A 55,613-nucleotide genomic window follows, 5' to 3' on the forward strand; every position below is an offset into this window, starting at 1 on the left:
ACGGCGATGTGGTGGACGGGGCGTCGGCGCGCGCCGCCCTGTCGGCCTCGGGGGCGGATGCGGTGATGGTCGGGCGCGGCGCCCAGGGGGCGCCCTGGCGGCTGGCGCAGATCGCGCATGACCTGGTGGGCAGCCCTGCGCCCAGGGTGCCGCAGGGCGATGCCCTGGCCGATGCGGTGGCCGAACATTACGAAGACATGCTGGATTTCCATGGCACCGACCTGGGCCTGCGTGTCGCCCGCAAGCATCTGGGCTGGTATGCCGACGCGAACGGCGCCCCCCTGCGCGACCGGATGCTGCGGGCCGACAGCCCCGCGGCGACGCTGGCGCTGATCCGGCGGGCCTTCGGCGATGCGCGGGTGGCCGCATGACACGGCGCAGCCCGGCGGGCTTCGATCAGGTGTGCCCCGGTCCGGGCTGGGACGCCCTGCCGCTGCCTGCGCTGGTGCTGGACGAGAAAGGCCGGGTTGCCGCGATGAACGACGCGGCCGAGGTGTGGCTGAACATCTCGCGCAATTCCACCCTGGGGCGGACCCTGGACGGCGACGAGATGGGCACCCGCCTGCGCATCCTGCCGCCGCTGTCGCCGCTGATCGACCGCGTGATCGCCACCGACGAGGCGCTGTATCAGCCCAATGTCCGGTTCGAGATCGGCGACCGCGTGGGCGGACATCAGGAACGCCGCGCCCTGGTCCATGCCGGACCGGCCGGGCCGATCGGCGGCGCGATGACGCTGCTGCTGGTGCCCCTGGACGAGGCGGGCCTGCAATCGCAGAACCGCGCCGTGCGCACCGCCGCGCGCAGCGCCATCGGCATGGCCGAGATGCTGGCCCACGAAATCAAGAACCCCCTGGCGGGCATTCGCGGCGCCGCGCAGCTGATCGGCATGAACGCCTCTGCCGACGATCGCGAGATGGCCGAGATGATCGTCAGCGAATCGAAACGCATCGTGTCGCTGCTGGAACAGGTGGAACGCTTCGGCGACACCTCGGCCCCGAACCTGCGGCCGGTCAATGTTCACGACGTGCTGGAAAAGGTCCGCCGGTCCGCCGCCGTGGGCTTTGCCAAGAAGATCGGCATCGTCGCGGAATACGACCCGTCCCTGCCGGATGCCCTGGCCGATGCCGACCAGTTCACGCAGGTCTGCCTGAACCTGGTCAAGAACGCGGCCGAGGCGTTGAAGGACACCGACCATCCCACCATCCGGCTGCGCAGCTTTTACGACCACACCTTGCGCCTGCCCCCGGACGAATCCGATCCATCCGGCCGCCCGCTGCCCTTGCAGATCGAGATCGAGGACAACGGTCCCGGCCTGCCCCCCGTCATCGCCGACCAGATCTTTGAACCCTTCGTGTCGGGGCGCGAGAACGGCACCGGGCTGGGTCTGGCCTTGGTCAGCAAGATCATCACCGACCACGGCGCGCTGATCCGCGTGGATTCGCGCCCCGGCCGCACCGTTTTCCGCATATCATTGCCCAAGGCATAAGGACCCGCGCCATGGACGGAACCGTTCTGATCGCCGACGACGACCGCACCATCCGCACGGTGCTGACCCAGGCGCTGACCCGCGCAGGCTGCCGCGTCCATGCCACCGGCAGTCTGGCGCAACTGTCGAAATGGGTCGAGGAAGGGCGCGGCGATCTGGTCATCACCGACGTGATGATGCCCGACGGCAACGGGATCGACCGGATCCCCGCCATCCGCGAGGCGCGGCCCGACCTGCCGGTCATCGTGATTTCCGCCCAGAACACCATCGTCACCGCCATCCGCGCGACCGAAGCCGAAGCATTTGAATACTTGCCCAAGCCCTTCGACCTGCCCGACCTGATGACCAAGGCGAACCAGGCCCTGTCGCGCCGCCCGCGCAGGTCCGACCCGTTGCCCGATGCCATCCCGGCGCCGCGCCCCGCCGCCGATCCGGCCATGCCGCTGATCGGCCACGCGCCCGCCATGCAGGCGCTGTTCCGCATGGTGGCCCGCGTCCTGAACGCCGACCTGCCCGTGCTGATCGCGGGCGAACCGGGTGTGGGCAAGACCACCATCGCCCGGTCGTTCCACGACCTGTCGGACCGGCGCGATCAGGGGCTTGCCGTCCTTACCTCGGCCGACGCGGCCGAAGATTCCATTGCCCGCGCCGCCGACAAGGCGCGTGGCGGCACGGTCGTCATCGAAAACCCGGCCGGCTTCGAGCCGGCTGCCCAAGCGCGTCTTATCGGTCTGATCGAGGCCTTGGAAAGCGGTCCCGACCGCGCCACGGCGCCGCGCATCGTGGCGACCACCGGCCCGGATCCCCAGGCGGACGTGGCTTCGGGGCGGCTGCGGTCGGACCTGTATTATCGGCTGGCAGGCGTGACGGTGACGGTGCCGCCGCTGCGCGCGCGGGTCGATGACATCCTGCCGCTGGCCGGTCATCTGCTGGCGCGCGCCGCGGCCCAAGGGTTGCCCGACCGCACGCTGGGTGACGACGCCGCAGGGGTGCTGCGCGTGCATGCCTTTCCCGGCAACGTGCGCGAACTGGAAAACATGATGCGCCGCCTGGCCCTGACCGCCAGCGGCGCCACCATCACCGCGTCCGAGATGCGCGAGGCCCTGAACCAGCAGGGCATCGCCCGCCCGGCCCCGATTCCCATGGCGCCCAGTGCCTTCGCACAGCCTGCAAGCGAAGGCCTCGTCTCGCCCGGCTATCAGCTTGGCACCGGCAACGGCCCCCTCTCGGACTCGGTCGAGGCGCATCTGCAACGGTATTTCGACCTGCATGGCGACAGCCTGCCGCCCCCCGGTCTTTATGACCGCATCCTGCAGGAAATCGAACGGCCGCTGTTGCAGGTGGCCCTGGATGCCACGGGCGGAAACCAGCTGAGATGTGCCGACCTGCTGGGAATAAACCGCAATACGCTGCGCAAGAAACTGACCGAGCTGAATATCGAGGTGACACGCCGCCGCAAACTGATGTAAAACCGCCACAGGGGCAGCGCCATCCGTATCGGCGCTGCAACAGAAAGCCGCGTCAGACGGCAAGTGGGGGCTATGGCGGGCACCGCATCAGGGCTGAGCTGGGACAGGCTGGCACAAATCAGACTGCCGCGCCACTGGCGGGGGGGCGTGGCCATGGCCGTCCTGGTCGCGGGCATCCTGCTGGCGGGCGCGACGCTGACCGTGCTGGGGCCATTCGCCCAAGGCGCGGAAAGCCGGATGCTGCGGCTGATCCTGCTGCTGGATCTGGCCTATCTGATCGTCCTGATCGGGTTCATCGTGCTGCGCATGGCCCGGCTTATCACCTCGCGCCGCAGGACTGCCGCCGGATCGCGGCTGCATGCGCGCCTGGTTCTGATCTTTGCCGGGCTGGCTCTGGTGCCGACGGTGCTGGTCGCGCTGTTTGCCGGGTTTCTGGTCAACATCGGGCTTGAAGGGTGGTTTTCGGGCCGCGTCCAGCAGGTCGTCACCACATCGCAGGCAGCGGCCGAGGCGTATCAGGACGAGCACCGGCGCGACCTGACCGAGGATGCCACCGCACTGGCGGGCGTCCTGACCCAGGCGGGCCGCGCCAATCCCATGATCGAAGACGGCGAATTGCGGCTGTTGCTGGGGCAGGGCCAGGCGCTGATCCAGCGGGGGCTGCGCGAAGCCTATGTCATCAACGGCGCAGGAGAAATCCGCGCGCGGGGCGAACGGTCCTATCTGTTCTGGTACGAGGCCCCGACCAGCGCCGACCTGGACCGCGCGCGATCGGGCAGCGTCGTCTTGATCCAGGATTGGCAGAACAACGAATTTCGCGCCCTGGTGGCCCTTCCGCCGCTGGCCGACCGATATCTGTACGTGACCCGCGATGTGGACGGCAGCCTGCTGGGACTGCTGGACGACACCCGCGCCACCGTCGGCAGCTATCGTCAACTGGAACAAACCCGCAGCCAGGTGCTGTTCGAATTCTCGCTGGTATATCTGGCCTTTGCGCTGCTGCTGGTCGCGGCCGCCGTGCTTTTGGGGCTGTGGTTCGCCAGCCGCCTGTCCCGCCCGATCGGCCTGCTGGCCCATGCCAGCGAACAGGTAGGCCACGGCAACCTGGACATCCAGGTGCCCGAACCCGACACCGGCGACGAAATCCAGACCTTGGGACAATCCTTCAACCGCATGACCCGGCAGCTCAAGGCGCAGCGCGACGAACTGATCGACAGCTATCGCACAAGCGACGAACAGCGGCGGCTGTTCGACAACGTGCTGTCTTCGGTCACGTCAGGCGTGATCGGGCTGGATGCGGCGGGGGAAATCGACTTCGTCAACCGCTCGGCCAGCCGCCTGCTGGGGCTGGACCCCAAGCGCGAAATCGATGCCCTCCTGTCCGAGGCCGTGCCCGAATTTGCGCCCCTGTTCGACCGGCTGTCCGCGTCGGTCGCCGAAACCGTGCAGGACGAGGTGCGCCTGATGCGCGAAGGCCGCGTCGAAAGCCTGCTGGTGCGCATGGCGGTGCGGCGCGGCACGGACGGCGACCTGGAAGGCTATGTGGTGGCCTTCGACGACGTGACCGAGCTTGTGACCGCGCAACGCATGGCCGCCTGGGGCGACGTGGCCCGGCGTGTCGCGCACGAGATCAAGAATCCGCTGACGCCGATCCAGCTGTCGGCCGAACGCCTGCGCCGCAAGTTCGGCAGGCTGGCCAGCGCGGAAGACAAGGCGTCGCTGGACCAGTACACGGATGTCATCATCCGCCAGACGGGCGACCTGCGCCGGATCGTGGACGAATTCAGCCGCTTTGCCCGGATGCCCGAACCCGACCGCGCCGAGATCGACCTGGCCGCCCTGCTGCGAGAGGTGGCGCTGTTGCAGCAGGATGCGCTGAAAGGCGCGCTGCACACCCGGATCCCCGATGGGCCGGTGATCGTCGATTGCGACGCTGGGATGCTGCGGCAAGCCTTCACGAACCTATTGAAGAACGCAGGCGAAGCCGTTGAGGAGAAATCGGAAAACCCGCCTGTTGGCTGGGTGCCCCGCATCGTTGTGGACATGCGTTCCGACCACGACGCGGTAACGGTCCGCATCGCCGACAACGGCCCCGGCCTGCCCGCCGACCGATCGCGGCTGTTCGAACCCTATGTGACCATGAAATCCGGGGGCACCGGCCTGGGCCTGCCCATCGTCAAGAAGATCGTCGAGGAGCACGGCGGAAGCCTGTCCCTGTCGGACGGGCCGGACGGCCAAGGCGCGATGGCCGAAATCAGACTGCCGCGGGAACGCCATCCCGTGCGCGGCGCGCAACGAAAAACCAAAACAAAAGAAGATGAGGCAGCACCGACATGAGCGATATCCTGATCGTTGACGACGAACGCGATATCCGCGAACTGGTCGCGGACATCCTGAAGGACGAAGGGTTCGAGACGCGCCTTGCCGCGAACTCGGACGAGGCGCTGGGGGCGCTGAACCAGCATCCGCCCGCCCTGATGATCCTGGACATCTGGCTGAAGGACAGCCGGATGGACGGCATCGACATCCTGAAGCAGGTGAAGCGCAACAACCCCGACGTCCCGGTCATCATCATCTCCGGGCACGGCAACATCGAGATCGCGGTGGCCGCGATCAAGCAGGGCGCCTATGATTTCATCGAAAAGCCCTTCAACATCGACCAACTGATGGTGGTCGTGAACCGGGCCATGGAAACCAGCCGCCTGCGCCGCGAAAACAGCACCCTGCGCCGGGGCGGCGACCGCGCGGCGGACATGCTGGGCCATTCGCTGGCCTTCAAGCGGTTGCGCGACAGCCTGGACAAGGTCGCCAAGTCCAACGGCCGCGTCATGCTGGCGGGGGAACCGGGAACCGGCAAGGAAATGGCCGCCCGGTATATCCATGCCCACAGCCCGCGCGCATCCGCGCCCTTCGTCACCGTGCCCTGCGCCACCATCGAACCCGAACGGATGGAGGAGGTTCTGTTCGGCCGCGAATCCGCCGAACGGGGGATCGAGCCGGGATTGCTGGAACAAGCCCATGGCGGCGTCATCTATTTCGACGAGGTGGGGGACATGCCATTGGGAACCCAGCCGAAAATCCTGCGCGTCCTGACCGAACAGCAGTTCGTGCGGGCCGGGGGCGCCGACCGGGTGCGGGTCGATCTGCGGGTCATATCCTCGACCAACCGCGACCTGCCTGGGGAAATCGCGGCGGGCCGGTTCCGGCAGGAACTCTATGACCGGCTGAACGTGGTGCCGGTCGCCGTGCCGTCGCTGATCGAACGGCGCGACGACATCGCGGTGCTGGGGCGCCATTTCATCGATCATTTTCACCGCACCCAAGGCCTTGCCCCCCGCGATCTGCCGGACGATACCGTGGCGGCGCTGCAATCGATGCGCTGGCCCGGCAACATCCGCCAGCTGCGCAACGTGATCGAACGCGTGCTGATCCTGGCCGAGGGGGCCGGCCCCATCCATCCGGCCGAACTGGAACCCCAGGGCGCAACCCCCGACAACAGCGACGCGCTGAGCCTTGGCCCGCAGATCACTGCCATGGCCCTGCGCGAAGCGCGCGAGATGTTCGAGCGCGAATATCTGGTCGCCCAGATCAACCGTTTCGGCGGCAACATCAGCCGCACCGCGCAGTTCGTCGGCATGGAGCGCAGCGCCCTGCACCGCAAGCTGAAATCGCTGGGCGTCGTCGGCGGGATGCGCCCCGAGGACGAATTGCTGATGGGCAAATAGGCCCGGCCCGGCGCCCGGCCCCCCGCCCGCCGTGCAGGACGGTTGCGCCATCCTTGCCGGCGGCATAGGCAAGGGGGCGGCGCGGTCGGCGTCTGCGGCAGGGGGACGGCCATGAAGATCATCATCTGCGGCGCGGGTCAGGTCGGCTGGCAGATCGCCCGGCACCTGTCGGGCGAACGCAACGACATCACGGTCATCGACACCAACGCCGACCTGATCCGTCGCGCGACCGAGGCGCTGGACGTCCAGGGGGTCACCGGCTTTGCCAGCCATCCCGACGTGCTGAACAGCGCCGGGGCGCGCGACGCCGACCTTCTGATCGCCGCAACCCATTCGGACGAGGTGAACATGGTCACCTGCCAGGTGGCCCATTCGGTCTTTCAGGTGCCGCGCAAGATCGCGCGCCTGCGCAGCAGCGCCTATCTGGATGCGATCTATTCGGATTTCTACACCACCTCTCACCTGCCCATCGACGTGGTCATCAGCCCGGAACGAGAGGTCGCGAACGCCGCGCTGCAACGGTTGTCGGCCCCGTCCACGTTCGATGTGGAAACCTTCATGGGCGGCAAGGTCCAGCTTCTGGGCATCGTTCTGGAAGACGACTGTCCGGCGCTGAACACTCCCCTGCGGCAACTGAGCGAACTGTTTTCCACCCTGCGCGCCATCGTCGTGGGGGTGCGCCGGCAGGGACGGCTGTTCGCGCCCGAACCGGGCGATCAGTTGTTCGCCCGCGACCAGATCTATGTCTTCAGCCACCGCGAGGATGTCGCCCGGACGCTGGAAATCTTTGGCAAGCCGCCATTGAAACAGGAACGGGTGGCGATCATCGGCGCGGGGAACGTGGGCCTTGCGGTGGCACAGGCGCTCGAGGCGCGGCCCGACCGCATCCGAACCAAGCTGATCGAACGCGACCGTGCCCGCGCCGAACATGCCGCCGACCGGCTGGAACGGACCATCGTGCTGAACGGCGACGGCCTGTCCGCCGAACTGCTGGAGGAGGCGGCGGTGCCGTCGGCCGATGCCGTGCTGGCCGTGACGGACGACGACAAGACCAACATCCTGGCGTCCGTCCGCGCCAAGCAGGCGGGGGCCAAGCTGGCCATCGCGCTGATAAACGACCCGACGCTGGTGTCGCTGATGGATGCCCTGGACATCGACGCCTATATCAATCCGCGCGCCACGACCGTATCGACGATCCTGCGCCATATCCGCCATGGCCGGGTGCGCGACATCTATTCCATCGGCGACGCCGAAGCCGAAGTGATCGAGGCGCAGGCCCTGTCCACCTCGCCCATATCGGGCCGGGCGATCCGTGACATCGAATTTCCCGAAGGCGTGCTGATCGGGGCCGTCCAAAAGGGCGACCGCATCGTCAGGCCCGCCCCGGACACCCGGATCGAGGAAGGCGACATCATCCTGATCTTCGCCCTGTCCAAGGATGTCCCCGAGGTCGAGCGCCTGTTGCAGGTCTCGATCGATTTTTTCTGATCCGCCATGACCGTCTTTCTCCGCCTGCCGCTGTTTGTCCTGCTGGCCGCGATAACGGGGCTGTCGATGCTGGTGCCGGCGGCCTATGCCTCGGTCAACAACAACGACGAACTGGCGCGCAACTTCTTTTATTCTGGGCTGCTGGTGCTGGTCGGGGCGGGGATGATCGGGCTGGCCACGTCGGCCGATCCGCGCCCTCCGCGCCCGCGCGACACGCTGCTGGCCATGCTGGCTGTGTTCGGGGGGATGCCGCTGGTCATGGCGCTGCCCTTTGCCGAAAGCATGCCCGACACGGGGCTGTTCAACGCTTGGTGGGAAATGACCTCGGCCCTGACCACCACGGGGGCATCGCTGTATTCGGCGGATCTGCTGCCCATGCCGCTGCACCTGTGGCGCGCGATGGCGGGATGGATGGGGGGGTTCTTCATCCTGACCGCCGCGACCGCCATTCTGGCGCCCCTGCATATCGGCGGGTTCGAGATCATGGAACCGCCGTACGGCCACCGCGAATCCCATCCCGCCATGCCCCGTTCGGCCGGTCCCCTGGATGTCGGTCCGTATCTGTCGTCGGGCTTTCAGACGATCCTGTCCCATCCCCATTACCGGCTGATGCGGTCCGCTGCGGTCGTCTTTCCGCTTTATGCCGGATTGACGCTGGGTCTGTGGCTGATCCTGCTGCTGTTGGGCGATCCGGGGCTGATCGCGCTGTGCCGGTCGATGGGCACCTTGTCCACCAGCGGCATCTCTCCCGTGCTTGGATCGCCGGGCACCGGTTCCGGCCTGCCCGGAGAATTCGCGGTATTTCTGTTCCTGATCCCGGCCCTGTCGCGCCGCTTCTGGCCCGGCGGCGGGCAGTTGCGCGCGACCGACAGGCTGCAAGACGATCCCGAACTGAAAATGGCCGCAGGTTTCGTGGCGGTTGTCGCGCTGTCGCTGTTCGCGCGGCATTTCCTGGGCGCGATCGAAGGCGAACAGGCGCCCGAAGGATCGCTGGAACTGCTGCACGATCTGCGCAATGGCCTGTCCGCGTTCTGGGGCGGGCTGTTCAACGGGCTAAGCTATCTGACCACGACGGGCTGGTCCTCGATCGACTGGCAGGGCGCGCGGGCCTGGTCGGGCCTGACTTCGCCCGGACTGATCCTGGCCGGGCTGGCCATGATGGGCGGCGGGGTCGCCACGACGGCGGGCGGGGTCAAGCTGCTGCGGGTCCATGCCCTGGCGATGCACGGCCAGCGGGAAATGGAACGGATCATCCATCCCAATTCCATCGCCGGGGGCGGGCGCATCGCGCGCAGGCTGCGGCGCGAAGGCGCCTATCTGGCGTTTATCTTCTTCATGCTGTTCGCCACGTCCATCGCCGTGGTGGTGGCCCTTGTCTCGATCCAGCGGATCGAGATCGAGACGGCGACAATCCTGTCCATCGCCGCCCTGACCAACACCGGACCCCTTGCGGGCGCCATCCCGCTGACCCCCGCGTTCGAGGCGACCGCCGGCGTCGCGTCCGCCCCGTGGGAGGGATGGTCGGGCCTGCCGGTGTTCACCAAGACGGTCCTGGCCGGGGCGATGATCGTGGGGCGCATGGAAACGCTGGCGGTCATTGCGCTCTTTTCGCCGCAGTTCTGGCGGCGCTGACAGGCTGGACCCTGGGGCGCTTGCAAGGTTCGCATCAACCGCTTAGATGTGATCCCCGACCTGGGACAGTTGAAAAACGGAAAAAATAATGGCTGGCGACAAGCAGAACTTGCAGGACGCATTCCTTAATCACGTCCGCAAGGCCAAGGTTCCCGTCACGATTTTCCTGATAAACGGCGTCAAGCTGCAAGGCGTCATCACCTGGTTCGACAATTTCTGCGTGCTGCTGCGCCGCGATGGCCAGTCGCAGCTTGTCTACAAGCATGCGATCAGCACCATCATGCCGGGCCAGCCCATTTCGCTGTACGAAGGCGAGGACTGATTGGCGGAACCCACCGCGACCGAGGCCCGGCCCACCCGCGCCTATGTGATCCACCCCGACCTGGCCAGCCGGACCCAGCGGCGTGAACCTGAACACGCCTTGGCCGAGGCCGTGGCCCTGGCCCATGCGCTGCCGGGGATCGAGATCGTCGGCGACGAGGTCGCCCGCCTGCGCAAGCCCGATCCGGGCCGCCTGTTCGGCAAGGGCAAGATGGCCGAGATCGGGCACCGGCTGGACGATGCCGAGGTCGATCTGGTCCTTGTCGACGGGCCGGTCAGCCCGGTGCAGCAGCGCAATCTGGAAAAGGACTGGAGGGTCAAGCTGCTGGACCGGACCGGGCTGATCCTGGAAATCTTTGCCGACCGGGCGCGCACGCGCGAAGGCGTGTTGCAGGTTGAACTGGCCGCGCTGTCCTATCAGCGCACCCGTCTGGTCCGCGCCTGGACCCACCTGGAACGGCAGCGCGGCGGGCTCGGCTTTGTCGGCGGTCCCGGCGAGACGCAGATCGAGGCCGACCGCCGCGCCATCGACGAACAGATGACCCGGCTGCGCCGCCAACTGGAGCGGGTCGTGAAAACCCGCACCTTGCACCGCGCGGCGCGGGCCAAGGTGCCCTACCCGATCGTGGCGCTTGTGGGTTACACCAATGCCGGGAAATCCACGCTGTTCAACCGGCTGACCGGGGCCGATGTGCTGGCCCGCGACATGCTGTTCGCCACGCTGGATCCGACCATGCGCGGCGTTCATCTGCCTAGCGCCGGGGGCGGGCAGGGGCGCAAGATCATCCTGTCGGACACCGTGGGCTTTATCAGCGACCTGCCCACCGAACTGGTCGCCGCCTTCCGCGCCACGCTCGAGGAGGTGTTGGAGGCCGACCTGATCCTGCATGTCCGCGACATCAGCCACCCCGAGACTGAGGAGCAGGCGGCCGACGTGGCCGAAATCCTGGATTCGCTGGGGGTCGATGACGACGTGGCGGCCATCGAGGTCTGGAACAAGATCGACGCCCTGTCGGCCGACACACGCGCCGCGCTGCGCCGCACCGATGCCCGGACCCAGGGCATCCAGGCCGTCAGCGCCCTGACGGGCGAGGGATTGGACGACCTGATCGCCGCCATCGACGCGCGTCTGTCGGACGCGCTGGACGAACCGAAGACGACCGGCACGGTGACGCTGCCCTTCTCGGACGGCCGCCGCCGCGCCTGGCTGCACGAGGCGGGCGTGGTCGAGCGTGAGGAATCGGGCGAAAACGGGCTGACGCTGCATCTGCTGTGGACGGAACGGCAGAGGGCGGGGTTCGAGGCGCTGTAGGCCGGGGCGTCATTTCCCCGCTATCGCCTCTTGGGCCGCCCAGTCCACCGGCCTGCGCCCCTGAGCCGCCAACCAGCCGTTGATCCGTGAAAACGGCCTGCTGCCGAAAAACCCCCGACGCGCAGACAAAGGCGAGGGATGCGCCGTCGCGATCACCAGATCCTGCGGGCGGGGCAGACCAGCCATCGCCTTTTGCGCATGGGCGCCCCACAGCAGAAAAGCCAGCGGTCCGTGTCGCTGCGCCTCGGTCACGGCTTCGCGCGCGAGCCTGTCCCACCCCCATTTTGCGTGCCGCGCGGCATCCCCCGGCGGCACGGACAGGGACGTGTTCAGCAGCAGCACCCCCTGCCGCGCCCAGCCGGACAGATCGCCCGTGGCAGGCGCCGCGCCGATATCGTCGCGCAGTTCGGCAAAGATGTTCTTCAGCGACCGGGGCAGGGCCACGTCAGGCGCGACCGAGAAGGCCAGACCGTTGGCATGGCCGGGCGTGGGATAGGGATCCTGGCCCAGGATGACGACCCGCACATTGTCCGGCGGCGTCGCCTCGAGCGCGGCGAAGACCAGGGCAGGACCGGGCAGCCAGTCGTCAAGCCCTTGCAGGCGGTCACGGATCGCGGGCCAGTCGTCCTGAAAGAAGGGCAGGTGATCCCAGGCCTTTGGCGGCTTCACGTTTCGGGCGCCCCGGTGATATGCGCCAGCCGGTCCAGCCGGGCCTTAGCCGCGCCGCTGTCGATGGATTCGGCGGCCATCGCGGCCCCTTCGTGCAGGTCGCCCGCCTTTCCGGCGATCAGCAGCGCGGCGGCGGCGTTCAGCAGCACCGCATCCCGATAGGCGCCAGGATCCCCGCCCAGCAGCGCGCGGAAGGCTGCGGCGTTTTCATGCGGTTCCCCGCCGATGATCGACTCGAACGGATGGCGGGACAGGCCCGCGTCTTCGGGCACCACGACGAATTCGCTGATGGCGCCGTCCTTCAGCGCGGCCACACGGGTTTCCCCCGCGATGCTGATCTCGTCCGTGCCGTCGGCGCCATGGACCAGCCAGGCCGCATCGCTGCCCAAGTCGCGCAGCACCTCGGCCATGGGGCGGATCCAGTCGGCGCTGAAGGCGCCGGTCAACTGGCGGCGCACGGACGCCGGATTCGTCAGCGGCCCCAACAGGTTGAAGACCGTTCTTGTGCCCAGTTCCGCGCGCGGCGGGCCGACATGGCGCATGGCCGGATGGTGCATCGTCGCCATCATGAAGCAGATGCCGGCGTGGCTAATCGCCTCTTGCGCGACGGTTGGGCCGCCCATGACGTTGATGCCCATGGCGGTCAGCGCGTCGGCGGCCCCCGATTTCGACGACAGGTTGCGGTTGCCGTGCTTGGCGACCGGCACGCCCGCGCCCGCCACCACGAAAGCCGTCGCGGTCGAGATGTTGAGCGTGCCCTTGCCGTCCCCGCCGGTGCCCACGATATCCATGGCGCCGATGGGGGCATGGATGCGGTTCATGCGGGCGCGCATGGCGCGGGCGGCGGCGGCGATTTCATCGACCGTCTCGCCCCGCACCCGCAGCGCCATCAGCAAACCGCCGATCTGGGCGGGCGTCGCCGCGCCGTCGAACAGGGCCGAAAACGCCGCCTCGGCCTCGGATCCCGTCAGGGGGCGGGTGGCCGCGATGCCGATCAGCGGGCGGATGTCGCCGAGGGTCATGCCGCAGCCTCGCGCGGGGTGCAGCGGGCCAGGAAATTCCGGATCATCTCGTGCCCGTGTTCGGATGCGATGGATTCGGGATGGAACTGCACGCCCTCGATAGGCAGGGCCTCGTGGACCAGGCCCATGATCGTGCCGTCGTCGGACGTGGCGGTGACGCGCAGGCAATTCGGCAGGCTTTCCGGTTCCACCGTCAGCGAATGATAGCGCGTGGCCGTCAGGGGGGATTGCAGCCCGGCGAACACCCCGGTGCCGTCGTGGCTGATCGCATCGGTCTTGCCGTGCATGATGCGCACCGCGCGCACGACCTTGCCCCCGAAGGCCTCGCCGATGGCCTGATGGCCCAGGCAGACGCCGAACAGGGGGATGGCGCGGTCGGCCGCCGCCCGGATCAGATCCAGGCAGATGCCCGCCTGCGCCGGATCGCAGGGACCGGGCGAGATCACGATTCCGTCAGGCGCCATCGCCAAGGCCTGATCCACGGTCAGGGCGTCGTTGCGGCGAACCTCGACCTCGGCCCCCGCCTCGGCCAGATAATGCACGAGGTTCCAGGTGAAGCTGTCATAGTTGTCGATCAGAAGGATCATCGCGAACGCCCCGGTATGGTGGCGGTTTCCCCGCCGGAATGGCTCGGCTATAGATGGGCCGAAGCGCGCCGGGGGGTCAAGACCGGCAGGGACACGAAGGGGCACATGGCACGCGGTTTCTGGAGGGGTCTTTTCCATGGCGGCGTGGCCAGCGTCGCTGCGGTGGCCGCACTGTCGCTGGCCGTGCCGTTGCCACAGCCGGAACCGGCGCGGGAACCCGGCGTCGCCCGTCCCGTGCCCATGCCCCAGCCTGCGCCTGTTTTGGAACCGGTGCCCGAACCGGCGCCTGAACTGACGCCCGAACCGACGTCGGTGCCCCGGCCGGAGCCCTCAGCCGCGCGGCCAGCCGATTCCCCGGTCGCGGGCGCGGTCGATCTGCCGGTCGGGTCCGAATTCGGCCGGGGCGGCGATGTGGTGCCACGGCTGCCCGCGCCGCTGGCCGTGGAACGCCCCGCCCAGCCCGAGGCGCCCGCCGTGACCGCGCCGACATCCGAACCCGCGCCCGTGGCCGTGACGGCCGCCGATCCGCGCCCCGAACCTGCGGGCGGGCGCGATGGCCCGGTCCAGACCGCCCCCGTCCTGGGCGAGGACGCCCCCGCGCTCGACCGTCCCGACGCCTTGGCGCGGCGGGCCTTGCCTGCCGCGCCCGACCGGGCCACGGCCAACCAGCCCGACCGCCTGCCGTCGGTTCGTGTGGACGCGCCGCTGGCCGTCCGGCCCAAGCCTGAGCCTGAGCCGGAACCCGTGCGGGCGCCGGTCGCGACGCCGACCCCCAGCCCCGGTCTGCCCGCGCCGATGCCGGATCTGTCGCTGCCCCCCGACCTGTCCGACCTGCAAGGGCTGGCGCGTGACTGACCGCGCCCCCCTGAACCCCACCCTGGCCGCCACCTTCCCGCCCCCGGTGATGGAGGCGCGCCGCTGGCTGGCGGGCGCAACCTTTCCGCCGGACCGTCCTCTCATCAATGTCAGCCAGGCCGCCCCGGTCGATCCGCCGCCCATGGCCCTACGGCAGGTCATGGCCGACGCCGCGCTGCACCGCCCCGAGTCGCATCTTTATGGCCCGGTGCTTGGCAATCCCGACCTGCGGGCCGCTGTCGCCGCAACCTTTTCGCGCCGCTATGGCGGGGCGGTGGGTCCGCATCAGGTGGCCATCACGCAGGGCTGCAACCAGGCCTTCTGCGCGGCGATCACGACCCTGGCGGGGGCGGGGGATCAGGTGATCCTGCCGACGCCATGGTATTTCAACCACAAGATGTGGCTGGACATGCAGGGCATCGACGCGGTGCCGCTGCCCTGCGGGGACGACCTGTTGCCCGATCCCGAACGCGCCGCCGCCCTGATCGCGCCGCGCTGCCGGGCCATCGTGCTGGTCACGCCCAACAATCCGTCAGGCGCGGAATATCCCGCGGAACTGGTGGGACGGTTCTTCGATCTGGCGCAGGCGCATGGGCTGGCGCTGATCCTGGATGAAACCTATCGCGACTTCGACAGCCGCGACGGACCTCCGCACGACCTGCCGACGCGTCCCGATTGGGACCGGACGGTGATCCAGCTTTACAGCTTTTCCAAGGCCTACCGGCTGACCGGGCATCGGGTGGGCGCGTTGATCGCATCGGATGCGCGGATGGCGCAGGTGGAAAAGTTCCTGGACACGGTGGCGATCTCGACCTCGCAACTGGGACAGATCGCGGCCCTGTGGGGATTGGGGAACCTGGGGGACTGGCTGGCGGGGGAACGGCAGGCCATCCTGTTGCGGCGGGATGCCGCGGTTGCGGCGCTGTCCGGGCTGCCCGGCTGGCAGGTCAAAAGCGCGGGGGCCTATTTCGCCTGGGTCCGGCATCCCTTTGCTGCCTCGTCCGCGGATCTGGCCCGGCGGATGGTGGCCGAAATCGGCGTGCTGGCGCTGCCCGGCACCATGTTCGTGCCGCAGGACGATCCGGTCGGTCCCGCCCATCTGCGCATCGCATTCGCCAATATCGACGCGATGCGAATCGCCGAACTGGCAGGACGGCTGCGCGGCTTGCAGGTGTGACAGGCTTGTGGCGGGGCCGCGCGCGGCTTATGGAAACCCGGACGCGACCAGAAGGAAAGGCCGGGCCATGAAGAACCTGCGGACACACGGAAAATCCACCATCGTCTGGGTGCTGATGGGCCTGATGGTTCTGGGCCTCGGCGGCTTTGGCGTGACCAGCTTTTCCGGGGGATCGACCAGCATCGGGTCGGTGGGCGACACCACCATCACCGCCGACGAATATGTCCGGGCCTTGCGCAATCAGTTGAACGCCTATCAGCAGCAGACCGGCCAGGCCATCAGCATGGCGCAGGCCCAGACCATGGGGCTGCCGCAGGCCGTGCAGGCGCAACTGATTGCCGCCGCCGCCCTGGAAGAACAGGCCCGCCGCATCGGCGTGGCCGTGGGCGACGAACAGGTCCGCCAGAACATCCTGGAGGCCCCAGCGTTCCGCGGCCCTACGGGCAGCTTCGACCGCGCCGCCTATGCCGATGTGCTGCGCCGCGAAAATCTCTCCGAGGCCGAGTTCGAGCGCGAGGTCCGCACCGACGAGGCCCGCCTGCTGATCCAGCGTGCCGTCACGGGCGGGGTCGCCGCACCCAAGGTCGCCGTGGACACCACCGCCCGGTGGATCCTGGAACGGCGCGACGTGGCCTGGCGCGAACTGACCCCCGACATGCTGCCCACGCCCATAGCCGAACCCGACGAGGCGACGCTGCGCGCTTGGCACAGCGCCAATGCCGACCGCTTCACCGCCCCGGAACTGCGCAAGATCACCTATGTCTGGCTGACGCCGGAAATGCTGGCGCCCCAGGTGCAACTGGACGAAGCGGCGCTGCGGGCGGCCTATGATGCCAATATCGACGAATATCAGCGCCCCGAACGGCGTCTGGTCAGCCGTCTGGTCTTTCCGTCGGCCGAGGAGGCGCAGGCCGCCAAGGCGCAGATCGACGCGGGCACCGCGCCGTTCGAGGCGTTCGTTCTGGAACGCGGCCTGCAACCCGAGGACGTGGAGGAAGGCGAGGTGTCGCAGGCCGATCTTGGTGCCGCGGGCGAGGCCGTGTTCGCCACCAACCAGACCGGCGTCGTCGGCCCCGTCCAGACGGATCTCGGACCCGCATTGTTCAACATTCATGCTATCCTGGAACCCGTGAACACGCCGTTTGAGGACGCGCGTGAAACCCTGCGGGCCGAGGCGGCGGTCGATCGCGCCGCCCGCGACATCGAGGAGCGGTCGTCCGATTACGAAGACCTGCTGGCCGGCGGCGCGACGCTGGAGCAGGTGGCCGAGGAAACCGAGCTTGAGCTGGGCAGCCTGGACTGGTCCGAGGGCGGCGAACCCGCCGAGGGCAGCATCGCCGGGTATCAGGCCTTCCGCGACCGCGCCGCCGAAGCGTCCGAGGCCGATTTCCCGGAACTTGCCAGCCTTGACGATGGCGGCGTCTTCGCCCTGCGCCTGGACGCCATCGTGCCCCCGACCCTGCGCCCGTTCGAGGACGTCAGGGCCGAGGTCGAGGCCGACTGGCGCCGGTCCGAAACCCATCGCCAGCTTCTGGCCCTGGCCGAGGAACAGCGCCTGGACGCCCCCGCACCCCAGGGTCAACCCGCGCCGGAATGGACCGTGGCCCAGGACATCACCCGTGACGGCTGGATCGAAGGCGTGCCCGCCGACACCGTCGCCCGCGCCTTCGCTCTCTCCGCTCCGGGCGAAATCGGGGTGGTCGGTGCCGAAAACCGGGTCATCCTGCTGCGCCTTGATGCCATCACCAGGGCCGACCTGGCGGCCGAGGATTCCCGGCCTGTCGGCGATGCGGTGAAGGATCGCCTGGACCAGTCGCTGCAATCGGATGTCTTCGATTATTATGCCCGTGCCGTGCAGCGCGAGGCGGGCATCAGGCTGGACCAGTCGGCGGTCGACGCCATCAACGCGCAAGTCCAGTGATGGAATTGACGCCCGACTTTGCCTCGTTCGAGGCGGCGTGGAAGGCTGGCCAGAACCAGCTTGTCACGATCCGGCTGGCGGCCGATCTGGACACCCCCGTCAGCCTGATGCTGAAGCTGACCGACGCCGCGCCCATGTCCTTTATGCTGGAATCCGTGACCGGAGGAGAGGTCAGGGGCCGTTATTCCATCGTCGGCATGAAGCCGGACCTGATCTGGGACTGCCGCGACGGTCGTGCCCGGATCAACCGGCAGGCCCGGTTCTCGTCCGAATTCACGCCGGACGAACGCCCCGCCCTGGAAAGCCTGCGCGCCCTGATCGCCGAAAGCCGGATCGAGGCAATGCCGTCTGGCGTGCCCCCCGTCGCAGCGGGGCTGTTCGGATACCTGGGCTATGACATGATCCGGCTGGTCGAACGTCTGCCCGACGTGAACCCCGATCCGCTGGATTTGCCCGATGCCATGCTGATGCGCCCGTCCGTGGTGGCCGTGCTGGACGGCGTCAAGGGAGAGGTGACATTGTGCGCCCCGGCCTGGCACGACGGCAGCGACAATGCCCGCGCCGCCTATGCCCAGGCCGCCGAACGCGTGATGGATGCGCTGCGGTCGCTGGACCGGCAGCCGTCCGAACCCCGCGCCCTTGGCCATGACGCCCGCATCGGCGAACCCGTGTCGAATTTCAGCAAGGCCGGTTATCTTGCGGCGGTGGAAAGGGCCAAGGATTACATCCGTGCGGGCGATATCTTCCAGGTCGTGCCGTCGCAACGCTGGCGCATGGATTTCCCGCTGCCGCCCTTTGCGCTGTATCGCAGCCTGCGGCGCACCAACCCGTCGCCCTTCATGTTCTTTCTAAACCTGGGGGGGTTCCAGATCGTCGGCGCAAGCCCCGAGATCCTTGTGCGCCTGCGCGACGGAGAGGTCACGATCCGCCCCATTGCGGGCACCCGACCGCGTGGTGCGGACGAGGCCGAGGATCGCGCCCTGGAAGCCGATCTGCTGGGCGATCACAAGGAACTGGCCGAACATCTGATGCTGCTGGATCTGGGCCGCAACGACGTGGGCCGCGTCGCCAGACCCGGCACGGTCCATCCGACCGAACAGTTCGTGATCGAACGTTATAGCCATGTCATGCACATCGTCAGCAACGTGGTCGGGCAACTGCGCGAGGGCGAGGACGCGTTATCCGCCCTGCTGGCGGGGCTGCCCGCCGGAACGGTTTCTGGCGCGCCCAAGGTCCGGGCCATGGAGATCATCGACGAGCTGGAACCGGAAAAGCGCGGCGTCTATGGCGGCGCGGTCGGGTATTTCGCCGCCAACGGCGAAATGGACATGTGCATTGCCCTGCGCACGGGTGTGCTGAAAGACGGGACACTGTATATCCAGGCGGGCGGCGGCATTGTCTATGACAGCGACCCGGAGGCGGAGTTCATGGAAACGGTCAACAAAAGCCGCGCCTTGCAGCGCGCGGCCGAAGGTGCCGCCCGGTTCGTCCGTGGAAACCAGACATGACGAAACGGCCCCCGCGAGAGGGCCGTTTCCAGACGATGCCGCGGGATCAGTTCGCGGGTTCGGTGGTTTCGCCCTCGGGCATCTCGCCTTCGGCCGGCATGGCTCCATCGGCCGGCATCGCACCGTCCGCTGGCATCGCGCCATCGGCGGGCATGGTTCCGTCCGCAGGCATGGTTCCATCGGCCGGCATGGTTGAATCGGCCGGTGCAGGTGCGCCTGTCGCTGCCGGTTCGGTCGAGGTGGTGGCAGCCGCGTCGGGCGTCACAACCGGCGCCGTGGCCGGATCCGCCGTGGTTCCCATCGTATCGGCCGGGGCGGTGGTCATTGTCCCATCGGCGGCAGGGGTCGTCGCCATGGTGCCATCGCCAGCCATGTCCGGGGCGTCTTCCTGCGCGCGGAACACATATTCCGGCGCGGCTTCGGCCTGTTCCTTGGTCAGTTCGCTGGTGATTTCCTGCGCGTCATAGTTGATGGTCAACTGATCCCACGGCACCGCGATCTGCTTTTCGCCGATGCCCAGGAAACCGCCGACGCCGATCACGGCGGCCTTCATGGTCCCGGCCTCTGCATCGACGATCACGTCGTTGATATCGCCGATCGCGGTCCCGTCCGGCGCATTGACCGTCGTGTCGGTGATCCAGTCGATCCGCAGTTCGTTGTCTGCCTGATTCTGTGCGACCATGCCGCTGGCGGCGACCTCGGCCTCGTCGGCCGCAGTATCGGCCTCGTCCATTTCGGTTTCCGCCTCGATGGCGTCGGCGGGGGTCGCATCCGCGCCCATCGGTTCTGCCATCGTGCCGGTCGCGGTATCCGCCGGGGGCGGAGTGGCCGTGGTGTCCTGCGCCATGGCGGGCGCCATCATCAACGGCAGAACCATTGCGGTGCTCAGCATCAGCTTACGCATGTCCAATCCTCCTGAAGTTCCGCGCATGGCCTGTGATGCGCGATTGAGGAAACAATGCCTGACCCGACGGCCGGTTCCGACGGCCGTTCCGAAAAGTGGCTTCTCGGCGCGCTCAGTCCTCGCCGCGGTAGGGCTGGACGTATTGCAATGCCATGTCCCAGGGAAAGAAGATCCAGGTGTCCTGGCTGACCTCGGTCACATAGGTCTGGACCATCGGCTTGCCCTTGGGCTTGGCATAGACCGTGCCGAAATGGGCCTTGGGATACATCTCTCGGATCAGTTCCAGGGTGCGCCCCGAATCGACCAGGTCGTCGATGACCAGAATGCCCTCGCCATCCCCCATCAGCGCGGGATCGGGGGTGTTCAACACGTCGAGCTGCCCTTGCCCGGCCTCGGTCCCAACACCCTTGTAGGAGCGGATGGAGATCGTGTCGATCACGCGCAGGTCCAGTTCGCGGGCAACGATCATGGCTGGAACCAGCCCGCCGCGCGTCACCGCGACGACGGCGCGCCAGTCGGTCCCGTCCAGGCGCCACGCCAGGGCGCGGGCGTCGCGGTGCAATTGGTCCCAGCTGACATGGAAACCCTTTTCATGAGGCAGGCGGTCCATCGTGCTACTCCTTCAAGGACGCAGGATCAGCGACAGCCCCAGGCCGCCGATGGCCAGTCCCGCGGCGCGGTCGATCCAGAATTTGGCTTCATAATACCTGCGCCGCAGCCAAGGCAAAGCCATCAGCGATGCAAGCGCCGTGTAAAATGCCAGTTCGACCGAGACTGCCGTGGCGTAAATCAGCAGCTTGTCGCCCGCCGTCAGCCATGCGGGAAAGATCGACAGCAGGACGGCGGAATAGAACAGCGCCGGTTTCGGGTTCGACAGGTTCAGCACCATCCCGCCGCCGAATCCCATGCCCCGGCTGCTGTCCGCCGGATCCGGCAGCGGATCGCGGGCGTGACGCCACATCTTCCAGGCGATCCAGACCAGATAGGCCCCGCCGGCCGCCTTCAGCGCCGCATAAGTCCAGGGCAGCGCCCTGAAAATCATGGTCAGACCCAGCAGCGCAAAGATGCCCCAGGCCGATGCGCCCACGGCCAGTCCCCAGGCATAGGGCAGCGTGCGCCTGCGTCCCAAGGCGAATGCGCTCTGGCTGACGGCGATCACGCCCGGTCCGGGCGACAGGATCGCCACGGACAGCGTGGCCACGAACAGCGCAAGCTGGTCGGCGCTGATGGTCATTGCCGGCGATCAGTCCTTCTTGACGGTCGCGATGTCGGGCGCATCCACGGCCTTCATGCCGACGACATGGTATCCCGCATCGACGTGATGCGTTTCCCCTGTCACGCCCGCGCCCAGCCGCGACAGCAGATACAGCGCGGAATTGCCCACGTCCTCGGTCGTCACGTTGCGCCGCAGGGGCGAGTTCAGTTCGTTCCACTTCATGATATAGCGGAAATCGCCGATGCCGCTGGCGGCCAGCGTCTTGATCGGACCCGCGCTGATCGCATTGACGCGGATATTGTCCTTGCCCAGATCCTCGGCCAGATAGCGGACGCTGGCCTCCAGGGCGGCCTTGGCCACGCCCATCACGTTGTAATGCGGCATCACCCGTTCCGCGCCGTAATAGGTCAGCGTCAGCAGGCTGCCGCCGTCGGGCATCATCGCCGCCGCATGGCGCGCCACGGCGGTGAAGGAATAGACCGAAATGTCCATGGTCATCAGGAAATTGTCGCGCGTCGTGTCGGCATAACGGCCGCGAAGCTGGTCCTTGTCGGAAAAGCCGATGGCATGGACCACGAAATCCAGGCTGTCCCATTCCTGCCGCAGCGACTGGAACAGCGCATCGACCGACGCCTCGTCGCTGACATCGCACGGCAGCACCAGCGACGATCCAAGCTGGGCCGCCAGCGGCTCGACCCGCTTTCTCAGCGCATCGCCCTGAAAGGAAAAGGCAAGCTCGGCACCCTCGGCGGCGACGGCGCGGGCGATTCCCCAGGCGATCGACTTGTCATTGGCCAATCCCATGACCAGACCGCGTTTCCCGGCCATCAGGCCCCGCCTGTGCTCGCTTGACATGTGCTGCCTCTCGCGCTTTCAACCATTTGTGAAAAAATGCTTAGGCCAAAGGCTTGCAAGCATCAAGCGCAAGGACGGGCGATATGGCGGATCGGGACGGATTGTTTGCGGGCGACGACCCGTTCGACATCGCAAGGGGATGGCTGGCCGAGGCTGAAAGGTCCGAGCCGAACGACCCCAACGCCATTGCCCTGGCCACGGTCGATGCGGATGGAATGCCCGACGCGCGGATGGTCCTGCTGAAGGACATCGAAGGGCAGGGAACCGACGGCAGTTTCGTGTTCTATACGAATTACGACAGCGCCAAGGGCCGCCAGATCACCGCGACCGGCAAGGCGGCCTTCGTGATGCACTGGAAATCGCTGCGCCGCCAGATCCGCGTGCGTGGCCATGTCACCCGCGTCGAGGGCGCGCAGGCCGATGCCTATTACGACAGCCGGGCGCTGCAAAGTCGGTTGGGGGCCTGGGCCTCGCGCCAGTCGCAGCCGCTGGAAAGCCGGGCGGCCTTGGCGGCCGAGGTGGCGAAATTGGGTTTACGTTACGGAACCCGCCCGCCACGCCCCCCGTTCTGGGGCGGGTTCAGGGTCGCACCCGTCCAGATGGAATTCTGGGCCGACGGCGCTTTCCGGTTGCATGACCGGTTCCGGTGGAACAAAGAAGCCAGTGGCGGCTGGTTTGTTGAACGGCTGTCACCCTAGGACTTGACGTAAGGGCCAGAGTGTCTGACCATGTTGGAAGTGCAAAGCTATATGCCCGTTTGTGTTTTTCAGGACTGACGCCATCGGACAGGGGCGATATCAAAAAGTTCATTTGGTTGATTTTACGGACCGAAAAGGCGCGCTCTGCGCATGTGGTGGCAAGATGATGGAAGAGAAAGGACTGAAGCTGGTATCAGGACTGGTCAAGTGGTTTGACCCGGCCAAGGGATATGGTTTCATCCTGAACGAAGAAGGCGGCGCGGACATCCTGCTGCATGCCAATGTCCTGCGCAATTTCGGGCGCAGTTCGGTTGCGGACCAGTCCCGCGTGACCGTTTGGATGCAGCCGACCCAGCGCGGCCTGCAAGCGACCGAGGTGGTGTCGATCGAACCGCCGGTGTCCGAGGGGGCGCCGATCGCCGATCTCGACAATGGCGTGATCGAAAATCTTGAAACGCTGCCCCTGCGCCCGGCCCGCGTGAAATGGTTCGACAAGGGCAAGGGCTTCGGCTTTGCCAACATCTTCGGCCATCCCGACGACGTGTTCCTGCATGTCGAGGTTCTGCGCCATTCCGGATTCGCCGATCTTACCATCGGAGAGGCGATCGGCATTCGCGTGGTCGAAGGTCCGCGCGGCCTGATGGCGGCTCAGGTGACAAGCTGGGACCGCGGCGCCGAACAGGGCACCAGCAGCCTGGGTGTGGACAGCCTGGGCGATCAGGTCCAGGACATCAAGGATTTCATGGCGCATGTTGCCGAATAAGTCGGCCTTGGCGGCCTTGGTTCTTGCGTGCTGGGGATCGGCGGCCTTTGCCGACATTGCCTGCGCGCCGGACCGGGTAATCTTTGAAACACCGGGCGGCCCCGTGCCCATCGCGGTCGAGGTCGCTGATGACGACGCCGAACGGGCGCGCGGGCTGATGTATCGGCGCACCTTGTCCGAAGGGACCGGGATGCTGTTCATCTATGACGATCCCCGCACCGTCAGCTTCTGGATGCGCAACACCTATATCCCGCTGGATCTGGTGTTTCTGGATCAGGGCGGGGTGATCCGGCACATTCGTCGCAACGCCGTGCCGCTGGACGAAACCCCGATTCCGGGCGCGGCCGCAGGCGATCCGGAACCAGAGCGCCAGATGGTCCTGGAAATCGGCGGGGGCGAGGCCGACCGTCTTGGCCTTGCGGTGGGTCAGCCCATGGCCCATCCCCGGCTGGCCCAGGATTTGGCCGCGCTGCCCTGCCGCTAGGGCTTTCCCCCCGCCGTGCAATCGGCTAAAGCGCGGGTGTCGGGGCGTAGCGCAGCCTGGTAGCGCGACGGTTTTGGGTACCGTAGGCCGGAAGTTCGAATCTTCTCGCCCCGACCATCGGTCATTCCGCTGCCTTGACCGCCATCGGGTTGTTCGGATGCGTGGTCCAGTTGGCGTATCCGCCGCGTCGGATGCCGGTGCGCAGGTCCATTTCACCCACCGCCAGTTCGCGCATGTCGATGCAGTTCTCGACCGGGCAGACGTCCAGGCACAGGTTGCAGGCGACGCATTCTTCCTCGATCACTTCGAAGACGCGACCGGGCTTCAGGGCGATGGCCTGGTGGGACGTGTCTTCGCAGGCGGCATAGCAGCGGCCGCATTTGATGCACAGATCCTGGTCGATGCGGGCCTTGGTGACATAGTTCAGGTTCAACTGGTTCCAGTCGGTGACGTTGGGCACCGCGCGCCCGATCAGGTCCGACATGTCCATGTCATGGCTGTCCAGATAGTCGCGCAGGCCGGTGATCATCTCCTGCACCACCTTGAAGCCATAGGTCATGGCCGCCGTGCAGACCTGCACGTTGCCCGCGCCAAGCGCCATGAACTCGGCCGCGTCGCGCCAGGTCGTGACCCCGCCGATGCCGCTGATGGGCAGGCCGCGGGTGGCCGGATTGCGGGCGATCTCGGCCACCATGTTCAGGGCGATGGGCTTGACCGCCGGGCCGCAGTATCCGCCATGGGCGCCCTTGCCGTCGATGGTGGGCTGGGGGGCGAACAGGTCCAGATCGACGCTGGTGATGGAATTGATCGTGTTGATCAGGCTGACGGCATCGGCGCCGCCGCGCATTGCGGCCTCGGCCGGCTTGCGGACATCGGTGATGTTGGGCGTCAGCTTCACGATGCAGGGCATGCGCGAGTACTGCTTGACCCACCGCGTCACCATCTCGATGTATTCGGGCACCTGGCCCACGGCGCTGCCCATGCCGCGTTCGGACATGCCGTGCGGGCAGCCGAAGTTCAGTTCCACCCCGTCGGCGCCGGTATCCTCGATCCGGGCCAGGATGTCGCGCCAGGAATCCTCGTCGCAGGGGACCATCAGGCTGATGACCAGGGCGCGGTCGGGATAGTCGCGCTTGACCGACTTGATTTCCCGCAGGTTCACTTCCAGCGGGCGGTCGGTTATCAGTTCGATGTTGTTGATGCCCAGGACGCGTCGGTCGGGGCCGTGGATCACGCCGTAACGGGGACCGTTGACGTTCACGACGGGCGGGCCTTCGGATCCCAGCGTCTTCCACACGACGCCGCCCCAGCCGGCCTGAAAGGCGCGGCGGACGTTGTATTCCTTGTCGGTGGGCGGGGCGGACGCCAGCCAGAAGGGATTGGGGGACGTGATCCCAATGAAATTGCTGCGCAGGTCGGCCATGATGTTCTCCTCAGCCGGGGATCTCGACCGGGCGGCCGGTCAGATGGGCGTCGATGTCTTCGGCGGCGTCGCGGCCCTGGGCCACGGCGGTGACGGTCAGGTCGTCGCCCCCTGCGGCGCAGTCGCCGCCCGCCCAGACGCCGGGGATGCTGGTGCGGCCCGGACCGGCCACGCCGATCTTGCCGCCGTCAAGCGCCAGGGCGTCGGGCGCGCCGTCCAGCCGCTGCCCGATGGCGCGGAACACCTGATCGGCCTTCAGGCGGAAACGGTCGCCGGTCAGCCGCAGGCCGCCATCGGGATCGACGGCGGTATAGGCGAACTCGACCTCGACCACCGAACCGTTGCCGTGGACCTTGACGGGCGCGGCGTTGCAGATGATGCGCACGCCGCTGCGGGACGCATGGTCCTGTTCGTGACGGCTGGCGCCCATCTGGGACCGGTCGCGGCGATAGACGATGGCGACGTTTTCCGCACCCAGCAAGCGGGCCTGCACGGCGGCGTCCACCGCCGTCATGCCGCCGCCGATCACCACCACGTCGCGGCCCACGGGCAGGGCGGTCAGGTCGGATGCCTGCCGCAGGTCGCGGATAAAGGACACGGCGTCCAGGACATTGCCCCGCTCCTCTCCCTCGGCGCGCAGGGCGTTCACGCCGCCGAGGCCCATGGCTAGGAACACCGCGTCGTATTCCGCCCGCAGCGCGTCCAGCGTGATGTCGCGGCCCAGCCGCTGGTCGTGGCGCAACGCGATGCCGCCGATGGCCAGCAGCCAGTCCACCTCGGCTTGGGCGAACCCGTCCACGGCCTTGTAGCTGGCGATGCCGTATTCGTTCAGCCCACCCGGTTTCGGGCGCGATTCGTAAACCACCACATCGTGGCCCTTGGCGGCCAGCCGATGCGCGCAGGACAGGCCCGCAGGCCCGGCGCCCACCACGGCCACACGCTTGCCGGTCGGTTCCGCGCGGCGGAAGGGATGGCCCGGCTGCGCCATCAGCCCGTCGCTGGCATAGCGTTGCAGCGCGCCGATCTCGACCGGGTCGCCTTCCGCCTCCATGCGGACGCAGGCGCCTTCGCACAGGGTTTCGGTCGGACAGACGCGGGCGCACATGCCGCCGAAGATGTTGGCGTGAAAGATCGTCATGGCCGCCGCATCCGGCGTGCCGGTGGCGATCTGGCGGATGAACAGCGGAATGTCGATGCTGGTCGGGCAGGCCGTCACGCAGGGCGCGTCGTGGCAGAAATAGCAGCGGTCTGCGGCGACGCGGGCTTCGTGATCGTCCAGGGGCGGGGCGACATCGACGAAATTCGCCGCCAGTTCATGGGGGTCAAGGCGGCCGGGGACGACGCCCGGCGCCAGTCTTGCTTGGGACATTTGCGTCTCCTGGCTCACCTGTTGGCAGGGATCAGGCTGCCACAGGCCTAATTTTTTATCAAATGGTAAAACTTTGCCGCGCCAAGCGGTGCCAGGAAATCAGGCAGGCAGATCCAGGATCGCGGCCAGGCCGCCCAGATCCGCGCGTTCCAGCCTCAGGCCGCCCCCGTGCAGCGCCGCCAGATCGGCCACGATGGCCAGCCCCAGCCCCGACCCGGATGCGCCGTGTTCGTCCAGGCGCCCGCCCCGGATCAGCGCAAGCGGCGCATCGGTGTCGGCCATTCCAGGGCCATCATCCCGGATGCGGATGGTCAGGCGGTCGGCCTGCCCGACGCTGATCGCCACCCGTGAACGGCCCCATTTGACGGCGTTGTCGCACAAATTACCCACCATCTCCTCCAGATCCTGACGTTCGCCCCCAAAGGCGGCGTTGGGGGGGCAGTCGATGGTCGCGGCGATGCCCTTGTCCTGCATCGGCCAGCGCAGCACCAACAGGATGTCGTCGATCACCGGACGCACCGGTGTCCGCTGGCCCAGGACGCGGGGGCCGGCCGACCGGGCGCGGCGCAGGTGCCAGCCGATCAGCCGGTCCATCCGGGTGACAAGGGCCTGACCGGGATGACCGGGGGGCAGTTCGTTCGCCAGGGCGGCCAGCGGGGTTTTCAGCGAATGGGCCAGGTTGCCCAGATGCTGCCGCGAGCGGGCCAGCAGGCTGGCATTCTGGTCAAGCGCCGCGTTGATCTCGGCCGCAAGGGGCTGAAGCTCTTGGACACGGGGCGGGACCAGTCGGTCCCGTTCGCCCGCCCGGACCCGCGCCAGATCGCGGCGAACCTGATTCAGGCTCTCCAGTCCCGCCGTCACCTGAACGACGCTGGCCAAGGCCATGACGACGCCCAGCACCGCCAAGGCGACGGCAAGGGGCCGGCTGATCTGGCGCAGGCTGTCGTCGATCTGGTCGCGCGGTGCGGTGACGGTCACGCCGATCGTGGCATCGCTGTCGGGCAGGCTGACCTGACGGCGCAGCACGCGCAGCGCGGCGTTGTCTGCCCCGATGCCCCGGCCGCCCACAACGTCGTCCTGCGGCCCCTGCAAGCGCCCGTCCAGAAGGGATCCCGATCGCGCGGCCACGGCGCCATCGGCCTGGATCTGCCAGTACCAGCCGGACAGCGGCAGGTCGAAACGCGGATCGGCGGGGGGATCCTCCAGTTCGATCCGGCCGTCCTCGACCGCAACCGAGGCGATCAGGGCATCGGCCAAGGCCGCGGCTTCGGCATCGAAGCGGCCGGTCACGAAATCTTCCAGCAGGGCCGAGATGAACAGGAACGCCGCCAGCAGAGCCGCGCCCAGCCAGACCGCCGCCAGCAGCAGCAACCGCCCCCGGATCGACCGGATCATGCGGGCGTCCGCAGCAGATAACCTTCGCCACGCCGGGTTTCGATCACCCCGTCGCCCACCTTGCGTCGCAGGCGGCCGATCACGACCTCGATGGATTTGAAGTCGCGGTCGGTTTCGGCCTCGTAGAGGTGTTCGGACAGTTCGATGCGACCGACGATCCGGTTCTGGTGCAGAATCAGATAGGCCAGGATGCGCTGTTCGAACCCGGTCAGCTTCAACGCCACGCCGTCGCGGGTGATGACGCCCAACTGGCTGTCCAGCGTCAGCGACCCCGCCTGGATCACCGACCGGGCATGACCGGCGGCGCGGCGGATCAGCGTCTGGCAGCGTAGGACCACCTCCTCCAGCCTGAACGGCTTGACGGCGTAATCGTCGGCCCCGGCGCGGAAACCGGCCACCTTGTCGGTCCAGTCGCCGCGCGCGGTCAGGATCAGCACGGGCAGGGTCAGCCCGCCGTCGCGCCAGCGGGTCAGAACCTCGATCCCCGCCAGGCCGGGCAGGCCCAGATCCAGGATGGCCACGTCATAGGATTCGGTCGCCCCCAGATATTCGCCCCGCACGCCATCCGCCGCGCAATCGGTGACAAAACCCGCATCCTGCATGGCGCCGGCAAGCTGGGCCGACAGGGCCGGGTCATCCTCGACGATCAGCGCCCGCATGGTCTGGTTCCTGGTTCCGGGGTCATCGACGGCGCGCCGCAAGCTGCCCCCGGCCCGACACCGACAGGAATCGTCCGTTGCGCGCATCGATGCGGATGTCCAGCAGGTTCTGCTGCGGCGTCAGCAGGCGGAACCGATAGACAAGTTCCGTGCCGAAATGGCGTTCGTGCGGCAGGGGCGGGCGGGTGTCGGCGGCCAGCAGCCGCCCGTCATAGCGTTCCGAGACCGATGCCGCGACCTCGTGCAGGGGCAGGGGGCTGAACTGCTGGATCGGATCGCGCGGCGTCCCGTCCTGCGCCTGGGCCGGGGCGCAAGCCAGAAGAAACAGAACAAGGGCGCGGACAGGCAGCATGGGGGCAGAATAGCTGTTTCCGCCCAAATGAAAACCAAACGGATCATTGGCGATCCGTTCGGCGGGGCCGGGATAGAACGTGATTCGTCAGGGTGCGGTATCACCCGAAGAAACAGGAAAAGGACGACCGTTATGGCCATTCGCAGATTCACCACCTCGGCCGCGATGCTGGCGCTGATCGCCGGGATCGGCACGACCGCCATGGCGCAGACCGCGCCCGCCTTGCCGGCGCCGCTGGCCGGCCTGAACCTGAACGGTCTGGACATCGAAACCAAGCGCGACGGAATGCGCAAGATCGAGGGCCGCACGGCAGATGGCGTGGAAATCGAGGCCATGATCGACATGGCCGACAACATTGTCGCGGTGGAGGCCGATGACGGCGCGCTGCCGCAACCGCTGATCGACGCCGTCGTGCCCGCCGACCTGCGCGGTCAGCCTGCGATGGCCCTGTTCGGGTCGATCACCGAGATCAAGCAGCGTCCCGAACACCTTGGGATCAAGGGTCTTCAGCCGACCGGCGCCGAACTGGAGATCAAGTTCGACCGCCAGAATGCCCTGATCGGCGTCGAGGTCGAGGACGGGGCGGTTCCGGCCGATCTGGTCGGGACGCTGCTGCCCCAAGCGGTGCGCGACAACGACATCGTCGGCCAGTTTGACCGCATCGACGAGATCGAGAACCGCGGCGGGCGCATCGAGGTTCAGGGCATCGCCGCAAACGGCGAAACGATGCGTGCCGAATTCGACGGGGACGGGCGCGTGCTGCGCTTTGGCCGCGATGACGGCCCCGGCCCGCGCCACGAACGCGACGACGAACGGCGGGGGGACCGGGGACCGGGCGGTCACGGCATGCGCGGCTCCGGTCAGGGTCCAGATCATGGTCCCGGCCGTGGCGACGGTCCGCGCGGCGAGGACCGTCGCGCCGGTGGACCGGGCGGCGACGGTCCGGGTCGTTCCGCGCCGATTCCCGCCGGTTTCGACACGGTCGCGGTCAACCAGCGACTGAGCCAGGCGGGCTATGGCAATTTCGGCTTTCTGCGCGCCGACGGTCCGCGCCTGATCCTGGACGCGACCAATCCGCAAGGCGAGACGGTGACGCTGGAACTGGATCCTCAAGGAGAGGTCGTGCGCGAGTCGGCGCGCTGACATCCGGCCTGACCATTCGGCATGGGGCGGGAAACCGCCCCTTGCCGTCATGCGACGTGGCGGTTCTGGCGGTGGTCGCTGGCGAACGCCAGGGCCGCGGCGAGCCGGACCGCGGCAAAGATCAACTGCGCCCATCCCGCGCGAACCCCCGTCGCATCCCAGCCCGCGCCGGCCAGACGGCCCGTCAGCGCCGCGACCACGGCAGGATGACCGAACCTTCCTTGCGGGAACGGCGGCGGGATCATCGTCAACGCCGACAGGATCGCCAGCCCCGCCGTCTGGACGGAGGCAGGCCTCAGACGCGTCGGCAGCAGCACGCCGACCGCGCCGTTGACGCTGCCCAAGGCGATGCCTTGCGTGTCGACAACAGGGCCGTGCCGGGGCGATGCCGCGATCGCGGGCGGTGCCATGCCGTGCTGACCGGCGGCACGCAAGCGAAAAGGGGGGCTGTCTGCCCCCCATCCCGTTCCGGGATTCCCCCCGAGGATATTTCGATGAAGAAGACGCGCTATTGGACCGCCTGTTCGGTGACGACATGGCTGAACGCGCCCTCGGGCGCGGCCGAGATCACGGGATCCGATCCGCCCGCCATCAGGGTGTCCACGGTGCGCTGATAATCGGCCTCGTCCAGGGTGCCGTCGCTGCCGGCGGTCAGCTTGGCGATTTCGGTCATCATGCGGACCTGATGATCCAGCGTCTGGGCGCCGGTTTCGTCGTTGTCCAGAACGATCTGGGCGGCTTCCTGGGGGTTTTCCTCGGCGTATTTCCAGCCCTTCATGCTGGCGCGGACGAATTTCACCAGATCGGCGACCTTGGTTTCGTCCTGAAGCGTGCTGTCCAGGACATAAAGGCCGTCCTCCAGCGTGGCGACGCCCTGATCCTCGTATTTGAAGGTCACAAGGTCGTCCTCGGCGATCCCCGCGTCCAGAACCTGGCCGTATTCGTTATAGGTCATGGTGCTGATGCAGGCCGCCTGCTTTTGCAGCAGCGGATCGACGTTGAAGCCCTGTTTCAGGACGGTCACGCCGTCCGGCCCGCCTTCGGTCGACAGGCCAAGCTGGCTCATCCACGACAGGAACGGATATTCGTTGCCGGAAAACCAGACGCCCAGGGTCTTGCCCTTGAAGTCGGTCGCGGGGTCGGTGATGCCGCTTTCCTTGAGGCAGGTCAGCATCATGCCCGAGGATTTGAACGGCTGCGCGATGTTGACCAGCGGCAAGCCCTTTTCACGCGCCGCCAGCGCGGCGGGCATCCATTCGACGACCACGTCGGCCCCGCCCCCGGCCAGCACCTGCGTCGGCGCGATGTCCGGGCCGCCGGGCAGGATGGTGACGTCCAGACCTTCTTCCTCGTAGAAACCCTTGTCCTTGGCGACATAGTAGCCTGCGAACTGCGCCTGCGTGACCCATTTCAGTTGCAGGGTCAGTTCCTGCGCCTGAACCGCGCCGCCTGCCAGCGTCAGGGCGGCGCCCATCATCAGTGCCTTCATCTTCCCTCTCCTGTGTTGGGGTGTCATCCCCGTTGACGGCGCTGCGACGGGTGCCAGAACGTCACCTTCTTTTCGATCAGCGCCACGATGCCATAGAACAGCGATCCCGCGATGGCCGCCACAAGGATTTCCGCCCACACCAGCGGCAGATCCAGCCGCCCCACGGCGGTCGAGATCCTGAATCCCATGCCCCGCGTCGGGCTGCCGAAGAATTCCGCGACAATGGCGCCGATCAGGGCCAGGGTGGTCGTGATCTTCAGCCCGTTGAACAGAAAGGGCATGGCGGCGGGCAGGCGCAGTTTCCACAGACTGGCGCGATAGGGCGCGGCCCAGGTCGCCATCAGGTCGCGCTGCATCGGATCGGTCGCGGCCAGGCCCGCCACCATGTTCACGAGGATCGGAAAGAACACCATCACCACGACGACCGCAGCCTTGGACTGCCAGTCGAAGCCGAACCACATCACCAGGATCGGCGCGATGCCGACGATGGGCAGGGCGGCCACGAAGTTGCCGATGGGCAGCAGGCCGCGTTGCAGGAAGGGGCTGCGGTCGATGGCGATGGCCGTGGCGATGGCGGCAAGCGCGCCGATCAGCCAGCCGGTCAGCGCGCCCTTGAGGATGGTCTGCACGAAATCGGTCCACAGGATCGCGGTGTTCTGGGCCACGCTGGCGCCGATCCGGCTGGGCGCGGGCAGGATCACCGGGGGCACGGCATGGATGCGCACGATCATTTCCCACAGGATCAGGATCGTCGCGCCGAAAATCAGCGCCACCGCCAGACGGGTCGCGCGCGTGTCGAATCGCGACAGCCAGGCGTTCAGCCCCCAAGCCCCCAGCCAGACCGCGATGATGGGCAGCGCGCTCATCGCGCCAGACCCATGCGGCGCAAGGTCAGGCTTTCGATCCAGCCGATCAGCATGACCAGGGCGGCGGCCAGGATCGCGGCGGCAAACAGCGCCGCCCAGATCTGCACTGTCTGGCCGTAATAGCTGCCCGACAGCAGCCGCGCGCCCAGGCCTGCCGTGGCTCCGGCGGGCAGTTCGCCCACGATGGTGCCGACCAGGGCGGCGGCGATGGCGACCTTGAGGCTGGCGAACAGGTAGGGCAGCGAATTGGGCAGACGCAGGTGCCAGAACCGTTGGCTGCCGCTGGCGTTCCAGCTGTGCATCAGGTCCAGCTGCATCGCGTCGGGCGTGCGCAGACCCTTGACCATGCCAACCAGCACCGGAAAGAACGACAGCCACGCCGCGATGATCGCCTTGGGCAGCAGGCCGGTGACGCCCGCGCTGGCCATGACCACGATCACCATGGGCGCGATGGCCAGGATCGGCACCGTCTGGCTGGCCACCGCCCAGGGCATCACCGACTGGTCCATGGCGCGGTTGTGGACGATCCCGACCGCCAGCAGGATGCCCGCCGCCGTGCCGATGGCAAAGCCCGCCAGCGTCGCCGACAGCGTGATCCAGCCATGCCAGACCAGGCTGCGCTTCGAGGTGATGGCCTGCCCTGTGATCCCGTCCCACAGCCCCGCCGCCACCTGATGCGGCGCGGGCAGGACCGGGCGTTCCAGCGTCAGGGTCTGGCGGACCAGATCGTCGGTCGTCAGCACGGCGTCGGCCCGCGCCGCCTGGTCGCGCACCCATGGCGCGTTCATCCAGACGGCGGCGAGATACCAGATCACGACAATCGCCAGCAGCACGGTCAGGACCGGCATGATCCGGCCGGCGAGGGTCGGGCTTGCTTCAGTCATAGCTGTGCCCCTCGCGCAGCCCCTCGCGGACCTGCTGGGCCAGAGCGATGAATTCGGGCGTGTCGCGGATCTCCAGCGGGCGGTCGCGGGGCAGGGGGCTGTCGATGACGCGCGTTATCCGGCCCGGACGGGGCGACATGACGACGATCCGGGTGGACAGATACACCGCCTCGGGGATGGAATGGGTGACGAAGCCGATGGTCTTGCCGGTCTTTTTCCACAGGTCCAGCAAGGCCTCGTTCAGGCGGTCACGCACGATTTCGTCCAGGGCGCCAAAGGGTTCGTCCATCAACAGGATGTCGGCGTCGAAGGCCAGGGCGCGGGCGATACTGGCGCGCTGCTGCATCCCGCCCGAAAGCTGCCAGGGATACTTGCTGCCGAAGCCGGTCAGGTCCACCAGATCCAGCACGCGCGCGATCCGCTGCGCGCGGTCGGACCTGGAAAACCCCATGATCTCCAACGGCAGGCTGATGTTCCCGGCGATCGTCCGCCAGGGATACAGCCCCGGCGCCTGGAAGACATAGCCATAGGCCCGCGCCTTGCGCGCCGCCTCGGGGGTCATGCCGTTGACGGCCAGCGTCCCGCCGGTGGGGGTTTCCAAGGCTGCGATGGTTCGCAGGAAGGTGGTCTTGCCGCAGCCGGACGGTCCGATGAAGCTGACGAAATCCCCCGGCGCGATCGTCAGGCTAACGTCCTTCAGCGCATGGACCGGTCCATCCGCGGTCTGGAATGTCAAGGAAACGTCGCAGGCCTCGATGACGGTCAAGTCACACCCCGCTTGCCGGAATGCCTGACCGCTCCACCGGACGCGGCGCGGTCAGTTCCTTCCAGGCCGACAGGGCGCGGTTCACGGTGCCGCGCGGTTCGCGCGCGACGAATTCGCCATGGCCTTCGCGGCTGTCCAGCGTGCCGCCGTCCACCGCCACATGGCCGCGTGTCAGGACATAGCGCGGCAGGCCCTTGACCCGCTGCCCCTCGAACACGTTATAGTCGATGGCCGACTGCTGGCTGCCCGCGGCAATGGTCTTTTCCGCCTCGGGATCCCAGACGACCAGATCGGCATCCGAACCCACCAGAACCGCGCCCTTGCGCGGATACATCCCCAGGATCTTGGCGATGTTGGTCGAGGTGACGGCCACGAATTCGTTGGGCGTCAGCCGCCCGGTCGCCACCCCATGAGTCCACAGCATCGGCATCCGATCCTCCAGCCCTCCGGTGCCGTTGGGGATCTTGGTGAAGTCGCCGATCCCGTTACGCTTCTGCGCAGTGGTGAAGGCGCAATGATCGGTCGCCACCACGGACAGCGATCCCGATTGCAGGCCCGCCCACAGGCTGTCCTGATGCCGCTTGTCGCGGAAGGGCGGCGACATGACGCGGCGGGCGGCGTGATCCCAGTCGGGATTGAAGTATTCGCTCTCGTCCAGGGTCAGGTGCTGGATCAGCGGTTCCCCCCAGACGCGCTTGCCCTGGGACCGGGCGCGGCGGATGGCCTCGTGGCTGTCCTCGCAGGACACGTGGACCACATACAGCGGCACGCCCGCCATGTCGGCCACCATGATGGCGCGGTTCGTGGCCTCGCCCTCGACCTGGGGCGGGCGGGAATAGGCATGGGCTTCGGGGCCGGTATTGCCCTCGGCCAGCAGCCGGGCGGACAGTTCCGCCACCACGTCGCCGTTCTCGGCGTGGACCAGGGCCACCCCGCCCAGATCGCCCACCCGGCGGAAGCTGCTGAACAACTCGTCGTCGTTCACCATCAGCGCGCCCTTGTAGGCCATGAAATGCTTGAAGCTGGTGATGCCGCGATCCACCACCGCCTGCATTTCATCGAAGACCTGCCGGTCCCACCACGTCACCGCCATGTGAAAGGAATAATCGCAATGCGCGCGGCCGGACTTGTTGTCCCACATCTGCAACGCGTCCAGCAGCCCCTGGCCGGGCGAGGGCAGGGCGAAATCCACCACCATCGTCGTCCCCCCCGCCAGCGCCGCCCGCGTGCCGCTGTCGAAATCATCGGCGGAATAGGTGCCCATGAAAGGCATCTCCAGATGCGTATGCGGGTCGATGCCGCCCGGCATGACCAGGCAGCCGGTGGCGTCCAGCGTGGTGTCGCCGGTCAGCCCCTGGCCGATGGCGGCGATGCGGCCGTGTTCGATCAGCACGTCGGCCTTGTAGGTCAGGTCGGCGGTGACGATGGTTCCGTTGCGGATGACGGTGGTCATGTAACTCCCCCAAGCTCATGTCTTTTTTATGAGATGGCTTAAATGCACCTCCATCAGAAGTGCTAGTTCTTGCCTACTTAACTGAATACCATGTTTTTTATTGTAGTTATCTATCATTCTTTGAATGGCATTGGATAATGCTTCTCGCCCAATTTTTTCAAAGTCTGGCTGCTTTGGAACAGCGTCTTTTAGAGGGTGTAGGCGTGGCACCCACCTCCGGATCACTGGGCAGTTATCGTCATGAAAATAACAGCGTTCACGACTGCTACATCGTTTTAAGTGGTCGTCCCACGATGGTTTACTGGACAATTAAGATCACCCGACTACCTCGGCCGCATCCAACACCGCGTGCAGCAGCACATCGGCCCCAGCCGCCGCCCATTCCGGGCTGATCTCCTCGGCCTCGTTGTGCGACAGTCCCCCCACACAGGGGCACATGATCATCACTGTCGGCGCCACGCGGTTGATCCAGCAGGCGTCGTGGCCCGCGCCCGACACGATGTCCATGTGGCTGTAGCCCAGCCGTTCCGCCGCATCCCGCACCTTGGCGACCAGCCCCGGATCGAAGGCCACGGGGTCGAAATGGCCGACCGGCTCGATCTCGATCCCCAGGCCCAGCTCGGCGGCGATCTTTGGCGCTTCGTCCTCCAGCCGCGCGCGCATCGAGGTCAGCTTGTCCAGGTGGGGCGAGCGGAAGTCGATGGTGAACACGGCCCGGCCGGGGATCACGTTGCGGCTGTTCGGCCAGACGTTGGCCTGGCCCACCGCGCCCACGGCGTCGGGCTGGTGGTCCATGGCGATGCGGTGCACGGCCTCGATGATGCGGGCCATGCCCAGGCCCGCGTTTACCCGCATGGACATGGGCGTCGATCCGGTGTGGGCGTCCTTGCCGGTCAGCGTGACCTGCAACCACCACAACCCCTGGCCGTGGGTGACGACGCCGATCTGCCTGCCTTCGGCTTCAAGGATCGGGCCTTGCTCGATGTGGTATTCGAACATCGCGTGGATTTTGCGATCACCGGGCGTTTCGTCCCCGCGCCAGCCGATGCGGTCCAGCTCGTCGCCGAACCGCCTGCCCTCGGCGTCGGTGCGGCTATTGGCGTAATCCTCGTCATGGATGCCTGCGAACACGCCGGACGCCAGCATCGCGGGCGCGAACCGGGCGCCTTCCTCGTTCGTCCAGTTCACGACGACGATGGGGCGGCGCGTGGTCAGCCCCATGTCGCGGATGGACCGGATCACCTCAAGCCCAGCCAGAACGCCCAGCACGCCGTCGTATTTGCCGCCGGTGGGCTGGGTATCCAGATGGCTGCCGATATAGACGGGATCCAGATCGGGTTCGGACCCTTCGTGGCGCAGAAACATGCTGCCCATCCGATCAAGGCCCATGGTCATGCCCGCATCCTCGGCCCACTGGCGGAACAGGGCGCGGCCTTCGGCATCGGCATCGGTCAAGGTCTGGCGGTTGTTGCCGCCCGCGATGCCGGGTCCGATCCGGGCCATCTGCATCAGGCTGTCCCACAGCCTTTCGCCATCGACCCGCATGTTCGCGGCCGGGCCTACCCCAGGGGCGTCGGTCATCGCTGTGTCCTTCCTGTCTGGCTGCCCCATTCTGGCGCGGGGTCGGCTTGATCGCGCCCGGATCGCGATCGCGGCCCAGGGTTTTTCCATTGTTGACCAAATGGTCAGGATCACGCTAGCACGGGGCAGGGTTCAGTCAAGCGTCCATGCGGCTGCCCCCTTGCGCGCTGCCTAAATATGCACCATCGAACAGGCGGATCCACCATGGCCGATCAACCCGACGCCCCCCTGACGCGCATCCAGCAGAAGAACCGCGACCTGATCCTGGAAGGGGCGCTGACAGCCTTTTCGCTGCACGGCTTCCGCGGCGCGACCGTCGATCAGATCGCCGAGGCCGCGGGCCTGTCCAAGCCGAACGTGCTGTATTACTTTGCCACCAAGGACGACATCCACAAGACGTTGCTGACCACGCTTCTGGATATGTGGTTGGCGCCGATGATCCGCATCGATCCCAACGGCGAGCCTTTGGACGAGGTACTGGCCTATGTCAGCGCCAAACTGGACATGTCGCAGCGGTTTCCCCGCGAAAGTCGGCTGTTCGCCTATGAGATCCTGCAAGGGGCGCCCCATCTGAGCGAAATTCTGGGCGGAAGCCTGCGCGGGCTTGTCGATACGGCCGCCGCGATCCTGCAAGGTTGGATGGATCAGGGGCGCCTGGCACCGGTCGATCCGCACCACCTGATCTTTTCGATCTGGGCGCTGACCCAGCATTATGCCGATTTCGACGTACAGGTGCGCGCGGTCTTGGGTCCGGGGCACGATCCGTTCATCGAGGCGCGCCCCTTCATCGGGGATCTTTACCGCAAGGTGCTGGCCGTCTAGCCGCCGCGGCGCTTCAGCATCTCGGCGGCAGGCAGGATAAGGGACAGGTTCTCGCGCGCGGCGGCAAGGAAGTCATCGACCTCTCCGCCCGCCCAGGCCTTGGTGGCGGCATTGGTGGCCGCGACGATGGCGGCCGCCAGAATCTCGATCTGGGCGGGCCTGGCGTCGGGACAGCGTCGGCGCAGCAGATCGCGCATCTGCGCGCGGCGCGACAGCACCGTGGAATTGCGCAGCGCGTCCAGTTTCGGATCCGTGTCCGACAGTGCGAAGATGTGGACCAGCATGTCGCGTTCGTCCAGAAACCGCGTCAGATGCGCCGAGATCAAACGATCCAGATCCTCGATCAGGGTGGCGCGGCCGTTCACGAACTGTTCCGACGCTTCGGCCGGGTAATCGGGCGGCGGCCCCATCATCGCCGCTTCCTTGTAGGGGTAATAGTTGAAAAAGGTCCGGGTGCTGATCCCCGCTTCGCGGGCGATCGCCTCGGTCGTGACGTTTGAAAGCCCGTCCCGCACTGCCAACTGGATTGCCGTTGCCTGGATTTTCTTGGCGGTTCGGTAACGGCGCGTCATATGCGGCATCGGGCGGCCTTGTGTGGTGATCCGGGTGGACCAAAGGGTTTCAGCAACCGTCCCGTTTCGTCAAGGCGCATCCGAACGAGCGCGACGGACGGGCCGGATACGGAAAAGGCGCCGCAAGCAGGGCAAGCGGCGCCAGGTTCAGCGATCGGAATCCGGGGTCGTTCAGGCGCCCCAGCTGCGAACCGGACCGCAATCCATGTGGACGAAATTGGACCGGGAATACTTGCCCACGCCACCGGCCCGGCACGAGGCCGCGGCGTTGTACATCTGTGCGACGGACCGCGATTTCAGCCGCAGGTCGGCGGCCTTTCCGACCATGTGCAGCGAATTGCGCGCGACCCCGCTGGACGTGCGGCGCAGCATGGCGTTGGTGCGGGGCGAGCGATAGCCCGACAGCATCATATAGGGTTCGTTCGTCTGAAGCAGCCGGTGCGACGCCGCCGCGACATCGACCGCCCGAGGATCGACGCCAATCACCTCTCCCGTGCGCCAGTCGCGCATGAAGATGTTCACCTCGTTCAACGCCTCGCGGATGTACTTGCCATCCACCCAGTAAACGGTGTCAAGGCTTTCTCCGGTCCGGCCCGAATACATGCGGATGCGGCGCATGTCGCCCGCGCCGCGCAGGAAGCCAAAGGCATTGGCCATCACTGGCGCAGCGGCGACGGTCGTGGTCGCAAACACGCCAAGAACGCCGCGACGTGAAAGAAGCTCGAATGTCATGTCAGATCGCCTGTCCCAGTTCGTCTTTTTTCCGCCACAGCCTTGCGGCGCCGCCAAGGTTAATCCTGGCTGCTTAACAATATGTCAAAAGTCCGCGCGGTCGGAAACGGATTCGTTGAGGCAACGGCAACAATTCCACAACCCTAAGCGAAATGTCGCCGATAACGGGATCCTGTTGCACGATGAACCCTGACCTGTGGCGCCATTGCAACCACCCGGTTCCGCATGTCTGGAAAGATCAGCAATCGCTGGTCAAGTCACAGATGCGGTGACAGATTCAAGGCATCGGCAGAAAGGGTTCTCATGCGCCGCGCAGGTCTGCTTTCCGTTATGCTGCTGGTTTCGGCCGCACAATCAGTGGTTGCGCAACCACCGGCCGCGACTGGCCCGGCGCTTGGTGTTGCGGCCGCGCCACGTCTGAATTTCACCGCGCGCGAGATGGCCTTGGCGCAGGCCGCTGCGGCGACGCCCGATCTTGCCGCCTATTACGGCAGCAACGGGCTGCAACCGATCTTCATGGGGCCGCAGGCCGCGGAACGGCGCACCGGCCTGCTGGAGGCGGTCGGGACGGCCCCGGCGCACGGCATTCCTTCCGGACGCTATCCGTCCATGGATCTGGCCGCGGATGCGACCGACATCGCGGCCGAGATCGATCAGGCGCGGATCCTGGTCCGTTATCTGCGCGACATGACGGGAGGGATGATTCGTCCGTCCAGCGTGGATCCCCTGATAAAGCGGGAGGTCCGCCGTCCCGCCATCCCCGGCCTGATCCGGGACTTTGCCCAGGCCCCCGATCCCCGACGGTTCCTTCTGGACCTGCAACCCCGCCATCCGGCCTATCTTGCCCTGCAACGCGCCCTGTCCGGCGGACAAGCCCTGTCGGTCCCGGCCGGACTGCCGCGCGCCCCCGAGGGGTTGTGGCGGGTGGGGATGCGTGGCGAGGGCGTCGCGCCCCTGCGCGCCCGTCTGGACAGCATCGGCTTTGCCGCCCCCTCGGCCGATCCGCTGTCCTATGACGCGGCCTTGTCAAAGGCCGTCGCGCGGTATCAGGCGGCGGTCGGCCTGCCGCCGGACGGCATCGCCGGGCCAAAGACCCTCCGTCATCTCAACGGCGACGTGTCCGACGACAGCCGCAGCCGCGCGATCATCGTGGCGCTGGAACGGATGCGCTGGATGGCCAGCGAAGACTTGGACGCCCGCCATGTGTGGGTCAACATCCCCGAATACACCGCCCGCATCGTCGAGAACGGGGCCGAGGTGTTCCGCACCCGCGTCGTCGTGGGCCACACCGATCCTGACCGCCAGACGCCCGAATTTTCGGACGAGATCGAATTCGTCGTCCCCAACCCGCGCTGGAACGTGCCTCGTTCAATTGCCGTTAAGGAATATCTGCCCCAGTTGCAGGCCAACCGCTATGCGGTGTCGCAGCTGGACGTGGTGGACGGGAACGGCAACGTGATCGCGCGCGACCGGATCGACTTCGGCCGCTACAACGCGTCGAACTTTCCGTACCGTATCCGCCAGAAACCCAGCGACGACAATGCGTTGGGTCTGGTCAAGTTCATGTTTCCGAATCCTTGGAACATCTATCTGCACGACACGCCGACCAAGCACCTGTTCGGGAATGCCGTGCGGGCTTACTCGCATGGGTGCATCCGCATCGCCGATCCATTCGATCTGGCCTATAACCTGTTGTCCAAACAGACGGAAAATCCGCAGGCGATGTTCCGGCGCGCCTTGGATACGGGCCGGGAATCATGGATAAGGATTACCCCGGCGGTGCCGGTGCATCTGGTTTATTTCACAGCGTTTCCCAATGCCGACGGCACCATCCAACGGTTCGAGGATGTGTATGGCCGCGATGCAATGCTTTATGACGCCATCCAGAAGGCCGGGCTGGATTCATAGGGCCGAACGGGCTAAGGCGCTTTCCGGCACGGAAACGGTCAGAGGGCGACCATGGCAATCACCATCCGCGACTTGGCGCTGGCTCTGGACGCGCGGGCCTGGGGCGATGTGGACCTGTCCGTGACCGGCGCGGCGGAACCCCAAGCCGCCGGGCCGGTCGGCCCGCAGGGCGGCGTGATCGCCCTGGCAATGGCGTCGAAATACGCCGAAACCCTGCGGCCCGGCAGCATGGCGATCTTGGCCGAGGGTATGGATCCGCAGGCTTTCGGCCTGAAAGCCGCGATCTTTGCGCCGCGCCCGCGTCTGCTGATGGCGGGGCTGACGCGGGCCTTCGATCCCGGTCCCGGCATCGCGGCGGGCATTCATCCGGCAGCGGTCATCGATGCGTCGGCCCGCATCGGGCCGGGTGCGGCCATCGCGCCGTTCGCAGTGATCGGTCCCGATGTCCGGATCGGGGAAAACGCCCGGATCGGGCCGCATGTGTCGGTCGGGCGCGGAACGGTTCTGGGCGACGATGTGCTGTTGCACGCCGGGGTGCGCATTGCCCACGGTGTCACGGCGGGCCACCGGCTGATCGTGCAACCGGGCGCCGTCATCGGCGGCGACGGCTTTTCCTTTGTCACCCCCGAGGAATCGGGGATCGAGGAAATCCGCCGCACCCTGGGCCGCCGCGACGGCATCAGGCAGCAGCATTGGACCCGCATCCATTCGTTGGGCGGGGTCGAGATCGGCGATGACGTGGAAATCGGCGCCAACGCGACCATCGACCGGGGCACCATCCGCGCGACCCGCATCGGCAACGGCACCAAGATCGACAACCTGGTGATGCTGGCCCACAACGTCGTGGTGGGCGACGATTGCCTGCTGTGTTCCCAGGTGGGTATCGCGGGATCGTCCAGAGTCGGCAACCGCGTCGTGCTGGCGGGGCAGGTCGGGGTCAACGACAACATCGAGATCGGCGACGACGTGATCGCGGGCGGGGCCAGCAAGATCTTTACGCGCGTTCCTTCGGGGCGGGTGATCCTTGGCAATCCCGCCGTCAAGATGGAAACCCAGATGGAAATCCAGAAGGCCACGCGCCGCCTGCCGCGTGTCGCGCAGCAACTGGCAAAACTTCAGGAAACTGTTACACGGCTGTTGGAAAAGGGCTGAAGTCAGGAGGCGTCATGACCGATCACATCAAGGACCGCATCACGGCCATCATTGCCGAGCAAGCCATGCTGGAGCCCGACCAGATCAGCGACGATTCGACGCCCGCAGATCTGGGCATCGACAGCCTGGGGCTTGTGGAATCCATCTTCGCGATCGAGGAGGAATTCGACATCTCGATCCCGTTCAATGCCAACGAGCCTGACAAGTCCGACTTCGACATCTCGACCATGGGCACGATCATTGCGGCCGTCGAACGCCTGGTGGCGCAAAAAGCCGCATGAATCCGAAGAAGAACGGCAAGGCGGCAAAGCTCTCTGATTCCCGGCCTTTAAACGGGCTGCGGCGCGTGGTCATCACGGGCGCCGGAACCATCAACGCCCTCGGCCACGACGTGCCGACGACGCTGGCCGCCTTTCGCGAAGGACGCTGCGGCATCAGCCAGCTGGAGTTCCGCGACGTGGACCGCCTGTCGATCCAGATCGGCGCGCAGGTCCACGACTGGCGGGCCGAGGATTACTTCAACCGCCAGCAAATCCTGCTGTACGACAAGTTCACGCAGTTCACGCTGCTGGCCGCCAAGCAGGCGGTGGCGCAATCCGGGCTGAATTTCCAGGGCGAACTGGGCCTGTGTTCCGGCGTCGTTCTGGGCACCGCCGGGGGCGGGCTGAACACCTGGGACGAAAATTATCGCGCGGTCTACGAGGAAGGGAAGAACCGCGTTCATCCCTTTGTTGTGCCAAAACTGATGAACAACGCCGCAGCCAGCCATGTCAGCATGGAATTCGGCCTGCGCGGCCCGGCCTTCACCGTGGCCACCGCCTGCGCCAGTTCCAATCACGCGATGGGCCTGGCCTTCCAGATGGTGCGTTCGGGCGCGGCGCGCGTCATGCTGACCGGCGGGTCCGAGGCGATGCTGTGTTTCGGCGGCGTCAAGGCCTGGGAAGGGCTGCGCGTCATGTCCAGGGACGCCTGCCGACCGTTCAGCGCGAACCGGAACGGCATGGTCCAGGGCGAGGGGGCGGGCGTCTTTGTCTTCGAGGATTACGACAACGCCCGTGCGCGCGGCGCCGAGATCCTGGCCGAGGTGGTGGGTTTCGCCATGTCGTCGGATGCGCAGGACATCGTGATGCCGTCGGCCCAAGGGGCGGAACGCGCGATCACCGGCGCGCTGCACGACGCGGGCCTGAACCCGGACGAGGTGGGCTATATCAACGCCCATGGCACCGGCACCGCCGCCAACGACAAGACCGAATGCGCGGCGGTCGCCCATGTCTTTGGCCATCACGCCGACCGGCTGATGATGTCGTCCACCAAGGCCATGCACGGGCATATCATCGGCGGCACCGGGGCGGTCGAGTTGCTGGCCTGCATCATGGCGCTGCGGGACGGGGTGATCGCGCCGACGATCGGCTATCAGGAGCCCGATCCCGAATGCGCCCTGGACGTGGTCCCGAACGAGGCCCGAGAGGCGCGGGTCGATGCGGTGCTGTCCAACGCCTTTGCGTTCGGCGGGCTGAACGCGGTGATCGCGCTGCGCCGGATCTAGGGCGCGCATGAAAGAACCGCGCCTGTCAAGGGCGCGGTTCAAGGCGTGGTCGGCCCTGGCTCAGTTGGCCGGGGCCTCTGCGGCGGGTTCGGCCGTCCCGGCAGCCGGGGCATCGGCGGCAGGTTCCTCGGCATAGGCCGACAGCGCCTCGATCCCGGCGGTAAAGCCCGCCAGCGAGACGGTCAGGCGCACCGGGTTCTCACGGTCGCCGCCAAAGGGCAGGAGGCTCAGCGTGGCTTCGTTCCCGCGCTTCATGGCGTCCAGTTCGGCCTGGGTGAACCCCATGCGTGCGACACAACCGACCGGGGCGCAGAAATTGAACGGATAACCCTGCGGCTCGGCCGAGCCGACGGCGAAACCAAGGCCCTGGATCAGGTCGGTTTCCAGCGGGGCCACCAGCGTCGCACCGGCCGCCACATCGCTGTTGCGCAGGGGGATCAGCGTCATTTCGGCAACCGAATTCCCCTCGCCATCCTTCAGCAATTGATACAGTTCGCAGGGATCCTTGCCCTGTTCCGCCTTCAGGCACCGGGTCGTCCAGGCGTTGTTCGTCGCCTTGACATAATACTGCCCGACCTGCGGTTCCGCGTCGGCAGCCGCCTGTCCGGCGGGCGCATCCGTCGCCGCAGGGGCATCCGCCGCCGCAGGGGCATCCGCCGCCGCAGGGGCATCCGTTGCCGCAGGGGCTGCATTCGCCGGAGCCTCGGCCGGCGGCGTTGCCGCTGCCGGGGCTTCGGTTGCCGGGGTTTCAGGCGTGGCCGGGGCGGTGCTATCCTGCGCGAAGACCGGTGCCGCGATCAGGAAAAGCGCGGCCAGAAGGGCCTGCGAGGGTTTGATTGGCATGGTTGTGTCGTCCCTTTGCTCAATGCGTGGGGCGGGCCTAGCATGTCCGTCCGGCTTTGTCAGGCGGCAACGGGGCGGGTCCGTTCACCAAGCGTTGACCCGCGCGCGGCCCGGCCGCGTTCCGTCTGTCCATGGGGAAAACCAAAGGGGCCGTGGCGAACCACGGCCCCGGCGCCAGTGGCGCGGTCTTCCCCCTGCCGGACTGGCCGGTCATCATTGATCCGCACGCTAGTCGCGCCGCCGTGATCCGTCAACTGTCCAGATGGTCAGGATCATTCACAAAAAAAGCCGCGCCCGAAGGCGCGGCAGTCCAACAGGGAGGAAGGTTCGGGATCGTCGAGCGTGATCCCCAACGATTCGCATACTGGCATGAAACCCTTAAGATTGTATTGTCGCGCAGGACGCTCGATTGACACGGGGTGCAACGGGACGGCCGGAACGCAAGGGGGGCAGGCATGGCAATGGTGGTGGATCAGGCGGCGGACACCGTGTTCGTGGGCGGCGGGGGACCGGATCATGCGGTGCCGCAGACCCTGCTGCTGAAATACGCCAACCGCCATGGCCTGATCGCGGGCGCGACCGGCACCGGAAAGACCGTCACCCTGCAAACCCTGGCCGAAAGCCTGTCGCTGGCCGGGGTGCCGGTGTTCCTGGCCGATGTGAAGGGCGATCTTGCCGGCATCGCGCGGGCGGGCAGCGCAGAGTTCAAGACGCATCAGGCATTCGCCGACCGCGCGGCGCGAATCGGCGTGTCGCTGGATTATCAGGCGTTTCCGGTCGCCTTCTGGGATGTCTGGGGCGAAAAGGGCCATCCCGTCCGCACGACGCCTGCCGAGATGGGGCCGCTGCTGCTGTCGCGCCTGCTGGATCTGACCGACGCCCAGGAAGGGGTGATGAACATCGCCTTTCGCGTGGCCGACGAACAGGGTCTGGCCCTGCTGGACCTCAAGGACTTGCAGGCGATGCTGGTCTGGATCGGCCAGAATGCCGCCGACCTGTCCCTGCGCTATGGCAATGTCAGCACGGCCAGCGTGGGGGCGATCCAGCGTGCGTTGCTGGTCTTGGAAAATCAGGGCGGAAACAGCCTGTTCGGCGAACCGGCGCTGGAACTGTCGGACATCATCCGGCAGGACGCGTCGGGCAAGGGCGTGGTCAACATCCTGGCGGCCGACCGCCTGATGCAATCGCCGCGCCTGTATGCGACGTTCCTTCTGTGGCTGTTGTCCGAACTGTTCGAGCAGCTGCCCGAGGTAGGCGATCCCGACCGCCCGCGGATCGCGTTCTTCTTCGACGAAGCGCGTCTGCTGTTCGCCGACGCGCCCAAGGCTCTGGTCGCAAAGGTCGAACAGGTCGCGCGGCTGATCCGGTCCAAGGGCGTCAGCGTCTGGTTCATCAGCCAGAACCCGACCGACATCCCCGACGCGATCCTGGGCCAGCTGGGAAACCGCGTCCAGCACGCCCTGCGCGCCTTTACCGCCAAGGACCAGAAAGCCCTGCGCTTGGCGGCCGACAATTACCGCGCCAATCCCGACTTCGTCACCGCCGAGGCGATCCAGAACGTCGGCGTGGGCGAGGCGGTGACATCCCTGCTGGAAACGAAAGGCGTGCCCGGCATGGTGCAACGGACCCTTGTCCGCCCGCCGTTCAGCCAAATGGGTCCGATCACGGACGCCCAGCGGGCCGAGGTGATGAACGCGTCGCCCATGGGGGTGAAATATGCCAAGGTGATCGATCGTGAATCGGCGCATGAACGGCTTGCGCGCCGGACCGACGAGGCGGCCGTTGCCTCTGTCAGGGCGGATGCAACGGCTGCGGACGACGATGCGTTGTTCGACATGGCGCGCGACGAATACCGCAATGCTCGCCGATACCGGCCGCGCGACGAAGATCGGCCCAGCCAGGCCCGGTCGTCGCGCAGCGATTCAATCGTGGAAACCTTTGGCAAAAGCCTTGCCCGGCAGCTTGGCACGAAATCCGGCCAGGCCATCGTCAGGGGTGTGCTGGGATCGCTGTTCCGGGGCCGCTGAGAACCGCGCCCACCGACGCCAGCATAGCCGCGCCGATTCGCGCGCTGGTCCTGACCGGCACGGGCGCACCGGCCACGGCCGCGCGCATTTCCGCAAGGATCGCGATCATCAGCATGACATGGCGGTGCATGTCGTAATCCGCCGCATGTTGCAGGCGCGCGTTGTTCAGGGCCGATTCCTCGGCCCGCAGGCGGGGCAGGCTGGTTCCGGGGGCGGGGCAATGGTCGGACCGCAGCACGCGCTTGAGGTCGCGTTCGCGCCGCCACCCGGCCTGCCCCTCGCGGGCGGCGCGGATCAGGGCGCTGGGACGGCGCAGGGGCTCGGCGGCGGGGCGGGGGCGGAAGGCGATCACGTTCGGCATGTAGCTCATGGCTGGACTGTCCCATTCGTGTTGACGGGATCAGCTTCACACAACTTTAACGGGTGTTGCCCGACCGTTTGTCGCAGCGCGCGCCGCGGAAACTTATCTTTAGGGTTTGTTAGGGAATGTTGCGGCTATGTGCTGAGGATCAGCCGTTCCATTAACCACGCTTAACGCAACCCAAGGTAGATTCGTTCCTCGGCTGCCTAGGATGATAAGGGACCGAACAGACATGACGCTTTTGACCGGTGATTTCGCTATCGACATCCTTGCCGCGGAGCACCGTTCGCCAGTCGGCACATCCAGCATCCCCCCCGACGACCTTCCCGACGATGCGCGCCTGTATCTTCGCCATGTCGAGGAAGGTCAGTCGATCCGTTCCCTGGCGCGGTCCGAAGGCTGTCATGCCTCGACCATCCTGCGCCGCATCCGCCGGTTCGAGGCGCGGCGCGACGACCCCCTGATCGATGGCGCGCTGTCCGGCGGCGCGGACCGTCCGCGCAGGCTGGACGACCGCCAGGCGATGCGTCTTCTGCGCCGTCTGGCGGAACCGGGCGCGGTGTTGGTGACGGCCGACGGCATGGACAAGGCCATCATCAGCCGCGACGACATCAGGACCGCCGTCCTGGAACGCTGGATTGCCGAGGTCATGGCGCTGCGCGGCTGGGTCACGCCGTCGGCGACGCCGGGCCGGGTGCAACGCTATGCCATCGCACCCGCGGGCCGCGATGCGCTGCGCGGAATGCTGAAATCCCCCCGTCAGCGCAAGGCCGTGCCCGGTCCCGCCGATTTCACCGATGCCAGCCCGGTTGCAAACGACACCCCCCCCGGCATGGCCGAGGCCGCCGCCGGTTTCGACCATGCCGAACAGCATCGGGTCTGGGACAGCCGCGTCATCCAGGACCCCGAGGACGGGCGCCGCCGCCGCACCCGCGTCAACATCGCCGAAAGCCCCCTGCTGCTGCTGGCGCGCCGCCGCGACGGGTCGGGCACGCCGTTCCTGTCGGCCGGCATGGTCGCGGCCGGCGAACGCCTGCGCGAGGATTTCGAACTGGCTCAGATGGGACCGCGCGTCACCCAGAACTGGACCGGATTCATGACCTCGGGCATCGATGTCAGCCGCAGCGGCGGGGGTTATCGCGGCGGATCGGAATCGGCCCGTGACCGGGTGGCCATCGCGCTGCGCGACCTGGGGCCGGGGATGGGCGACATCGTGCTGCGGGTGTGCTGTTTCCTGGAGGGGATCGAATTGACCGAACGCCGCCTGGGCTGGTCGGCCCGGTCGGGCAAGATCGTCCTGCGTCTGGCGCTGATGCGGCTGGAACGGCATTACCAGGAAACCTATGGCAGCGGATCGCGCCTGATCGGATGACGTGAGCCAGGGGGCGTCGGGCGCCCCCGTTTCGGTTCCGGGGGCAATGACGGTTTCGGTTCGGCGGCGCATCCTGCGCCGCCATTTCTTGTCCGGGATGGCGCGGATGCCTTGCGGCGTTGAACCATTCCGGACGCTTTTTCCTGCGGATCCGGCGGGCCGCATCCGATGATCGGAAATTGATTGTCGCCGCCGGTCCGATACATTCGGCGGATGAACGTCACGCTTCGCCAGCTGCGCTATTTCCTGGCCCTGTCCCGGTAGGGCCATTTCACGCGGGCGGCGCAGGCGATGAATGTCAGCCAGCCCGCCCTGTCCATGCAGATCCGCGCATTGGAAGACGAAGTCGGCGCACCGCTGGTCGAACGGACCGCGGCGGGGGTTGTGCTGACGCCGCAGGGCCGCGCCCTGGAAGTCCATGCAAGACAGGTGATGGCCGCATTGGCGGGGCTGGAGCAGGGAATGCGGCAGCCGGGGCAGGGGGGGCGGCTGATGCTGGGGATGATTCCGACCGTCGCCCCCTATCTGCTGCCCGAGGCGCTGCCGATCCTGCGCGCCCGCGACATTGGCCGCGACCTGCATCTGCGCGAGGCGCCGACCGACCGCCTGATCGATGAACTGACGGTCGGCAGGCTGGATGCGGCCGTGGCGGCCAGCGTCCCCGAAAACCCCGATCTGGTGGCGACGCCATTGTTCACGGATCGCTTCCTGCTGGCGGGAAGCCAGGATCAGATCGACAGGATCGGGGCGGTTCACCTGGGACCGCGCGATCTCGATCCCGGCCGATTGCTGCTGCTGGATGAAGGCCATTGTCTTGGCGATCAGGCATTGGAGGTCTGTGGCCTGACCCGGCGCGGCGGACGGCTGGATTTGGGGGCGGCCTCGTTGTCCACCCTCTGCCGGCTGGCCGCACAGGGGATGGGCCTGACGTTTTTGCCGCAGCTTGCCGCCCGGCAGGAACGCGCGGCGGCCCCCGGCCTGGCCGTTGTGCCCTTTCCCGAACCCCAGCCGTCCCGAAAGATCCTGCTGATTCGGCGCGCCTCGACCCCGGCGGTGGGCTGGTTTGACGACCTGGCCGACATCCTGGCGAAAGCCGGCCAAGCGGTCGTGGACTGCTGATGCCGCGACGCACCGGGACGATGTCGCCGCACGCCGCGATGGAACCGCCCGCCGCGCAACGGCTTTGCTAGGTTAGCGCATCGTCAGGACAGGAACTCATCCATGCAGGACATCATCGCCCTTATGCAGCAACCCGAGGCGTGGATCGCGCTTGCCACCCTGATGGTCATGGAAATCGTGCTGGGCATCGACAACCTGCTGTTCATCTCGATCCTGTCGAACAAGCTGCCCGCAGGGCAACGCGAAAAGGCCCGCAAGATCGGCATCAGCCTGGCGTTGATCCTGCGCCTTGGCCTGTTGGCGACCGTCGCCTGGATCGTTCAATTGACACAGCCGGTCGTCACGATCCTGGGCAACGAACTGTCGTGGAAGGACATGATCCTGATCGCCGGGGGCCTGTTCCTGGTGTGGAAGGCGACAAAGGAAATCCATCACCACGTCGATCCCACCGATCACGAGGATACGATGATCGGGGTCGCCGGCGTCACCTTCGGCGGGGCCATCGTTCAGATCCTGATCCTGGATCTGGTGTTTTCCATCGACAGCATCATCACCGCCGTCGGCATGACCCCGCATATCGAGATCATGGTGGTTTCGGTCGTCGTGGCCGTGACGGTGATGCTGCTGGCGGCCAATCCGCTGGCCAATTTCATCGGCCAGAACCCCACCATCGTGATGCTGGCCCTGTCGTTCCTGCTGCTGATCGGCACGACGCTGATCGCCGAAGGGTTCGGCGTCCATGTGCCCAAGGGATACGTCTATGCCGCGATGGCGTTTTCGGCGACGGTCGAGGGTCTGAACATGTGGGCCCGGAACGCACGCCTGAGGAAAAAGGCCGCCGAACACTGACGGCAGCGCAACGACCCTCAAAAGGCCGCCCTTGGCGGCCTTTTTCGATTCAGTGTGAAAATCTGGTACCCGAGGTCGGACTCGAACCGACATGCCTTGCGGCGGCGGATTTTGAATCCGCTACGTCTACCATTCCGTCACTCGGGCCTTCCGTCCTCCGACTAAATCGGGCGGCACGGATTTGCAAGAGGGTCAGGCGCGGCCCAGTTTCTGCAAACGCGCCTGGCGCAGCCGCGCAAAGTCGTCGCCCGCGTGATAGGATGACCGGGTCAGGGGCGTCGCGGACACCATCAGGAACCCCTTGCCATAGGCCGCCTTTTCATAGCCCGCGAATTCGTCCGGCGTGACAAAGCGGTCCACGCGGTGATGCTTGGGCGTGGGTTGCAGATATTGCCCGACGGTCATGAAGTCGATGTCGGCGGCGCGCATGTCGTCCATGACCTGCAAGACGCTGCCGCGATCCTCGCCCAGGCCGACCATGATGCCGGATTTGGTGAACATCGCCGGATCCAGTTCCTTGACCTTTTGCAACAGGCGCAGCGAATGGAAATAGCGCGCGCCGGGACGCACCGTGGGATAAAGCGCCGGGACGGTTTCAAGATTATGGTTGAAGACATCGGGCCGGGCCTCGACCACGGCCTCCAGCGCGCCGGGTTTCGACTTCAGAAAATCGGGGGTCAGCACCTCGATGGTGGAATCGGGGCTGCGATGGCGGATGGCGCGGATGGTCTGGGCGAAATGGTCGGCCCCGCCGTCGTCCAGGTCGTCGCGGTCCACCGACGTGATGACGACATGCTTCAGCCCCAGCTTCTGCACGGCATGGGCCACGCGACCCGGTTCGAACACGTCAAGCGCACCCGGCTTGCCGGTCGCCACGTTGCAAAAGGTGCAGCCACGCGTGCAGATCTCGCCCATAATCATCATGGTGGCATGGCCCTGGGACCAGCATTCCCCGACATTGGGGCAGCCCGCCTCCTCGCACACGGTGGACAGGCGATTGTCCTTCATGATGTCGCGGGTGCGCTTGTAGCCTTCGGATACGGGGGCCTTGACGCGGATCCAGTCGGGTTTCTTGGGCTGTGCCTGATCGGGCCGATGGGCCTTTTCCGGGTGCCGCTGGTCAGGGATCCGAAGGTCGCGCAAGGCCGTATCCTTTTTGCTGGCAGGTTCGCCAGAAATAACGGTTCGGCGGACAAAGCGCAACGCACAGTGCCCATGCAATGCCGCAGCCGATTTCGCGGTTCCCGCGCCGGATCATAAACTGTTGTGTTCAGGACCATTGGAACAAGCAGGCGGCTTGCGTGTTGATTGGGCAATTCAACATCTGACCGCATAGAGTGGAGACACGTGATGAATATCAAGACGCTTACCGCCCCGATTGCCTTGGCCGCCGTTCTTGGCTTCGGTCCCGCCGCCTTTGCGCAGAACATGATCGGCACCCAGCAGATCAACCAGGCGGACCGCGCCGCTGTCGCCGAACATTGCCGGACCTTGGCCATGGGGTCGGACGATCAGGCCGAAGGCGCAACCTCGGCCGGTGGCGAGGCGGGCAACAGCGGTAACGCGGATAACGACTCGGTTTCGGGAACAGGTCCGGACATGGATGCGGGAACCATGGACGGCGCGATGCCCACGACCGGCATCGAAGGCAATCAGGACAACGACAACCCCGATCCGGCCACAGCGGCGGCTGGCGATACGGATGCTGCGGTGACAGGAACGACCGGCGTGGAAGGCAATCAGGACGCCGACCAGTTTTCCGGCTCGATCAACATGGAGGTCATCACCCTGGCCGACTGTCAGGCCGCCGGTCTCTGAGATCGCTGTCCGTAGAACGCGACAGGGGCAGCCGATCGGCTGCCTCTTTTTGCATGAAAGGCACATCCCATGCGAATCTGCCTGACACTGGCCGCCCTGACGGTGGCGACCGCCGCCGCGGCGCAGGACACGGCCCCCGACGTTGCCATAGCCGCCGCCCTGAACCAGCAGGGCCTTCTGGAATACTGCGCCGGGCAGGGCCATGTCTCGGCCGAGGCCGCCCAAGTCCAGGGCCGGGTCATCGCGTCCTTTCCCCCGCCGACCGAACCCCGGATGACCGCCGAAGCCTATCGCCAGGGCCAGTCGGGGATTGTCGATGCGCTGGGGATCGATCAGCCCATCGCCCAGGCGGCGGCGGAACAGGGGCTGTCGCTTTCCGCCCTGTGCGGCCAGCTGGCCGCCGCCGCCGAACAGGCCGCCGCCCAGCTTCGGTAAGGCGGTCCATGCGTTTTCTTGCCGCTGTGGCGCCCGTTGACCCCGCTGGCCCGCAGGTCTAAACGGACCCTTAGCCAACCCGTCGCGGGCAGCCATGCTTTTCCGCGGCCGACAAGGGGAACTTGCCCGTGGAAACCTTGCTTCAGGATTATCTGCCGATCCTCGTCTTTGCCGGGATGGCCTCGGCCTTGGCGCTGATCCTGATCCTGGCCGCCGTCGTCGTCGCGGTGCGCAATCCCGACCCCGAAAAGGTCAGCGCCTATGAATGCGGCTTCAACGCCTTTGACGACGCGCGGATGAAATTCGACGTGCGCTTTTATCTGGTGTCGATCCTGTTCATCATCTTCGACCTGGAAGTGGCGTTCCTGTTTCCCTGGGCGGTCAGCTTTGCCGGCCTGTCGGACGCGGCCTTCTGGTCGATGATGGTTTTCCTGGGCGTGCTGACCGTGGGCTTTGCCTATGAATGGAAGAAGGGGGCGCTGGAATGGGCGTGATGGCCGGGGCCAACACCGCCGGTCCCGACCGAGAGGTCGCGACGGCGGCACTGAACCGCGAATTGCAGGACAAGGGCTTCCTGCTGACCACGACCGAGGACATCATCAACTGGGCGCGCAACGGTTCGCTGCACTGGATGACCTTCGGCCTGGCCTGCTGCGCGGTCGAGATGATGCAGGTTTCCATGCCGCGCTATGACGTGGAACGGTTCGGCACCGCGCCCCGCGCATCCCCGCGCCAGTCCGACCTGATGATCGTCGCGGGCACGCTGACCAACAAGATGGCCCCGGCGCTGCGCAAGGTCTATGACCAGATGCCCGAACCGCGCTATGTCATCAGCATGGGAAGCTGCGCCAACGGCGGCGGCTATTACCATTACAGCTATTCCGTGGTGCGCGGCTGCGACCGGATCGTGCCCGTGGACATTTATGTCCCCGGCTGCCCGCCGACCGCCGAGGCGCTGCTGTACGGCATCCTGCAACTTCAGCGCCGCATCCGGCGCACCGGCACGCTGGTAAGGTGATCCGATGGCCGTTTATCCCGACATCGACGCGCTGGAGCAGCTGGCCGAACATCTTGTGTCGCGGTGCGGCGACGAGGTGCTGGAGGCCCAGGTGGCCTTCGGCGAACTGACCGTCACGACCACCCTGTCCGGCGTGATCGATCTGATCGAATTCCTGCGCAGCGACAGTTCCTGCCGCTTTTCCACCCTGGTGGACATCACGGCGGTCGACTACCCCGAACGCCCGCAACGCTTCGATGTGGTCTGGCATCTGCTGTCGATGTATCAGAACCACCGCATCCGGGTGAAGGCCGCGATCCGAGAGGATGAGATCGTCCCGTCGCTGGTGCGCATCCACCCCTGCGCCAACTGGTTCGAACGCGAGATTTTCGACATGTTCGGAATCCTGTTCGCGGGCCACCCGGACCTGCGGCGGATCCTGACCGATTACGGTTTCAGCGGCCATCCGCTGCGCAAGGATTTCCCGACCACGGGGTATGTCGAGGTTCGGTACGACGAATCCGAAAAGCGCGTGGTCTATGAACCCGTTCGGCTGACGCAGGAATACCGCCAGTTCGATTTCCTGTCGCCGTGGGAGGGCGCGAAATACGTCCTGCCCGGCGACGAAAAGACCAAGGGGTAAGGCCATGGACGGCGATATCCGCACCAATACCTATGACGACGGGTCGTTCGATACCCTGGTGGGCGAACAGAAGATCCGCAACTTCAACATCAACTTCGGTCCTCAACACCCTGCCGCGCATGGCGTTCTGCGCATGGTGCTGGAACTGGACGGCGAGGTCGTTGAACGCGCCGACCCGCATATCGGCCTGCTGCATCGCGGCACCGAAAAACTGATGGAAAGCCGGACTTTTTTGCAGAACCTGCCGTATTTCGATCGGTTGGACTATGTGTCCCCCATGAATCAGGAACATGCCTGGTGTCTGGCCATCGAACGCCTGACGGGCACGGTGGTGCCGCGCCGCGCCAGCCTGATCCGGGTTCTGTATTCCGAGATCGGCCGCATCCTGAATCACCTTCTGGGCCTGACGACAGGCGCCTTGGACATCGGCGCGCTGACCCCGCCCTTGTGGGGGTTCGAAGCGCGCGAGCAATTGATGGTCTTTTACGAACGCGCTAGCGGGGCGCGGCTGCACGCGGCCTATTTCCGGCCGGGCGGCGTTCATCAGGATCTGCCGCCCGCGCTGCTGGACGATCTGGACGCGTGGTGCGATCAGTTTCCAAAACTGGTCGATGACCTGGATACGCTGCTGACCGAAAACCGGATCTTCAAGCAGCGGCTGGTCGGCATCGGCATCGTCACCGAACAGGACGCGCTGGACTGGGGCTATTCCGGGGTGATGGCGCGCGGGTCGGGGCTGGCCTGGGATTTGCGACGGTCGCAGCCCTATGAATGCTATGACGAATTCGATTTCCAGATCCCGGTCGGGCGGCATGGCGACAGCTATGACCGCTATCTGGTGCGGATGCAGGAAATGCGCGAATCGACCAAAATCATGAAGCAGGCCATCGCCAAGCTGCGGGCGGAACCGGCGGGCGACGTGATGGCGCGCGGCAAGCTGTCACC

General features: G+C 66.5%; 56 protein-coding genes, 2 tRNA genes and 1 pseudogene (2 of these 59 only partly in view). 34 read left to right on the plus strand and 25 right to left on the minus strand.

What is annotated here, in order from left to right; all coding sequences use genetic code 11:
* From dusB to hflX, 9 genes are all read left to right on the plus strand, one after another.
* On the plus strand, positions 1–371 hold the final stretch of the coding sequence (gene dusB / locus CHB77_RS08475) for a tRNA dihydrouridine synthase DusB (protein WP_089387764.1). The gene continues 628 nt to the left of window position 1, outside the view; only the last 371 of its 999 coding nucleotides appear in the window; its start codon lies off the left edge, out of view; the stop codon is at positions 369–371.
* Positions 368–1,486: a two-component system sensor histidine kinase NtrB gene (locus CHB77_RS08480; protein WP_089387765.1), complete on the plus strand. Its 1,119-nt coding sequence runs from the start codon at positions 368–370 to the stop codon at positions 1,484–1,486. Before dusB ends, CHB77_RS08480 begins: the two co-directional genes overlap by 4 nt.
* An 11-nt stretch (positions 1,487–1,497) precedes the next feature.
* Positions 1,498–2,955, plus strand: coding sequence for a response regulator (locus CHB77_RS08485; protein ID WP_089387766.1), 1,458 nt, complete (start codon positions 1,498–1,500; stop codon positions 2,953–2,955).
* 153 nt (positions 2,956–3,108) lie between these two features.
* Complete coding sequence (locus CHB77_RS08490) at positions 3,109–5,292, plus strand: sensor histidine kinase NtrY-like (protein WP_242626578.1); 2,184 nt, start codon at positions 3,109–3,111, stop codon at positions 5,290–5,292.
* Complete coding sequence (gene ntrX, locus CHB77_RS08495; RefSeq protein WP_089387768.1) at positions 5,289–6,680, plus strand: nitrogen assimilation response regulator NtrX; 1,392 nt, start codon at positions 5,289–5,291, stop codon at positions 6,678–6,680. The genes CHB77_RS08490 and ntrX overlap by 4 nt, the downstream gene beginning before the upstream one ends.
* A 111-nt stretch (positions 6,681–6,791) precedes the next feature.
* On the plus strand, positions 6,792–8,168 hold the full coding sequence (trkA, locus tag CHB77_RS08500; RefSeq protein WP_089387769.1) for a Trk system potassium transporter TrkA: 1,377 nt from the start codon (positions 6,792–6,794) through the stop codon (positions 8,166–8,168).
* A 6-nt stretch (positions 8,169–8,174) separates the two neighbouring features.
* Positions 8,175–9,800 (plus strand): potassium transporter TrkG, encoded by a 1,626-nt coding sequence (locus CHB77_RS08505; protein ID WP_089387770.1) that lies wholly within the window; start codon positions 8,175–8,177, stop codon positions 9,798–9,800.
* An 88-nt stretch (positions 9,801–9,888) separates the two neighbouring features.
* On the plus strand, positions 9,889–10,122 hold the full coding sequence (gene hfq / locus CHB77_RS08510) for an RNA chaperone Hfq (protein ID WP_020949330.1): 234 nt from the start codon (positions 9,889–9,891) through the stop codon (positions 10,120–10,122).
* Positions 10,123–11,433, plus strand: coding sequence for a GTPase HflX (gene hflX, locus CHB77_RS08515; protein WP_089387771.1), 1,311 nt, complete (start codon positions 10,123–10,125; stop codon positions 11,431–11,433). It begins immediately after the preceding gene.
* A gap of 9 nt (positions 11,434–11,442) precedes the next feature.
* On the opposite strand, the gene CHB77_RS08520 is transcribed toward hflX, so the two are convergent.
* Genes CHB77_RS08520 through CHB77_RS08530 form a run of 3 tightly spaced genes read right to left on the minus strand, consistent with a single transcriptional unit; the run spans position 11,443 to position 13,711 of the window.
* The gene (locus CHB77_RS08520) at positions 11,443–12,102 is read right to left on the minus strand and encodes a uracil-DNA glycosylase (RefSeq protein WP_089387772.1); all 660 of its coding nucleotides are present in this window, start codon (positions 12,100–12,102) and stop codon (positions 11,443–11,445) included.
* Positions 12,099–13,124, minus strand: coding sequence for an anthranilate phosphoribosyltransferase (trpD, locus tag CHB77_RS08525; RefSeq protein ID WP_089387773.1), 1,026 nt, complete (start codon positions 13,122–13,124; stop codon positions 12,099–12,101). Before trpD ends, CHB77_RS08520 begins: the two co-directional genes overlap by 4 nt.
* Complete coding sequence (locus CHB77_RS08530; protein WP_089387774.1) at positions 13,121–13,711, minus strand: anthranilate synthase component II; 591 nt, start codon at positions 13,709–13,711, stop codon at positions 13,121–13,123. Before CHB77_RS08530 ends, trpD begins: the two co-directional genes overlap by 4 nt.
* A 105-nt stretch (positions 13,712–13,816) precedes the next feature.
* Here CHB77_RS08530 and CHB77_RS18630 point away from each other — a divergent pair, with 105 nt between their 5' ends.
* The 4 genes from CHB77_RS18630 to trpE all read left to right on the plus strand — a co-directional run bounded on the left by CHB77_RS18630 (position 13,817) and on the right by trpE (position 19,172).
* Positions 13,817–14,566: a hypothetical protein gene (locus tag CHB77_RS18630; protein ID WP_242626577.1), complete on the plus strand. Its 750-nt coding sequence runs from the start codon at positions 13,817–13,819 to the stop codon at positions 14,564–14,566.
* Positions 14,559–15,743 carry an aminotransferase gene (locus CHB77_RS08535; protein ID WP_278185011.1) on the plus strand — a complete coding sequence of 395 codons (1,185 nt, stop codon included), beginning with the start codon at positions 14,559–14,561 and terminating at the stop codon, positions 15,741–15,743. The genes CHB77_RS18630 and CHB77_RS08535 overlap by 8 nt, the downstream gene beginning before the upstream one ends.
* 67 nt (positions 15,744–15,810) lie before the next feature.
* Positions 15,811–17,664 (plus strand): peptidylprolyl isomerase, encoded by a 1,854-nt coding sequence (locus tag CHB77_RS08540; protein ID WP_242626576.1) that lies wholly within the window; start codon positions 15,811–15,813, stop codon positions 17,662–17,664.
* Positions 17,664–19,172, plus strand: coding sequence for an anthranilate synthase component I (gene trpE / locus CHB77_RS08545; protein WP_089387776.1), 1,509 nt, complete (start codon positions 17,664–17,666; stop codon positions 19,170–19,172). Before CHB77_RS08540 ends, trpE begins: the two co-directional genes overlap by 1 nt.
* A 46-nt stretch (positions 19,173–19,218) precedes the next feature.
* Here trpE and CHB77_RS08550 read toward each other — a convergent pair whose 3' ends face one another.
* From CHB77_RS08550 to fabI, 4 genes are all read right to left on the minus strand, one after another.
* Positions 19,219–20,076, minus strand: coding sequence for a PRC-barrel domain-containing protein (locus CHB77_RS08550; RefSeq protein WP_131023331.1), 858 nt, complete (start codon positions 20,074–20,076; stop codon positions 19,219–19,221).
* A gap of 112 nt (positions 20,077–20,188) precedes the next feature.
* On the minus strand, positions 20,189–20,686 hold the full coding sequence (gene gpt / locus CHB77_RS08555) for a xanthine phosphoribosyltransferase (protein WP_089387778.1): 498 nt from the start codon (positions 20,684–20,686) through the stop codon (positions 20,189–20,191).
* A 12-nt stretch (positions 20,687–20,698) separates the two neighbouring features.
* Positions 20,699–21,310 (minus strand): LysE family translocator, encoded by a 612-nt coding sequence (locus CHB77_RS08560; RefSeq protein WP_242626575.1) that lies wholly within the window; start codon positions 21,308–21,310, stop codon positions 20,699–20,701.
* A 9-nt stretch (positions 21,311–21,319) separates the two neighbouring features.
* Entirely contained in the window at positions 21,320–22,120 is an 801-nt protein-coding gene (fabI, locus tag CHB77_RS08565; RefSeq protein ID WP_423212886.1) for an enoyl-ACP reductase FabI, read from the minus strand.
* Between the two features lie 110 nt (positions 22,121–22,230).
* On the opposite strand from fabI, the gene pdxH reads away from it, so the two are divergent.
* The 4 genes from pdxH (at position 22,231) to CHB77_RS08585 (ending at position 24,209) form a co-directional block, all read left to right on the plus strand.
* A complete protein-coding gene (gene pdxH / locus CHB77_RS08570; protein WP_089387780.1) occupies positions 22,231–22,845 on the plus strand; it encodes a pyridoxamine 5'-phosphate oxidase in 615 nt (204 codons plus the stop codon).
* Positions 22,846–23,008: 163 nt separating this feature from the next.
* On the plus strand, positions 23,009–23,608 hold the full coding sequence (locus tag CHB77_RS08575; RefSeq protein ID WP_423212885.1) for a cold-shock protein: 600 nt from the start codon (positions 23,009–23,011) through the stop codon (positions 23,606–23,608).
* On the plus strand, positions 23,595–24,092 hold the full coding sequence (locus CHB77_RS08580; protein ID WP_089387781.1) for a DUF192 domain-containing protein: 498 nt from the start codon (positions 23,595–23,597) through the stop codon (positions 24,090–24,092). The genes CHB77_RS08575 and CHB77_RS08580 overlap by 14 nt, the downstream gene beginning before the upstream one ends.
* Positions 24,093–24,132: 40 nt before the next feature.
* Positions 24,133–24,209: transfer RNA gene (locus CHB77_RS08585), tRNA-Pro, on the plus strand.
* Between the two features lie 4 nt (positions 24,210–24,213).
* Here the strand turns inward: CHB77_RS08585 and preA are convergent.
* The 5 genes from preA to CHB77_RS08610 all read right to left on the minus strand — a co-directional run bounded on the left by preA (position 24,214) and on the right by CHB77_RS08610 (position 29,290).
* The gene (gene preA, locus CHB77_RS08590; RefSeq protein ID WP_089387782.1) at positions 24,214–25,515 is read right to left on the minus strand and encodes an NAD-dependent dihydropyrimidine dehydrogenase subunit PreA; all 1,302 of its coding nucleotides are present in this window, start codon (positions 25,513–25,515) and stop codon (positions 24,214–24,216) included.
* A 10-nt stretch (positions 25,516–25,525) separates the two neighbouring features.
* Positions 25,526–26,884, minus strand: coding sequence for an NAD(P)-dependent oxidoreductase (locus tag CHB77_RS08595; protein WP_089387783.1), 1,359 nt, complete (start codon positions 26,882–26,884; stop codon positions 25,526–25,528).
* Between the two features lie 99 nt (positions 26,885–26,983).
* A complete protein-coding gene (locus CHB77_RS08600) occupies positions 26,984–28,279 on the minus strand; it encodes an ATP-binding protein (RefSeq protein WP_089387784.1) in 1,296 nt (431 codons plus the stop codon).
* Entirely contained in the window at positions 28,276–28,938 is a 663-nt protein-coding gene (locus CHB77_RS08605) for a response regulator (protein WP_089387785.1), read from the minus strand. Before CHB77_RS08605 ends, CHB77_RS08600 begins: the two co-directional genes overlap by 4 nt.
* Before the next feature lie 22 nt (positions 28,939–28,960).
* Complete coding sequence (locus CHB77_RS08610; protein WP_089387786.1) at positions 28,961–29,290, minus strand: PepSY domain-containing protein; 330 nt, start codon at positions 29,288–29,290, stop codon at positions 28,961–28,963.
* Between the two features lie 132 nt (positions 29,291–29,422).
* Here CHB77_RS08610 and CHB77_RS08615 point away from each other — a divergent pair, with 132 nt between their 5' ends.
* Positions 29,423–30,433 (plus strand): hypothetical protein, encoded by a 1,011-nt coding sequence (locus CHB77_RS08615; protein ID WP_089387787.1) that lies wholly within the window; start codon positions 29,423–29,425, stop codon positions 30,431–30,433.
* A 47-nt stretch (positions 30,434–30,480) separates the two neighbouring features.
* Here CHB77_RS08615 and CHB77_RS08620 read toward each other — a convergent pair whose 3' ends face one another.
* From CHB77_RS08620 to CHB77_RS08650, 7 genes are all read right to left on the minus strand, one after another.
* Positions 30,481–30,843 carry a hypothetical protein gene (locus tag CHB77_RS08620; protein ID WP_089387788.1) on the minus strand — a complete coding sequence of 121 codons (363 nt, stop codon included), beginning with the start codon at positions 30,841–30,843 and terminating at the stop codon, positions 30,481–30,483.
* A gap of 98 nt (positions 30,844–30,941) precedes the next feature.
* On the minus strand, positions 30,942–31,922 hold the full coding sequence (locus CHB77_RS08625) for an ABC transporter substrate-binding protein (RefSeq protein WP_089387789.1): 981 nt from the start codon (positions 31,920–31,922) through the stop codon (positions 30,942–30,944).
* Between the two features lie 23 nt (positions 31,923–31,945).
* Complete coding sequence (locus CHB77_RS08630) at positions 31,946–32,788, minus strand: ABC transporter permease (protein ID WP_089387790.1); 843 nt, start codon at positions 32,786–32,788, stop codon at positions 31,946–31,948.
* Entirely contained in the window at positions 32,785–33,672 is an 888-nt protein-coding gene (locus CHB77_RS08635; protein ID WP_089387791.1) for an ABC transporter permease, read from the minus strand. Before CHB77_RS08635 ends, CHB77_RS08630 begins: the two co-directional genes overlap by 4 nt.
* Positions 33,665–34,438 (minus strand): ABC transporter ATP-binding protein, encoded by a 774-nt coding sequence (locus CHB77_RS08640; RefSeq protein WP_089387792.1) that lies wholly within the window; start codon positions 34,436–34,438, stop codon positions 33,665–33,667. The genes CHB77_RS08635 and CHB77_RS08640 overlap by 8 nt, the downstream gene beginning before the upstream one ends.
* Before the next feature lies 1 nt (position 34,439).
* Positions 34,440–35,891 (minus strand): dihydropyrimidinase, encoded by a 1,452-nt coding sequence (gene hydA / locus CHB77_RS08645; RefSeq protein ID WP_089387793.1) that lies wholly within the window; start codon positions 35,889–35,891, stop codon positions 34,440–34,442.
* Between the two features lie 315 nt (positions 35,892–36,206).
* Positions 36,207–37,472, minus strand: coding sequence for a Zn-dependent hydrolase (locus CHB77_RS08650; protein ID WP_242626574.1), 1,266 nt, complete (start codon positions 37,470–37,472; stop codon positions 36,207–36,209).
* A gap of 204 nt (positions 37,473–37,676) precedes the next feature.
* Here CHB77_RS08650 and CHB77_RS08655 point away from each other — a divergent pair, with 204 nt between their 5' ends.
* Positions 37,677–38,294, plus strand: coding sequence for a TetR family transcriptional regulator C-terminal domain-containing protein (locus CHB77_RS08655; RefSeq protein WP_089387795.1), 618 nt, complete (start codon positions 37,677–37,679; stop codon positions 38,292–38,294).
* On the opposite strand, the gene CHB77_RS08660 is transcribed toward CHB77_RS08655, so the two are convergent.
* Both CHB77_RS08660 and mepK read right to left on the minus strand, forming a co-directional pair.
* On the minus strand, positions 38,291–38,875 hold the full coding sequence (locus tag CHB77_RS08660; RefSeq protein ID WP_089387796.1) for a TetR/AcrR family transcriptional regulator: 585 nt from the start codon (positions 38,873–38,875) through the stop codon (positions 38,291–38,293). The two genes, CHB77_RS08655 and CHB77_RS08660, sit on opposite strands and share 4 nt — an antisense overlap.
* A gap of 162 nt (positions 38,876–39,037) precedes the next feature.
* Positions 39,038–39,598: a peptidoglycan L,D-endopeptidase MepK gene (mepK, locus tag CHB77_RS08665; RefSeq protein ID WP_089387797.1), complete on the minus strand. Its 561-nt coding sequence runs from the start codon at positions 39,596–39,598 to the stop codon at positions 39,038–39,040.
* Positions 39,599–39,901: 303 nt separating this feature from the next.
* On the opposite strand from mepK, the gene CHB77_RS08670 reads away from it, so the two are divergent.
* The 4 genes from CHB77_RS08670 to CHB77_RS08685 are packed head-to-tail and all read left to right on the plus strand — an operon-like array spanning position 39,902 to position 44,204.
* Positions 39,902–41,506, plus strand: a complete 1,605-nt coding sequence (locus CHB77_RS08670) for a L,D-transpeptidase family protein (protein ID WP_089387798.1) — start codon at positions 39,902–39,904, stop codon at positions 41,504–41,506.
* Between the two features lie 51 nt (positions 41,507–41,557).
* The gene (locus CHB77_RS08675; protein ID WP_089387799.1) at positions 41,558–42,658 is read left to right on the plus strand and encodes a UDP-3-O-(3-hydroxymyristoyl)glucosamine N-acyltransferase; all 1,101 of its coding nucleotides are present in this window, start codon (positions 41,558–41,560) and stop codon (positions 42,656–42,658) included.
* Between the two features lie 14 nt (positions 42,659–42,672).
* The gene (locus CHB77_RS08680; protein WP_089387800.1) at positions 42,673–42,939 is read left to right on the plus strand and encodes an acyl carrier protein; all 267 of its coding nucleotides are present in this window, start codon (positions 42,673–42,675) and stop codon (positions 42,937–42,939) included.
* A 56-nt stretch (positions 42,940–42,995) separates the two neighbouring features.
* Positions 42,996–44,204 (plus strand): beta-ketoacyl-[acyl-carrier-protein] synthase family protein, encoded by a 1,209-nt coding sequence (locus tag CHB77_RS08685; RefSeq protein WP_089387853.1) that lies wholly within the window; start codon positions 42,996–42,998, stop codon positions 44,202–44,204.
* A 60-nt stretch (positions 44,205–44,264) separates the two neighbouring features.
* Here CHB77_RS08685 and CHB77_RS08690 read toward each other — a convergent pair whose 3' ends face one another.
* A complete protein-coding gene (locus CHB77_RS08690) occupies positions 44,265–45,047 on the minus strand; it encodes an invasion associated locus B family protein (protein WP_089387801.1) in 783 nt (260 codons plus the stop codon).
* Positions 45,048–45,502: 455 nt separating this feature from the next.
* Between CHB77_RS08690 and CHB77_RS08695 the strand changes: the two genes are divergently transcribed.
* Positions 45,503–47,074 (plus strand): helicase HerA-like domain-containing protein, encoded by a 1,572-nt coding sequence (locus CHB77_RS08695; RefSeq protein ID WP_089387802.1) that lies wholly within the window; start codon positions 45,503–45,505, stop codon positions 47,072–47,074.
* On the opposite strand, the gene CHB77_RS08700 is transcribed toward CHB77_RS08695, so the two are convergent.
* Positions 47,037–47,444: a DUF6477 family protein gene (locus CHB77_RS08700; protein ID WP_176430324.1), complete on the minus strand. Its 408-nt coding sequence runs from the start codon at positions 47,442–47,444 to the stop codon at positions 47,037–47,039. The genes CHB77_RS08695 and CHB77_RS08700 overlap by 38 nt on opposite strands.
* 223 nt (positions 47,445–47,667) lie before the next feature.
* Between CHB77_RS08700 and CHB77_RS08705 the strand changes: the two genes are divergently transcribed.
* From CHB77_RS08705 to CHB77_RS08715, 4 genes and pseudogenes are all read left to right on the plus strand, one after another.
* Positions 47,668–48,807, plus strand: coding sequence for a DUF6456 domain-containing protein (locus CHB77_RS08705; RefSeq protein ID WP_242626573.1), 1,140 nt, complete (start codon positions 47,668–47,670; stop codon positions 48,805–48,807).
* A 276-nt stretch (positions 48,808–49,083) separates the two neighbouring features.
* Positions 49,084–49,200: pseudogene (locus CHB77_RS18830) on the plus strand (helix-turn-helix domain-containing protein); the annotation flags it as partial.
* Positions 49,201–49,269: 69 nt separating this feature from the next.
* Positions 49,270–49,926: a hydrogen peroxide-inducible genes activator gene (locus CHB77_RS08710; protein WP_342351770.1), complete on the plus strand. Its 657-nt coding sequence runs from the start codon at positions 49,270–49,272 to the stop codon at positions 49,924–49,926.
* A gap of 102 nt (positions 49,927–50,028) precedes the next feature.
* On the plus strand, positions 50,029–50,775 hold the full coding sequence (locus CHB77_RS08715) for a TerC family protein (RefSeq protein ID WP_089387803.1): 747 nt from the start codon (positions 50,029–50,031) through the stop codon (positions 50,773–50,775).
* A 63-nt stretch (positions 50,776–50,838) separates the two neighbouring features.
* Here CHB77_RS08715 and CHB77_RS08720 read toward each other — a convergent pair.
* Both CHB77_RS08720 and lipA read right to left on the minus strand, forming a co-directional pair.
* Positions 50,839–50,922, minus strand: a tRNA-Leu gene (locus tag CHB77_RS08720).
* Positions 50,923–50,967: 45 nt separating this feature from the next.
* Complete coding sequence (lipA, locus tag CHB77_RS08725; RefSeq protein ID WP_089387804.1) at positions 50,968–51,918, minus strand: lipoyl synthase; 951 nt, start codon at positions 51,916–51,918, stop codon at positions 50,968–50,970.
* A gap of 207 nt (positions 51,919–52,125) precedes the next feature.
* On the opposite strand from lipA, the gene CHB77_RS08730 reads away from it, so the two are divergent.
* The 6 genes from CHB77_RS08730 to CHB77_RS08755 form a co-directional block, all read left to right on the plus strand.
* The gene (locus CHB77_RS08730) at positions 52,126–52,593 is read left to right on the plus strand and encodes a hypothetical protein (RefSeq protein WP_089387805.1); all 468 of its coding nucleotides are present in this window, start codon (positions 52,126–52,128) and stop codon (positions 52,591–52,593) included.
* Between the two features lie 69 nt (positions 52,594–52,662).
* Positions 52,663–53,028: a hypothetical protein gene (locus tag CHB77_RS08735; protein ID WP_089387806.1), complete on the plus strand. Its 366-nt coding sequence runs from the start codon at positions 52,663–52,665 to the stop codon at positions 53,026–53,028.
* Positions 53,029–53,156: 128 nt separating this feature from the next.
* Positions 53,157–53,522 (plus strand): NADH-quinone oxidoreductase subunit A, encoded by a 366-nt coding sequence (locus tag CHB77_RS08740; RefSeq protein ID WP_089387807.1) that lies wholly within the window; start codon positions 53,157–53,159, stop codon positions 53,520–53,522.
* Positions 53,513–54,046, plus strand: coding sequence for a NuoB/complex I 20 kDa subunit family protein (locus tag CHB77_RS08745; RefSeq protein ID WP_089387808.1), 534 nt, complete (start codon positions 53,513–53,515; stop codon positions 54,044–54,046). The genes CHB77_RS08740 and CHB77_RS08745 overlap by 10 nt, the downstream gene beginning before the upstream one ends.
* 4 nt (positions 54,047–54,050) lie before the next feature.
* Positions 54,051–54,668, plus strand: coding sequence for an NADH-quinone oxidoreductase subunit C (locus CHB77_RS08750; RefSeq protein ID WP_089387809.1), 618 nt, complete (start codon positions 54,051–54,053; stop codon positions 54,666–54,668).
* A gap of 4 nt (positions 54,669–54,672) precedes the next feature.
* Positions 54,673–55,613 carry the 5' portion of an NADH-quinone oxidoreductase subunit D gene (locus tag CHB77_RS08755; RefSeq protein ID WP_089387810.1) on the plus strand. The gene runs 298 nt beyond the window's last position, so the window shows 941 of its 1,239 coding nt (coding positions 1–941); it begins with the start codon at positions 54,673–54,675; the stop codon falls past the right edge of the window.

It is taken from the genome of Paracoccus sediminis, from assembly GCF_900188295.1.
Lineage (GTDB): Bacteria > Pseudomonadota > Alphaproteobacteria > Rhodobacterales > Rhodobacteraceae > Paracoccus > Paracoccus sediminis.

Bases quoted from the DNA above. Each gene is read 5' to 3' on its own strand.
- CHB77_RS08580 (WP_089387781.1), top strand. From the start codon at position 23,595: ATGTTGCCGAATAAGTCGGCCTTGGCGGCCTTGGTTCTTGCGTGCTGG.
- CHB77_RS08695 (WP_089387802.1), top strand. From the start codon at position 45,503: ATGGCAATGGTGGTGGATCAGGCGGCGGACACCGTGTTCGTGGGCGGC.
- fabI (WP_423212886.1), bottom strand. From the start codon at position 22,120: ATGGCCGGGAAACGCGGTCTGGTCATGGGATTGGCCAATGACAAGTCG.
- CHB77_RS08490 (WP_242626578.1), top strand. From the start codon at position 3,109: ATGGCCGTCCTGGTCGCGGGCATCCTGCTGGCGGGCGCGACGCTGACC.
- CHB77_RS08710 (WP_342351770.1), top strand. From the start codon at position 49,270: ATGCGGCAGCCGGGGCAGGGGGGGCGGCTGATGCTGGGGATGATTCCG.
- CHB77_RS08560 (WP_242626575.1), bottom strand. From the start codon at position 21,310: ATGACCATCAGCGCCGACCAGCTTGCGCTGTTCGTGGCCACGCTGTCC.
- CHB77_RS08680 (WP_089387800.1), top strand. From the start codon at position 42,673: ATGACCGATCACATCAAGGACCGCATCACGGCCATCATTGCCGAGCAA.
- CHB77_RS08620 (WP_089387788.1), bottom strand. From the start codon at position 30,843: ATGGCACCGCCCGCGATCGCGGCATCGCCCCGGCACGGCCCTGTTGTC.
- trpD (WP_089387773.1), bottom strand. From the start codon at position 13,124: ATGACCCTCGGCGACATCCGCCCGCTGATCGGCATCGCGGCCACCCGC.
- ntrX (WP_089387768.1), top strand. From the start codon at position 5,289: ATGAGCGATATCCTGATCGTTGACGACGAACGCGATATCCGCGAACTG.
- CHB77_RS08615 (WP_089387787.1), top strand. From the start codon at position 29,423: ATGGCCATTCGCAGATTCACCACCTCGGCCGCGATGCTGGCGCTGATC.
- trpE (WP_089387776.1), top strand. From the start codon at position 17,664: ATGGAATTGACGCCCGACTTTGCCTCGTTCGAGGCGGCGTGGAAGGCT.
- CHB77_RS08635 (WP_089387791.1), bottom strand. From the start codon at position 33,672: ATGACTGAAGCAAGCCCGACCCTCGCCGGCCGGATCATGCCGGTCCTG.
- CHB77_RS08550 (WP_131023331.1), bottom strand. From the start codon at position 20,076: ATGCGTAAGCTGATGCTGAGCACCGCAATGGTTCTGCCGTTGATGATG.
- CHB77_RS08655 (WP_089387795.1), top strand. From the start codon at position 37,677: ATGGCCGATCAACCCGACGCCCCCCTGACGCGCATCCAGCAGAAGAAC.
- CHB77_RS08625 (WP_089387789.1), bottom strand. From the start codon at position 31,922: ATGAAGGCACTGATGATGGGCGCCGCCCTGACGCTGGCAGGCGGCGCG.
- preA (WP_089387782.1), bottom strand. From the start codon at position 25,515: ATGGCCGACCTGCGCAGCAATTTCATTGGGATCACGTCCCCCAATCCC.
- CHB77_RS08610 (WP_089387786.1), bottom strand. From the start codon at position 29,290: ATGCTGCCTGTCCGCGCCCTTGTTCTGTTTCTTCTGGCTTGCGCCCCG.
- CHB77_RS08600 (WP_089387784.1), bottom strand. From the start codon at position 28,279: ATGATCCGGTCGATCCGGGGGCGGTTGCTGCTGCTGGCGGCGGTCTGG.
- CHB77_RS08540 (WP_242626576.1), top strand. From the start codon at position 15,811: ATGAAGAACCTGCGGACACACGGAAAATCCACCATCGTCTGGGTGCTG.
- CHB77_RS08735 (WP_089387806.1), top strand. From the start codon at position 52,663: ATGCGAATCTGCCTGACACTGGCCGCCCTGACGGTGGCGACCGCCGCC.
- CHB77_RS18630 (WP_242626577.1), top strand. From the start codon at position 13,817: ATGGCACGCGGTTTCTGGAGGGGTCTTTTCCATGGCGGCGTGGCCAGC.
- hfq (WP_020949330.1), top strand. From the start codon at position 9,889: ATGGCTGGCGACAAGCAGAACTTGCAGGACGCATTCCTTAATCACGTC.
- gpt (WP_089387778.1), bottom strand. From the start codon at position 20,686: ATGGACCGCCTGCCTCATGAAAAGGGTTTCCATGTCAGCTGGGACCAA.
- CHB77_RS08745 (WP_089387808.1), top strand. From the start codon at position 53,513: ATGGGCGTGATGGCCGGGGCCAACACCGCCGGTCCCGACCGAGAGGTC.
- CHB77_RS08485 (WP_089387766.1), top strand. From the start codon at position 1,498: ATGGACGGAACCGTTCTGATCGCCGACGACGACCGCACCATCCGCACG.
- pdxH (WP_089387780.1), top strand. From the start codon at position 22,231: ATGGCGGATCGGGACGGATTGTTTGCGGGCGACGACCCGTTCGACATC.
- CHB77_RS08480 (WP_089387765.1), top strand. From the start codon at position 368: ATGACACGGCGCAGCCCGGCGGGCTTCGATCAGGTGTGCCCCGGTCCG.
- CHB77_RS08675 (WP_089387799.1), top strand. From the start codon at position 41,558: ATGGCAATCACCATCCGCGACTTGGCGCTGGCTCTGGACGCGCGGGCC.
- CHB77_RS08670 (WP_089387798.1), top strand. From the start codon at position 39,902: ATGCGCCGCGCAGGTCTGCTTTCCGTTATGCTGCTGGTTTCGGCCGCA.
- CHB77_RS08505 (WP_089387770.1), top strand. From the start codon at position 8,175: ATGACCGTCTTTCTCCGCCTGCCGCTGTTTGTCCTGCTGGCCGCGATA.
- CHB77_RS08650 (WP_242626574.1), bottom strand. From the start codon at position 37,472: ATGACCGACGCCCCTGGGGTAGGCCCGGCCGCGAACATGCGGGTCGAT.
- CHB77_RS08690 (WP_089387801.1), bottom strand. From the start codon at position 45,047: ATGCCAATCAAACCCTCGCAGGCCCTTCTGGCCGCGCTTTTCCTGATC.
- CHB77_RS08630 (WP_089387790.1), bottom strand. From the start codon at position 32,788: ATGAGCGCGCTGCCCATCATCGCGGTCTGGCTGGGGGCTTGGGGGCTG.
- CHB77_RS08595 (WP_089387783.1), bottom strand. From the start codon at position 26,884: ATGTCCCAAGCAAGACTGGCGCCGGGCGTCGTCCCCGGCCGCCTTGAC.
- CHB77_RS08575 (WP_423212885.1), top strand. From the start codon at position 23,009: ATGATGGAAGAGAAAGGACTGAAGCTGGTATCAGGACTGGTCAAGTGG.
- CHB77_RS08660 (WP_089387796.1), bottom strand. From the start codon at position 38,875: ATGCCGCATATGACGCGCCGTTACCGAACCGCCAAGAAAATCCAGGCA.
- CHB77_RS08730 (WP_089387805.1), top strand. From the start codon at position 52,126: ATGAATATCAAGACGCTTACCGCCCCGATTGCCTTGGCCGCCGTTCTT.
- mepK (WP_089387797.1), bottom strand. From the start codon at position 39,598: ATGACATTCGAGCTTCTTTCACGTCGCGGCGTTCTTGGCGTGTTTGCG.
- trkA (WP_089387769.1), top strand. From the start codon at position 6,792: ATGAAGATCATCATCTGCGGCGCGGGTCAGGTCGGCTGGCAGATCGCC.
- hydA (WP_089387793.1), bottom strand. From the start codon at position 35,891: ATGACCACCGTCATCCGCAACGGAACCATCGTCACCGCCGACCTGACC.
- CHB77_RS08530 (WP_089387774.1), bottom strand. From the start codon at position 13,711: ATGATCCTTCTGATCGACAACTATGACAGCTTCACCTGGAACCTCGTG.
- CHB77_RS08700 (WP_176430324.1), bottom strand. From the start codon at position 47,444: ATGAGCTACATGCCGAACGTGATCGCCTTCCGCCCCCGCCCCGCCGCC.
- CHB77_RS08705 (WP_242626573.1), top strand. From the start codon at position 47,668: ATGACGCTTTTGACCGGTGATTTCGCTATCGACATCCTTGCCGCGGAG.
- CHB77_RS08750 (WP_089387809.1), top strand. From the start codon at position 54,051: ATGGCCGTTTATCCCGACATCGACGCGCTGGAGCAGCTGGCCGAACAT.
- CHB77_RS08605 (WP_089387785.1), bottom strand. From the start codon at position 28,938: ATGCGGGCGCTGATCGTCGAGGATGACCCGGCCCTGTCGGCCCAGCTT.
- CHB77_RS08715 (WP_089387803.1), top strand. From the start codon at position 50,029: ATGCAGGACATCATCGCCCTTATGCAGCAACCCGAGGCGTGGATCGCG.